Here is a 56334-nt window from a genome sequence, read left to right as displayed (position 1 = left end):
TTGTTTCGCGCATGACTGCCTTTGCCACGGCGGACGAAGAAAAACGCGCCAAGGTGGGCAGCGACGTACCCTTAGGCCGGGTTGGTCGGGACGAAGATATCGCCGGCTGCATGTTGTTCCTGTGTGGTCGCGGCGGGGCCTATGTCACCGGAGCAATCATCCCCGTGTCGGGCGGCATCAATGTGATGTCCGGCCACAACATTTTTGAAAAAGCGCTGTAAGGGGGCCGTGATGGACATTCGATTTGACGGGCGCGTCGCCATTGTCACCGGCTCGGGCATCGGTTTGGGCCGCAGCCATGCGCTTGGATTGGCTGAACGTGGCGCCAAGGTTGTCATCAACGACCTGGGCGTGTCGACGGACGGGCAGGGTGCCTCGTCCGAGGCGGCCGAGGCCGTTGTGGCCGAGATCAGGGCCATGGGTGGCGACGCGATTGCCCATGGCGCTGATGTCTCGAACGAAGAACAGGTGGCTGATATGGTCGCCAAGACGATGGAGGCCTTTGGCCGGATCGACATCGTAGTCAACAACGCAGGCATCCTGCGGGACAAGACGTTTTCCAAGATGACCATGGCCGATTTCCGCAAGGTGGTTGATGTCCATCTGATCGGCAGTGCCAATGTTACCCACGCCTGCTGGCCGATTATGCGCGAGCAGGGCTATGGCCGGGTGGTGCTGACCTCATCCGCTTCCGGTCTCTACGGCAACTTTGGCCAGTCAAATTATGGTGCGGCCAAGGCGGCGATGATGGGTATGATGAACGTGCTGCACCTTGAGGGCGCGCGCGATGACATTCGCGTCAATTGCCTGGCCCCCACGGCGGCCACCCGTATGACCGAGAGCCTGATGCCGCCTGAGGCGCTAGAGCTTTTGAGGCCTGAAACCATCACGCCGGGCCTTTTGTACCTGGTCAGCGAAGATGCCCCTTCGCGTGTGATCATGTCTGCCGGCGCAGGCTGTTTCGCGCAAACCCGCGTGTATGAGACGCCCGGCATCCTGCTTGAGGGCGCGGAGATAACACCCGAAAACGTAGCGGCGCAATTCGACCAACTCAACGATGGTGAAGGCCAAGAAGAACTGACCGACGCCTTTGCCCAAACCAAGAAATATGCCCGCAAGGCAGCCGAGGCCGCAGGTCTCACGCTCCCGTGGTAGGCTCTGGAAACGACAAGGAAACATGACGTGAAAGACACCGCGACCAAACCCGACTTGCATCCGAACCTGCAGGGGCTGCGCATCCCGCTGATCGGGTCGCCGCTTTTTATCATTTCAAACCCCGATCTGGTGATCGCACAGTGTAAGGCGGGCATCATCGGCTCGTTTCCTGCGCTGAACGCGCGCGAAGCTGATGGCGAGCCACCGCTGCTTGAGGCCTGGCTGAAACGCATCACCGAAGAGCTGGATCGCCACAACCAGGAAAACCCGGACAATCCGGCGGCCCCCTACGCGGTCAACCAGATCGTGCATCGGTCCAACGGACGGTTGGAACGGGATCTGGAGATCTGTGCGAAATGGGAAGTGCCGGTCTGGATCACGTCTCTGGGCGCACGGGTCGAGGTCAACGAGGCCGCGCATTCCTGTGGTGGTGTGGTACTGCACGACATTATCAACAACACCTTTGCCAAAAAGGCGATTGACAAGGGCGCTGATGGCCTGATCGCTGTGGCTGCGGGCGCAGGCGGTCACGCGGGACAGCAATCGCCTTTGGCTTTGATCCGCGAAATCCGATCCTGGTTTGATGGGCCTGTTGCCCTTTCTGGCGCCATCGCCTGCGGTGAAAGCCTGCTGGCCGCGCGTGCCATGGGCGCTGACTTTGGCTACATGGGCTCGCCGTTTATCGCCACGCATGAGGCCAACGCACAGGACGAATACAAGCAGATGATCGTCGACAGTAACGCCGAAGATATCGTCTATTCCTCGCTCTTTACTGGCGTTAGCGGCAACTATCTGAAGAAGTCGGTGGAACGCGCCGGGATGGACCCGGACAACCTGCCGTCGGCCGATGCATCGTCGATGAATTTCAGCTCGGGGTCGTCCAAGCCGAAAGCCTGGAAAGAGATCTGGGGGTCGGGGCAGGGCATTGGTGATGTCAAAGACATCGTTGGTGCGGGTGAGCTGGTGGACCGCGTGGCCGCCGAATACACGGCGGCAGGCAAGCGCCTGGCGGCCGAGTTTGCGGGGTAACCCATGCCTGAATTGATGGTCGTCCGCCACGCGCAAGCCTCGTTCGGGGCGGACAACTATGACCAACTCAGCGAGCTTGGGCATCGCCAGTCCGCAATGGCGGGTGAAGCTTTGCGTGAGATGGGATGGGTGCCGGACCGTTTGGTCACCGGCACCCTGACCCGGCAGAAAGAAACCCTGCATTCGATGGGGTTTTCGGATGTGCCCGAAGAGCACTCAGGTTGGAATGAATATGACTTCCACGACCTGCTGCGCGTGAAACACGGCGGTGCGATCCCGGATCTGGTTCAGCATGACCGCAAAACCCATTTTCGCACGTTGCGTGAAACTTTGCGTGAATGGCAGGACGATGGGCTCCACGGGGCGGCGGAAAGTTGGGCCGATTTCAAGGCCCGCATTCAGGCCGCGCGCCAGTTTTCGACCGAGACAGACGCGCAAAAGGTGCTGGTGATCAGTTCCGGAGGCGCCATCGGACAGTTGGTGGCCAGTGCGATGAGCGCGCCACCCGAGCAGATGATCGCGCTGAATTTGCAGGTCAAGAACACTTCGATGACGCGGTTCATCTTTTCGTCCCGCGCTTTCTTTTTGCATGAATTCAACGCGACGCCGCATTTTGCCCCACAGGCGCGCGCAGATATGCTGACCTACAGCTAAGGAGCAGATCATGACCAACACCGCTCAAACTCTCGACCTGGATGTTGTGGACGCCTATCTGCGCGAACACCTGCCCGGATATAAAGGGCCGCTGGAGGCTGACAAGTTCGAAACCGGTCAGTCGAACCCGACGTTTCTGCTGAAAACTCCGAAACAGAACTATGTCCTGCGGCGCAAACCGCCGGGGGTTCTGTTGAAGTCCGCCCATGCGGTGGATCGCGAGTTTCGGGTGCAGAGCGCGCTTGCGGATACGGATGTACCGGTCGCCAAGATGCATCTGCTGTGTGAAGATGACGATGTGATCGGCTCGGCATTTTATGTGATGGAGCATCTGAACGGGCGGAACTTTTACCAGCCCACGATGGAGGGCGAAAGCAACGAGACTCGAACCGCCGTCATTGACGAGATGAACCGGGTTCTGGCCGCGCTGCATTCAGTTGATATCGAAGCTGTTGGCCTGTCGGATTATGGCCCGCCGGGCAACTACTATGAGCGGCAGATCGGGCGTTGGACCAAGCAATACCGCGCGTCCGAGACGGACAGCATCCCGAAGATGGATGCGTTGATCGAGGCGCTGCAGGCCAGCATCCCGGCAGACGACGGCCAACGCACGCTGGTGCATGGCGACTACCGCATCGACAACATGATGTTCGAAAAGAACGGTACCCGGTGCCTGGGTGTGCTGGATTGGGAGCTTTCGACCATAGGCCACCCCTATGCCGATCTGGCGGCCGTGATCATGCAGTGGCAAATGCCTCCCGGCAAAGAGGGGCGCGGGATGGCCGGCCTGGACCGGGCATCGCTGGGGTTGCCGACGGATCAGGAGTTCATCGCCAAATACTGTGAGCGGCGCGGATTGGCGGGCATCGACAACTTTGGCTTCTACCTGTCGTTCAACTTTTTCCGTATGGCTTCGATCATCCAGGGTGTTTACAAGCGGGCGCTGGATGGCAACGCATCGAACCCGGAACGCGCAATGCGGTTGGGCGGTTTCGTCAAAGTCTTTGCAGAACATGGGCTGACCGCCCTGAAATCCTGAAGCGGGGAAGGCGATGGTGCAAACGGAGTTCGGCACGAGCCCCGACGAGGGCAAGGACAGAAATTTTGTAACCGCCTTGGCGCGGGGGCTGGATGTCTTGCGCTGTTTTCGCCCGGACGAGGTCAGCCTGAGCAATCTGGACCTGTCCGAACGCACCGGCCTGCCGAAACCCACGATCTCGCGTCTGACACATACGCTGTGTCAGTTGGGCTATCTGGTTCATGAGCCGGGCAGCGGCACCTATCGTTTGGGCGTTGGTGTCTTACAGTTGGGGTTTGGCGTTTTGGCCGGCATGGACATTTGCGACCGGGCGGCGGACGTGCTGCGGACACTTCGCAACGGGCCAAACTCTTATATCACCGCCGCTTTGGCGGAATTGCACCGGGCCGAGGTGATCTATGTCGCGGTCCACCGCTCGCGCGAAGATGTATCGCTGTCTATGCATGTGGGCGCACGTCTACCGCTCTTTCGTTCGGCCATCGGACGCGCCATTCTGGCGGGCCTGTCTGATGAGGCCCGGAAGGCGGCCGTCGACCACGGGGTGCAGGACGGAGTCGGAAGCGAGGCCGATCTGACGCAAGCCGCGCACGCGGCCTGTGACGAGTTCGAAGCCAAAGGATACTGCACCGGATATGGCGAATGGCGCGCCGATGTGAATGGCCTGGCGGTTCCGGTTTTCTCGCTGGATGGCGCCCGTGTCTTTGGCCTGAATGTTGGTGGGCCGGCCTTTCATGTCTCTCCAGACGAACTGGAACGCGACTATTCCGGGCTGCTGACCGAAGCTGCTGCTTTTCTAAGCTTCAAGCCTTGAAAAACAAATCATTTTGTTGACTTTGTGCTGTACTGTGCAACCCTGATCAGGCCCATGGAACAAGAACAGACCAGGGCTTGGATTAGGGAGGAGAAATCCAATATGCGCAACAAGAAACTGTTAGGATTGACCACTGCTTTGGCTCTGACGTTGAGCGCCGCAGCCGGTTACGCGGAAAATATCAAAATTGCTTTCATTGACCCGCTGTCGGGGCCGTTTGCGGCGACAGGTGAGGACGGGTTGCATCAATACGAATTTGCGGCAGACACGCTTGTGAACCAACAGGGCGGTGTCCTGGACGGTCAGATGTTCGAGATCGTGCCGTTTGACAACAAGATCAGCGCCAAGGAGTCCTTGATCCAGTTGCAGGTCGCAATTGACCAGGGCATCCGGTTCATTGCTCAGGGCAACTCGTCCGGCGTGGCAAACGCGCTGACGGATGCCATCAACAAGCACAACAAACGCAACCCGGACAAGCGGGTGTTGTTCCTGAACTATTCGGCTGTTGATCCGGCGCTGACCAACGACAAGTGCAACTTCTGGCACTTCCGCTTTGATGCCAACGCAGACATCAAGATGGACGCGCTGACGGATGTGATCGCGGGCAATGATGAGATCAAGAAGGTCTATATCATCGGCCAGGATTATTCGTTTGGTAAGGCCGTTGCGGCTGCGGCGGTTCGGTTCCTGGGCGAAAAACGCCCCGACATCGAGATTGTCGGCAACGAATTGCATCCCATCGGCAAGATCAAGGATTTCACCCCTTATGGCCGCAAAATCATGGCGTCCGAAGCGGATGCTGTGATCACCGGCAACTGGGGTGCGGATATGCTGGGTCTGGGTAAGTCGGTCCTGCAAAATGGCTTTGATGGTCCGATCTATACCTACTATGCCGCGTCTACCGGGATTACCGCAGCCTTTGGTGAATCCGGTGTTGGCTCGCTCAAGCTGGTTGGCGAGGGACAGCTGAACCCGCCCGTGTCTGATCGCGCAGACGCTTATGCCAAAGCGTTCAAAGAGAAGTATCCGGATGATGATCTGGGACAGCCGCGCATTGCCAACGTGGTCGAAATGCTGGCGCGTGCGATCAATGACGCAGGAACGGCCACCGATATGGTCGCCGTGGCAAATGCGCTTGAAGGGATGGAGCATGACTCGATCTGGGGGACCAAGGTTCTTATGCGGGAATCCGACCACCAGGCGATCCAGGCTGTTCACGTTCAGGCGCACGCCCCTGATGTGGCTCATGATTTCGACAACTCGGGCTTTGGTCTGCTGACCGAAAACTCGGTCGAAATGGCCTCGGCCGATGCGCCGACCACCTGCAAGATGAAGCGTCCCTGATGGGCGACAGGCCCCGCCCGACAGTCGGGCGGGGCTATTAAGTTATGCTGTCAAAGATTCTTCGATTTCGGGCAGCGTTTCTTTTCCAAAAAACATCTCATCCCCAACAAACATGGTCGGCGAACCAAAGACGCCCCGATCCACAGCCGCTGACGTGGCATCGATCAGCCCCTGTTTGATCGGTTGATCTTGCGTGGCTTCGAAGATTTTTTCGGCGGGCAGGTCGTTTTCACGAAGCACGTCGTGGATCACGGAAGGGTCGTCCATTTTTTGACCATGCACCCACATCGCATCAAAAATGGCGGATATGTATTTGTTTTCCCACTCTTTACCTTGGGCAAAAATCGCTCCACGCATCACCCCGATGGTCATCACCGGGAAATGCGGGTTCATGTGAAATGTCAAATCATGACGTTTGATGAATCGTTGGGTTTCACGGGCCTGGTATTGCAGTTTGTTGCGCACACCGCCAAAGGCCTGCATGGGACTTTGGTTGTTCGTGGCTTTGAATACGCCCCCCAGCAAGATCGGCTGATACGTTACTGTCGCGCCAAATCCTGCGGCTAGATCGGGCAACGTCTTATGCACCAGATAAGCGTTCGGAGACCCAAAATCATAAAAGAAATCTATTACTTTCGTCACCATCTTTCTCCAAATGGGCGCAGGTCCAGTTCAAAGGTCCAGGCGTCTCGGGTCTGATGTTGCAACGTCCAATAGGCTTCGGCTACGGACGCTGGGTTCATCAGAGTATCTTCGGGCAGTGTATCAGGATCGTGACCGGATTGCGCGATGCGATCCCGCACAAAGGCCGTATCAACACCGGCATCAATAACCAGATGCGCGACGTGGATGTTCTTGGGACCCAGTTCCTTGGCGAGGCTTTGCGCCAAGGCCCGCAGTCCCGACTTGCCAGCCGAGAACGCCGCATAGCCGCTATTGCCCCGCATGGAGGCAGAGGCGCCGGTGAAGAAGATGTTGCCGCGTCCGCGGGGCACCATGTACCGCGCCGCCTCGCGCCCCGATAGGAAGCCCGCAAAACAAGCCATTTCCCAGACCTTGCGAAAGACCCGTGCCGTGGTGTCCAGGATGGGGAACCGCACGTTGCCGCCAACGTTGTAGATTACGGTTTCGATCGGGCCGACCTCGTCCTCGATTTGTTTGAAGACGGTCGTGACGCTGTCTTCGTCACGCGCGTCCAGAGTGTAGCCGATTGCGGTGCCGCCATCGGCCTCAATCTCGGCCACCAACGGGGCAAGCTTGTCGCCATTGCGCCGGCCCATGCAGACGGTGAACCCGCCGCTGGCAAAGCGTTTGGCGATGGCCGCGCCGATGTAATCCCCGGCGCCGATGATCAGAACAATCGGATTACTCATAGGGACCACGCCTTTTGCAGGGCAGGCCGGGCCATCAAACGGTCCGCATAGGGTTGCAGATTGGGCTTGTCCGAGAAATCAGCCCCCAGGCGACCCGACATGATGATCGAATGTCCGGTCATGATATCAGCGGCCGTGAATTCACCGGCCAGGAAGTCTGCCCCCTCAAGGTGGTTGTTCACGGCCATCAGCATCTGGTTCAACAACTTGGTTGCACGTTTCACGTTCACCTCGGTTCGTCGTTCAGGGGGCAAAAGGATGGTTTCGACAACGATTGTGTTCATCGGAGGCATGATCATGCCTTCGCAATAATGCAGCCATTGCAAATAGTTGGCGAACTCTTGTGTGCCAATTTTGGGCTGCAGGCGCCCCTCGCCATAAAGGGCAAGTACATACTGCACGATGGCTCCTGATTCAAAGATGGTCACGCCTTTGTCTTGAAGCGCGGGCACCCGGCCCATGGGGTGCACCTTCAGGTAATCCGGCTCGCGCATAGCGCGGTCGCCGAGCGTGAACTTTTCAATTTCATAGTCCATCCCCAGCTCTTCGAGCAGCCATGCGATGCGCACGGCACGAGTGTTCTGTGCGTAATAGAGTTTCATCAAACCTCCTCAAATTGACCGGAGTTTGACAGATCGCCCGGTCTGTGGGAAAGGTGACTACAAAAAATGAAGGGTGTCAACGATGAGCCGAAGTGATCTTGCGGATACGCATTGTCCGGTGTCCCGCGCGATCGAACGGGTGGGCGATCCTTGGGTGCTGATGATCCTGCGCGAGATGTTCATGGGCCGCAGCCGGTTTGACGACATGCAGCGCTTGACCGGCGCATCGCCTCACATCCTGAGCCAACGCCTGAAGCGCATGTGCGCGGATGGGATCCTGGAAAAACGCGCCTATAGCAATCGGCCCGTGCGCTATGAATATCACCTGACCGAAAAGGGCCGTGACCTGTGGCCCGTTATCATCATGCTGAAATCCTGGAGCGACAAGTGGCTTGGAACAAAAGGCATGGTTGAATTGCGGCATAAATCCTGTGGAAACCACATAATACCCAAGGTCACTTGCCCGGATTGCGCGGAACCCCTCGACGCGCGGCAGATCTCGGTTGATATTGACCCTGCGTTACTGGCCGAAAATCGGGCACGTCGCGCGAAAGACTTGCACGGAGAGGGACATGAGCGCGACACACCATCTGAACAGAACAAATCACGACGGCGGCATCGTTGAAGTCAGCCTGAACCGTGCGCCGGTCAATGCACTCAGCCCAGAGTTTTTGTTTGACTTCAAAGATCTGATGGATGGTCTTGCAGCCGAAACAGAGGTGCGCGCCATTGTGTTGACCAGCCCGTTCAAGGTGTTTTCCGCAGGCCTTGATCTGAAAGAGGCGCAGGAATTCGACCTGGGTCAACAGAATGCCATTGTCGAAGGGTTAAACGTTGGATTCTTAAGCCTATTCGCCAATCCCAAGCCGGTGGTCTGTTCAGTCGACGGGGCCGCGATCGCGGGCGGGTTGTTCTTTGTTTTGGGCAGCGACATCCGCGTTGCAAGCCCACGCGCGAAACTGGGTCTGGCTGAGGTTCGGGTTGGTGCTGATTTCCCCGTCGGACCGCTTGAGATCGCCCGCGCCACGTTGACGCCTGATGCTTTGCGCCGCTTGATGCTGACAGGACAACCTTTGGACGCCGGTGAGGCGCACCGTTATGGCATACTTGACGCTGTGACCGAGGGCAGTTCGCGTGACCGTGCCATGATCGAAGCGCAGGCCCTGGCTCAGTTGCCTCCCAATACCTATGCCTCGATCAAGCAGCAGATCAGGTGCGGCGTCATCAGGATTATCGAACAGGCGATGCGGGACGGCGCGAACCGGTCTGAAACTGGTTGGTTCAGTGATGAGACAAAACCAGCCATGCAGCGGATGATCGGCTGACATGTCAGAGGGTTTAATCCAACTTGATCATGACGGTTCAGTCGCGATTGTCACGTTGAACCGCCCCGGTTCATTGAACGCCTTGTCCCGCGCATTGGTCGATGAATTGTCGATTACTATCAAAATGTTGTCCGAAAACCCTAAGGTTCGGGCCGTTGTGCTGACGGGCAACGGGCGCGCATTCAGTGTTGGGGTCGATCTCAAGGAGATGTCACAAGCGGACGATGCCATGAACCAGTTCGAATGGCATGGGCCCAACAGCCTGTTTGCCGTCGCTGGTGCCTGTACAAAGCCGATCATTTCCGCCGTGAATGGGTATGCTATCACCGGGGGGCTGGAATTGGCGCTGTTGGGGGATTTTCTTATTGCCGCTGACACGGCGGTTTTTGCCGATACACACGCCCGCGTTGGCATCACGCCAAGTTGGGGCATGACGCAGATCCTTCCGCGTTTGATCGGAATAAACCGGGCCAGACAGATGAGCTTGACGGGCGAATTTGTAAGCGCAGACAAGGCGTTGCAGTGGGGTCTTGTGAACGAGGTGGTCGCAGCAGACACCTTGATGGAACGCGCGTTGGAATTGGGCGAACACATTGCGTCGACCGATCCGATCACGATGGGACGCATTCGCCGTCTGATTACAGACGGGACCGGCCTGCCGCTGAGCGAGGCAATGGCGCTGGAAGCACAGGTTTTTGATATGCATATTTCTCAGGTGTCCGCCGCGGATGTTGCCGCCGGACGAGAGCGTGCAACAACACGTGGCCGTCAGATGGCAGACGGGAACGGAAAGGATTGATTTTGACGTTGCAGTTTGAATTTGACCCAACCCGATTGAACCGTATCGCGACATGGATGGATCGCTATGTAAGTGACCGGAAATACGCTGGAAGTTCCGTTTTGATCCAGCGCGGCGGAGATGACGTGTACTTTAACGCCACCGGTCTGCGGAGCCTGGAACAAGACCTCCCGTTCGAACGGGACACCGTGGCCCGCATCTATTCCATGACCAAGCCGATCACCTCGGTCGCGATCATGATGCTGGCGGAACGCGGGTTGTTCCATCTGGATGCGCCTGTGTCCAATTTCATACCTGCTTTCAATGACATGAAAGCCCTTGTTCCAGGGGCTGAGCGCATTGATCAGGTCGAGCCAAGCCAGGCCCCAACGCTGCACCAACTTTTAACCCATACCAGCGGGCTCAGTTATCCCTTCAATCCCGGCGTGCTGCCCCAGGCGATGGACGAACAGGATATTCTGTTCAAACCCAACCAGGGCGCGCTGGCGGACATGGCCGACCGGGTTGCCGATTTGCCATTGGCCTTTCAACCCGGTGCGCGGTGGGAATACTCGGTCAGCATAGACATCTTGGGCCGCGTGGTTGAGGTGGTGTCGGGCAAATCCTTGGCGGATTTCTTTGCCGAAGAGATCTTTTCGCCCATTGGCATGACCGAAACCGCGTTTTCTGTAGGACCCGAGCAAGTTGACCGGTTTGCGTCCCTTTACACGCCGCTTGCGGGGGACGCCATGGCACTGAACGAGGCGAGCACTGGCAGCGACACCCTGCGCTTGGTCGATGACCCCGGGAAATCCCCGTTTCAAAACGCCGACATGTATTCCGGTGGCGGTGGTCTGGTCGGGACCATCGACGACTATATGGCGTTCGTTGACATGCTTCGTCGTGGTGGAACGTGCGACGGTGGCCGGTTGCTCAGCCCCGAGACGCTGAAGTTCATGATGCGCAACCATCTGCCGGGCGACATCGCCTCGATGGGCCCACAAAGCTTTGCCGAGCAACCGATGGAGGGCATGGGTTTTGGTCTGGGCGGTGCGGTTGTGATGGATCCGTCACGCGCCCGTTGCCCTGGCCATGTGGGTGATTTCAGCTGGGGCGGCATGGCGTCGACGTTTTTCTGGATGGACCCGGTGGCGGATGTGTCGGTCGTCTTTTTCACACAGCTCTCGCCGTCGAGTTCGTACCCGTCACGCGCGGAATTGAAGGCACTGGTTCATGGAGCGATGATCACATGACAGAGACACGAGAGATCCTTTGGACCCCGACCAAAGAACGCTCAGAGCGGAGCCGGATGGCTGACTTCACGGCCTGGGTGGAACATCGAACAGGGCGTAAGTTCACGCAGTACAATGACTTGTGGGAGTGGAGCGTCACCGACCTTGATGCCTTTTGGTTGGCGATCTGGGACTATTTCGATATCCGCTCTGATGTGGCCCCGACAACCGTTCTGGCCGAGCGCAAAATGCCGGGGGCCGAGTGGTTTCCCGACACGCGGGTGAATTTCGCGGATCAGATGTTGCGCCATGCGGTCACAAAACCGGATGCGACAGCGTTGCTCGTGCAATCCGAAACCTTTGGTCGGAGTGAGATGACCTGGGGCCAGCTTGCGGCTCAGGTGGCCAGCGTTGCCGCCAATCTGCGCGCGCAGGGCGTGACCAAAGGCGACCGTGTGGTGGCGATCCTGCCCAACACCGAAGTGTCGATCATTGCCTGTCTGGCCACGGTCAGCATTGGCGCCATCTGGTCTTTGTGCGCGCCGGACATGGGTCATGTGGCGATTCTGGATCGGTTCAAACAGATCGAGCCCAAGGTGCTGATTGCACAGGATGGTTATGTCCACGCGGGCGTGACGCATGACAAGCGGGATATTCTGGCAGAAATCCGGCAAGGCCTACCAACTGTCGAGACCACGATCATTGTGCCGGTTGTGGGCGAGGTTGCGGGCGATGCCTTGGCGTGGGACGCACTGACGAAAACACCGGCCGAGTTGGCAATCGAAATGGTGGAATTCGATCATCCGATCTGGGTGGTCTATTCCTCAGGCACCACGGGCAACCCGAAACCCATCGTGCATGGGCATGGGGGCATCCTGCTCGAGGGGGCCAAGCAATCGCTGCATCAGGACCTCGGGCCAGATGATCGGTTTTGCTGGTTGACCAGCTCGGGCTGGGTCATGTGGAACGCGCAATTTGTGGCCTTGGGGCAGGGGGCCTGCGTGCTGGCTTATGATGGTGCGCCCAACCACCCTGACATGCTGGCAGTCTGGCGTTCGGTGGCAGAGGAGCGGATCACCTATCTGGGTGTAGGTGCGGCCTATGTCACAGTCTGTGCAAAATCGGGCATTCGACCGCGCGATGAGTTGGACTTGGGTGCGCTTGTGTCCGTGGGCACCACCGGGTCGCCACTCACGTCAGACGGCTATACCTGGATCTATGACGCGATCGGCACAGACATCTGGCTGGCGCCCATCTCGGGCGGCACCGATTTCTGCGGCGCCTTTGTTGGCGGCAATCCGATGCTGCCGGTCCGCGCCGGAGAGATGCAATGCCGCCTGCTGGGCAATGCCGTGCGCAGTTATGACCCCTTTGGCAAAGAGCTGTTTGGTGAGGTCGGCGAGTTGGTCTGCACCGAGCCGTTGCCGTCGATGCCGTTGTTCTTTTGGGGCGATGATGACGGAACGCGGCTGCATGACAGCTATTTCGACAAATACCCCGGGATCTGGCGGCACGGCGACTGGATCGAGATCACACCTGAAGGTGGGTCTGTGATCTACGGCCGCTCTGACGCCACCATAAACCGCAAGGGTCTGCGCATGGGCTCGTCCGAGATCTATCAGGCGGTCGAGGGGCTGGACGAGGTCATGGACAGCCTGGTTGTTGATCTGGAGTTTCTGGGCCGCGACAGCTTTATGCCGTTGTTTGTGGTTGTGACCGAGGGTGTCGAATTGACCGATGCGGTGAAAGACAAGATCAATGGGTCCATCCGCGCCTCGGTCTCGGCGCGGTTTGTTCCCAACGAGATCATTCAAATTGCCGAAGTGCCGCGCACATTGTCGGGCAAGAAGCTGGAAGTTCCGGTGAAAAAGCTGCTACTCGGCGGTGATCCGGCCAAGGTGGTCAATCGGGATTCGATGGTGAACCCTGACAGTTTCGATGTCTTCATCGACTATGCCGCATCCCGGAACCTGAGTTGAGACGAGGCCCCCAATGACCGATGCTGAAACCAAACTGTTGGACCTGCTGAACATCGAGCGCCTTGAGGTCGACATGTTTCGCGGTGTCGGTTCCGGGGGTGAGACGCCGACGCGGATCTATGGCGGGCAAGTGATTGCACAAGCCCTGGCCGCAGCTTATCGCACCGTGCCTGATCGTCTTTGTCATTCGCTTCATGCCTATTTCATCCGTCCAGGCGATCCGTCCATTCCGGTGATCTATTCCGTGGATCGAGCGCGCGACGGCGGGAGCTTTACCACACGACGGGTGGTCGCCATCCAACACGGAAAGCAAATACTCAACCTGTCGGCGTCGTTTCATGTCGAAGACGAAGGGTGGGAATATCAGCATCCAATGCCGCAGGTTGACGGACCCGATGATCTGGAGACGCGTGAGGCCTATCGAGATCGCTATATCGACCGTATCCCGGAACAGCATCGGGCTGAGTTCCTGCGCCCGCGTCCCATCGAAATACGCGAAGTAGCCCCGCGTGACATGTTTGATCCCGAACCTGCAGACGATGTTCACCACCTGTGGTTTCGGATGGCGGCCGCCGCCGGAGCCGACCCGCAAATGCAGCACATTCTGCTGGCCTATGCCTCGGACATGGGGCTGCTCGGATCTGCGCTGCGTCCGCATGGGCTGAGTTGGCTAAAGGGGGAAGTGAACGGTGCAAGTCTGGACCACGCCATGTGGTTCCACGCGCCAATCCGGTTTCAGGACTGGCACCTTTATTCGATGGACGCGCCGTTTTCCGGACGCGGTCGGAGCTTCAATCGGGGATCCATTTTCAACAAGGATGGCACGTTGGTCGCAAGCGTCGCGCAAGAGGGCCTGATGCGCCCCAATCGCAAGTCTAAGTCTTGAGCGGCAGGGGCGCTCCCGCACCCGAGCGATCCTGGCTGCGCCAGCCCCGCTAACGGCCTTGGGCCGGGCGCCGCACGTCGCGCGGCGCGGTCCCGCTTGGGGCTTCTGGTTCGCCGCAGGCGCCAACCACCGAGCGAAGCGAGGCGCACGACTCCTTTCTGCCCAACGAGAGGAGGTGTCCCGCATGGGACACCGACAACGGGCGGGAGCGCTTTGCCTTTCAGTCCAACTTGCCGCCGAACTGACGATTCAGTTTGCGCATGCCACCCAACCAACGGTCGTAGTCCGCTGTTTTCATACGGATATAGTCCAGAACCTGAGGATGCGGCAGCACCAGGAAGGTTCCCTTGCGGATCGCATCGATACAGGCATCAGCCACGTCTTCGGGCTCTAGCATCCCATCCAAGGCAGCCACAGATTCCTCATGCCCGCGGGTCATTTCCGAGCGCACGGCCTGAGGGCACAGGACGGAAACACCGATGCCGTCGTCAGCGTGGCTCATTGCCAGCCATTCAGACAACCCGACCGAGGCGTGTTTGGTAACCCCATAGGGCGCGGCGCCCACCTGATTGAGAAGGCCAGCTGCTGACGCGGTGTTCAAAAGGTACCCGCCGCCACGTTCGATCATGCGCGGGATGACGTGCCGCGCGGCCCAAACCTGTGACATCACATTGATATCCCATATCTTTTGCCATTCGTCGTTGCTGGCATCCATACCGCCTAAGGTGAGGATGCCGGCGTTCGAGCAAAAGATGTCGATGGGACCGATCTCAGCCTCGACCTGCTCGACCAGAGCCTTGATGTCCTCTTCGACGCCAACATTGGTTGCGATTGCTACACCGCCGATCTCGGAGGCTACCTCTTGCGCGCCCGCAAGGTTCAGGTCCGAACATATGACTTTCCTGGCTTCGTTGGCGGCAAACCGCTGCGCCAGGGCGCGACCGATACCACTGGCTGCGCCTGTCACAACGACGATCTTATTTTCTACATCCATTTCAATATCTTCTCATGAGGTTTTCAGGTATTCAGGCCGAGCTCTGCAATGCACTGAGAGCGCAACGCGCGGCGATCGATCTTGTCGGTGGCGCCACGGGGCAGGGGTGTTGTTTGAATCCAAAGGTGTTCAGGTGTCTTGAACCGGGCAATGCGAGTTGAGAGGAACTCTGACAGGTCTTCAAGTGTGATCGTCATCCCGGATCGGGTTTGCACGGCAGCGCCCACGACCTCACCCAAACGCTCATGCGGCACGGGAAACGCACAAGATTCCAGAATGGCAGGATGTTGGTGCAATGCGCCTTCGACATCCAGACAGGCAATGTTTTCGCCACCCCGGATGATAATGTTCTTTTTCCGGTCAACGATGGTGATGATGCCGTCGGAATCTATGTACCCAAGATCGCCGGTCTTGAACCAACCGTCCTGCATAGCTTGGGAAGTTTCATCGAGTTTATTGATATAACACCGCATGTTACAGGGGCTTTTTACAGTCATTTCGCCGACTTCGCCTTGCGCAACGGGCTGTCCGTCATCATCAAGGAAAAGCATTTCTTGCAAAGGTGGGAACAGACGTCCGGCGGCGCCCGGTTGTGCAACATAATCTGCGCCTGACAGTCCGATTCCAATCGCGTTGGTCTCGGTCATGCCCCAGCCGGTCGCTATCTCAGCCAGTGGAAAAGCCTGCGCCAGGTCGCCAACCTGCGCCGCCGGGCGTTTTGCTCCACCGGCGACAACTTGTGCAAGGGTTTCAAGGCGTTTCCCGTTCTTCTGCGCAGCAAGCTGAATGTCGGCAGACTGGGTGGGAACGCCAACAAATCGGGTCACGCCTTCGGATTCGATCAGATTGACGGCTGTGTCAGCGTCCCATTTGTCCATCAACACAACCTTTGCCCCAGCCGGGAGGCTTAGGAGGAACCCGGGATGCGTGGCAGTGACATGAAACAATGGCGTCGTGATCATGGTCACGGGACGTGGTTTTTCCGCATTGGGGTCGTCGGGCGGGTTGATCAAAGGTGCGATTGCGGCTTGGACGAGCCAAGTGAATACGGCGTTCACGGCGCCGCGGTGCGTCAACGCCACACCTTTGGGATCACTGGTTGTGCCCGAGGAATACATGATCGCAAAATCGCTGTCGGGATCTATGTCGACAGTTGGCCATTCCGTGCGGGTCTCTACCTGCATCAGATCGTCAAAACTCGGGTGCGGTTGCGCATGTCCAGTGCCGATCAGCGTCAGCTCAAGCTCATCTTGCAAAGGCTGCAGTCGCTTGCTCCGTGTGTCATCAGCGAAAACAACTTTTGCATCAGTATCTTGCAGCGCATAGCGCAACTCTTCAGTTGTCCACCAGGCGTTGAGAAATACACAGGTTGCCCCGATCGAGCTGATGGCCATCATCAAGATCAGCAACTCAGGGCAATTGCTCATGGCTACCGCAACTCTGTCGCGGGGTTTGATGCCGAACCGATCCTGCAAAACATGCGTCATCTTGTTGATGTCGTTGCAAAATGCATCATAAGAATACCGTTGGTTTTGAAATACGAGGTATTCTGCCTTGCCGTCGTCCTGAGGTTCGCGGCTAGCTTGAAGCAGAGCGCGCAGATCAGTGGGGATGTTCTTGAATACCCGAAAGTTTACTCCGGCGACTTGTGCGGTTGTCGTTTCAAAAATCGCTTCTGTATTCAGGATGTGTTTGACAGCTTCCTCATAGGTCAGTCCTGTCATGTCCCGCTCACCGACACGTAAGTCATTTGACATTCCTCCCCAGAAGCCATGCAAGAGTTGTTGGGTAAATGAGTATTCGGTGAAAAGCGTAGTCGGGAAATCCAAATGTGCCAATATCTCGTGACGGAACGTTGCAGCTTGGTATCTTGTGCGAACAATCAATCTCTAAATGTAACATAATTCAGGTTATGAGATTAATGCTTGCTCAGCGGTGCGCGCTACCCCACAACTGCGACTCCTCTTACAAACCAGCAAATTATCTGAAGAACGGCCTACAGTGTTGGCGAAGATGAACTGCAGCGTTTCTACCGGAACATATTTTACTGGCGGTGCTTGAGCCAACGCCCCCGGTACCAGTTCGCAACGTCATGATCTTTCGATAGGTCAAGCGCAGCATCTGGAGTGTGATCGTGTTGCATGGGAAACATGCTGGTTCGTTTGGAAACGTTACGCGGCACAGAAAGTTAGCGCCGAGGGATCAGGAAACCGATGCGTCACCTTGATCTTTGTCCGAGAGATGCTTTTGCGAAGTATGGCAGGGCTTGGCCAACTACCCTACCCTAAACGATCAAAGAGAGACGCGGTGTATGTCACCAGATGTACACCTCCATCTCATCAGCTGAGATCGAATAACCTGTTTGGCCGAGATCGGTGGACGTCAGCTGCGTCCGCAACGTTCCGGTCACCCAAACCGGTTCCCATAGTCGATCCAATGGCCAGGGTTTCTCAGAGTTCACAACAACAAGTTGGTTGGCTGGAGGTGGCGGTGTGTGAATACATGCGCCAACATAGGGCACCAGCAAAAAATTAGTCACGCCATCGGCGCCGATGTCAAATGGAAGGATATAACCAGGCATCTTAATGTAGACACCGTTGAGAGCTTCGTTCAGCTTTGTGCTGTTGGCGTCGTAGATCGGGGCCCAAGTATCGTTGATTTCATCCAGCTCGCCCTCGCCGATGATTTCAGAATAGGGAATCCCTGGAGGAATGAGATCGTCCCACATGATTTCCCGAGGCGGCTCGGCCAAGACCGTGCGGGGTAATGCAGTGGCCGCAGCCAGTATCGATACAAAAGACCTTCGATTCAGCATTGTGCATCTCATTTTCAAGACTACGTTTTTACCATCATACCATCTGCTACAGACAGTCTGTAAGCCCGTATGGCAGGAACCAGGCTGACAATAACGCCAGCCCCTACAACAGCTAGTATGACACTTGCTTCGCGCAAGGTCGGCGCGTCAATGCTCAGCCAAATTCCAAAGGCCCCGTCGAAAATTGGTTGCGCGACCACAAGCCCGACATACAGCAAAGCCAGGCCGAATATTGCACCGGCGGTCGCGATCATCGCCGCTTCGATCACCAAAAGGCTGAGGATTGTCAGCGGCCGCGCGCCCATGGCTCTAAAGATCGCCATTTCCCGGCGGCGTTCATTTAGGCTGGAAAAGATGGTTGCCATCATGCCGATCAACGCGGTTACGACAACCATGGCAGACACTGCCAACAGCGCCGTTTCCGCGATGCCGACAATTCCCCAAAGCTCTTGTAGGGCAACACCAGGCAAGATCGCGAGCAAGGGCTCCTTGGGGTATTCGTTGACATAGCGTTGCAGGGCAAACGTCCGCAGCGGGCTTTCCACACCGACGAGCGCTGCTGTCACGGCCGTGGGTGTCAGATCCATTTTGCGGATCACGTCGGCAGGTGTTGATTGCCCAGACGTGTACGCACCGCTCTTCCAATCAACATGGATCGCCTCCATCGCTTCCAAGCTGACGATGACCGTTCGGTCCACCGGAGTTCCCGTTTTGGCCAAGATGCCCGACACGCGAAATGGTTGGTCTTTGTGTTCCACAAAGGATGCCAAGCCATGAGCCACTACAATGGGGCTATCCGCAGTGTAACCCAGAGAATTGGCCACATCTGCCCCAATGACCGCATCAAAGAGATCATCCATAATGACGCCATCGGCCATCTCAAGGGATCGGCCTTGTCGGTATTTGTAGTGTTGAAAGAAATCTTTGGTCGTTCCCATGACACGGAATTGCCTGTGGCTGTCGCCCAGGGAAATCGGCACGATCCATTCAACACCTGGGTGCCCTGCTATGTCCTGATAACTTTCCCAAGTGACATTGTTTGTGGCGTTGCCAATACGGAACACCGAATACAGCAAAAGCTGCACCGAGCCAGACCTCGCTCCGACGATCAGGTCCGTTCCCGAGATCGTATCGGCAAAGCTCACTTTCGCCCCGGTGCGAACCTTTTCAACCCCAAGATACAGCGCCACCGACAGGGCGATAGCAAGGACGGTCATCCCAACCGTCAGCGCACGGGCAACAAGAGAGGCGACAGCGAGGCGAAGGATCATGCGACGGCCCGCTCTATCTGCGCGATCTCTTCCATGCGCACGACGCGATCGAAACGCTCTGCCAACCTCGGGTCGTGGCTTACCATCAAAAGCGTGGTTTCATGCGCTGAGGTTTGTTGGAAAAGAAGATCGAGAAAGGCAGCCTGGCTGTTTGCATCAAGGGCTGATGTTGGTTCATCTGCAATGATCAAGTGTGGGTGACCGATCAAGGCGCGCGCCACAGCGACCCGCTGTTGCTGGCCAACGCTGAGCGTGTGCGCCTTTGCGGTGAACACGTCCTTTGGCAGTCCAAGTTCCGAACACAACGCCGCCGCTGCGGCTTTGGCATTGCCTGCCCGTTTGCGACGCCCTGGCGCGAACTGCAGAGGCAGCAGAATATTGTCTGCAACAGTTCCAAAAGGCAGAAGATTGAACTGCTGAAAGATCACACCTATGTTTTCGGCACGGAACCTGTCACGGGCGCCGCCTGACAGCCTGGTGACATCTGTACCCGAGATCCGGATTTTACCCATGTTTGGCAGAATGGTGCCGCAGATCAGCGACAAGAGCGTGGATTTTCCAGAACCGCTTTCACCAAGGAGCAACACCGTTTCACCCCGCTTGAGAGCAAACTCCCGCAGCGACAGAGTAAACCTTGCCCGTCCGGGCCAATGAAAGCTGACTTCCGAGAGTTCTAGGACTGTAGCTTCCACTTCAGAACAGGTTCCGCAATTCGAGCGTTGGTGCAACGCGTTCAACGTCATAGGTTTGGGCGCTATTGTCGGTGATGACTTGAACCTCCATACCGCGCGCGCCTGTGTAGACAGCCATTGATTAACCGTAGTTCTTCATCGAACCTAAGGCGTCATCTTGTTGCACAGCCGCCCGAGTTTTTATGACAGAGTCCTCGGTGATTGTCAGTTGGCAATTTTAGCAGTTTCCAAAAGCTTGCAACGACAAAGCCCGGGATCGCTCCCGGGCTTGTGGTTGACAGATATCAGTAGAACGCTTGCAGTCCGGTCTGGGCACGACCAAGGATCAGCGCGTGCACGTCGTGGGTTCCCTCGTAGGTGTTGACCGTTTCCAGGTTCACCATGTGACGGATGACCTGGAATTCCAGGCTGATACCGTTGCCGCCGTGCATGTCGCGGCTTTGGCGTGCGATTTCCAATGCCTTGCCGCAGTTGTTGCGTTTGACGATCGAGATCATTTCTGGCGCTGCGTTGGCTTCGTCCATCAGGCGTCCCACCCGCAGGCTTGCTTGCAAGCCCAGAGAGATTTCGGTCTGCATGTCGGCCAGCTTGCGCTGAAACAGCTGCGTTTGCGCCAGCGGACGGTTGAATTGATGCCGGTCGAGCCCGTATTGACGTGCGCCGTGCCAGCAGGCCTCGGCCGCGCCCATCACACCCCAGCTGATGCCATAACGCGCTCGGTTCAGACAGCCGAACGGGCCTTTCAGGCCTTGCACGTGCGGCAACAGTGCATCTTCGCCCACTTCGACGCCGTCCATCACGATTTCACCGGTGATCGACGCGCGCAGGCTCATCTTGTTTTCAATCTTGGGGGCGCTCAGACCCTTGGTGCCCTTTTCCAGGACAAAGCCGCGGATCTTGCCGTCATGTGCGTCGGATTTGGCCCAGACCACAAAGACGTCGGCAATCGGTGCGTTCGAGATCCACATCTTGGTGCCGGTCAGACGATAGCCGCCGTCGATCTTCTCGGCGCGGGTTTTCATGCCCGCCGGGTCAGAGCCTGCATCCGGTTCGGTCAGGCCAAAGCAGCCGATGAACTCGCCGCTGGAGAGTTTCGGCAGGTATTTGTTGCGCTGCTCTTCGCTGCCATAGGCATAGATCGGGTACATCACCAGCGAGCTTTGCACCGACATCATCGAACGATAGCCGCTGTCGACGCGCTCGACCTCGCGCGCAACCAGACCATAGCTGACATATCCCGAGCCGAGGCCACCGTATTGCTCGGGGACGGTCACGCCCAACAGGCCCATTTCGCCCATTTCGCGGAAGATCTCGGGATCTGTTTGCTCGGTCTGGAACGCCTCGGTGACGCGCGGCTGTAGTTTTTCCTGCGCATAGGCACGGGCACTGGCGGCGATCATGCGTTCGTCTTCGTTCAGCTGATCGTTCAGGCGGAATGGGTCTTCCCAATCGAATTTGCCCAGATCAGGTGCATCTTTGGCGCGAAGGGTCGGTTTGGTCAGTGGGGCGTTCATGGCACATCTCCAGTTTGGAATTGCGCACACCCTACCCTGAGAAAAGCTCAAAAAACAGCGAGACTTTCGCATTTTTTCATGACAAAAACGCATACATGAGCATGTCGCATCGGTTTCTCCCCTCTATTTCCTCGCTGCGCGCACTGGAAGCGCTTGACCGTTTGGGGTCCGCATCCGCCGTCGCGGATGAGATGTCGTTGACCCAAGGTGCCGTCAGTCGTCAGCTGCAGGGGTTGGAGCAGCACCTGGGAGTCGAGTTGATCCAGCGGGATCGCAAGCGTTTGTCGATCGCGCCCACTGCACAGGATTATGTGACCGAGGTCAGGCAGGCGTTGAACCAGATCGCCCAAGCCTCGCTGCGGTTGCAAGTGGCACCAGTTGGGGGAACACTGAACCTGGCGATCCTGCCGACATTTGGAATGCGGTGGCTAATGCCGCGTCTGCCCGAATTTGCACGGCTCTACCCTGAAATCACGATCAACATGGCCACCCGCCTAGAAGCGTTCAACTTTGCGCAAGAACCCTTTGATGCAGCAATACATTTTGGTGTTGGGGATTGGCCGGATACGGACAACTTGTTGCTGCGCACCGAACGCGTATTGCCTGTTTGCGCCCCCTCTTTGATCCAAGCAAAGACCCCACAATCGCCCAAAGATCTGCTGCGTCTGCCGTTGCTGCACATCCAGACCCGACCAAACGCCTGGCAGGATTGGCTGGAACAAAACGGCGTATCGCTCAGCGCACCCTTGCCCGGCACCATGTATGATCAGTTTTCAACGATCACGCAGGCAGCCTTGCATGGGCTTGGGGTCGCCTTGATCCCGGATTACCTCGCCGAACAAGACTTGGCGACAGGGCGCCTGGTGGCTTTGCACCCTCAGGCGATTGAAACCAAGGGCGCTTATTACCTGGTCTGGCCGCGCACAAAATCACGCGACCAGTCCTTGATGGAGTTTCGGCATTGGCTGGCCTCCAAGGCACAGCCCGAAGACGACCTGCCCCGTTAACCCAAAGCGTAGCCTGCACCACGAACGGTCCGCACTGGATCAGATCCGCCATGCTGGGTCAGAGCCTTGCGCAGACGACCGATGTGAACGTCCACTGTGCGGGTGTCGACATAGATGTCCCGCCCCCAGACACGATCCAGAAGCTGCTCGCGGCTCCAGACACGGCCGGGCTTTTCCATGAAGGTGGACAGCAGGCGGAACTCGGTCGGGCCCAGTTTCAACGGCTTTTCATCGCGACTGACCTTGTGGGTCTCGGCGTCCAGGATGATGTCGTCGAACTCCAGCCGGATACCAACGGTGGCCGGACGTACACGACGCAATTGCGTGCGTACGCGGGCCATCAGTTCCACCACGGAATAGGGTTTGACCACATAGTCATCCGCACCCGTTTCCAAGCCGCGCACCTTGTCGACCTCCTCGGATCGGGCGGACAGCATGATGATCGGGATCGAGCGTGTTTCGGGCCGGGTTTTCAGCCGCCGACAGACCTCGATGCCGCTCAGGTTTGGCATCATCCAGTCCAGAACAATGATGTCCGGGCTGTCTTCGTCTACCAACAGCAGCGCCTCGTCGCCATTTTCGGCCTTGGAGACGCGAAACCCTTCGGCTTCGAGGTTGTAGGCCAGCACTTCGCGCTGCGCCAACTCGTCTTCGACAACCAAAACAGTGGGTTGATCGGCAGACATGCTCCCTACCCCTCTGTCACGACAGATGTGGTATCCGCTTTCGGGCGCGCCTCTTCGGGTCGAGCGCCGGTCACCAGATAAACCACCTGTTCGGCGATCGAGGTAACATGGTCGCCCATCCGCTCGATATTTTTGGCGATGAAATGCAGATGCATGCACGAGGTGATGTTGCGCGGATCTTCCGCCATGAAGGTCAGGAATTCGCGGAACAGCGCATTGTACATCTGGTCAACCTCGTGGTCGCGATTGATCACGTCCTGGGCCAGTTCGGCGTCGCGCTGGATATAGGCATCCAGTGCGTCCTTGAGCATCAGCTCGACCTCGCGCGCCATGCGGCGCAGGGCAGCGGCGCTGTCGTTGACGGGTGGGGATTGCACCAGCACACCGGTGCGCTTGGCGATGTTCTTGGAATAATCACCGATGCGTTCCAGGTTGCCGGACACCTTGAGCACGGACAGAACCAGTCTCAAGTCGCCCGCAGTTGGGGCTCGCAAGGCGATCAGGCGCGCAGTTTCCTCGTTGATCAGATCCTCGAGCGCGTCGATGGCCTTGTCACCAGCGCGAACCTCTTGGGCCAGCTCCTCGTCGCGGGTTTCCAGCGAACGGGCCGAGCTCATGATGGCGGCTTCGACCAGCCCACCCATCTTCATGATATTGGCCTGGATGGCCTCCAGGTCGCGGTCGAACGCGGAAGCGATATGTTGTTCGGTCGTGTTCATGAAGGTGTCCTCAGCCGATCCGTCCGGTGATGTAGCTTTCAGTGCGCGGGTCTTCCGGGTTGGTAAAGATCTGCCCGGTCTCGCCGAACTCCACCAGGTTGCCCAGGTGGAAAAAGGCTGTCTTTTGGCTGACGCGCGCGGCCTGTTGCATCGAGTGGGTCACGATGACCACCGAATAGCGCTGGCGCAGCTCGTCGATCAGCTCTTCGACCTGTGCGGTTGCGATCGGGTCCAAGGCCGAGCATGGCTCGTCCATCAGCAAAACCTCAGGCTCGGTCGCAACGGCGCGAGCAATGCACAGGCGCTGCTGCTGGCCACCCGACAGGCCGGTGCCGGGCGCGTCGAGGCGATCCTTGACCTCATCCCAGATTGCACCGCGGCGCAGGGATTTCTCGACGATCTCGTCCAGATCAGCCTTGTTCCTGGCCAAACCGTGAATTCGTGGGCCATAGGCCACGTTGTCATAGATAGACTTGGGGAACGGGTTCGGTTTCTGAAACACCATTCCCACTTTGGCACGGAGCTGCACCGGGTCGACCCGCTTGTCATAGATCTCTTCACCGTCCAGCTTGAACGACCCCATGACACGAGCGATGTCGATGGTGTCATTCATGCGGTTCAGGCAACGCAGGAAGGTGGACTTGCCGCAGCCGGACGGGCCAATGAATGCGGTGACGGTCTTGTCTTCGATGTCGACATTCACATCTTTGATGGCATGCGTGTCGCCATAGTAGACTTGGCAATCGCGACATTCGATCTTGGTGGCTTTGCTTTCCACGGCATTGTCCTTGTGTGTCTGCGTATCAAACATGGGTTCGATCCTAACTTTTTACCAGCGGCGCTCAAAGCGGCGACGCAGAATGATGGCGACGGCGTTCATGATCAGCAGGAACACCAGCAGAACGATGATCGCACCGGATGCGCGCTCAACAAACGCAGGGTCCGCGCGTTGGGTCCAGTTGTAGACCTGAACCGGCAACGCAGCAGCAGGTTCAAAGAACCCCTCGGGCGGGGCACTGGGGTATTCGCGCACAAAGGCGACCATACCGATCAGCATCAGCGGAGCTGTCTCGCCAAGCGCCTGCGCCAGACCGATGATGGTCCCGGTCAGAATGCCCGGCATGGCCAGCGGCAGAACGTGGTGGAAAACGGCCTGCATTCGGGAGGCGCCCACACCCAACGCGGCATCGCGGATCGACGGCGGAACCGCCTTGAGCGAGGCGCGCGTGGCGATAATGATCGTCGGCAAGGTCATCAGCGTCAGCACCAGACCGCCCACAATCGGGGCCGACTGAGGCAGGCCAGCGAAGTTGATGAAAATCGATAGGCCCAGGATACCGAACACGATGGATGGAACCGCAGCGAGATTGGAAATGTTCACCTCGACCAGATCCGTGAACCGGTTCTTTGGCGCAAATTCCTCAAGATAGATCGAGGCTGCAACACCAATGGGGAGTGTCAGGCACAGCACGATGATCATCATGTAGAACGATCCCAGGATCGCCACGCCCAGACCAGCCGCCTCGGGGCGGTTCTCGGACGCGTCCGCCATGGTCAGGAAACCCCAGTTCCACGAGGTTTTCAGCAGGCCTGCCTCTTTCAGTTGATCCGCCAGTTGCAGCTGCTCGGGCGAGATGTTGTTGTCGATTTCGGCGGATTCCATCGTCACCCGGCCCTTGTAGTAGCCATCGATACGGCCCGAGGCGAGGAACTTGAACTCCACCGTTTGACCCACGCGGTTCACATCGGCGCGGACATAGCGGCGCAGATCAGCGGCCCCCTCTTTCGAGATCAGCGCAGCCGCCTTTTTGGCGGTCAGGCCATCAACCGCAATCCCGTCTTCTTCGGCCAATTTCTCGAACGAGGCGACAATCAGGGGCGCGTAGCCAAACGTTGTGACCTTGCGGATTTCTTCAGGATCTCCTGTGCCCTTTTTGTCCAGCTTGGCGGGGTCCAGATAGACCTCAAGCGTGATGAACGTCTGAAAGAAGGCCGAAGAGCCGTTGTAGAGGATCGAGCTGACCAGCCCCACCAGCGCCATTATGGCGACAACGATGGCAGCGACGCCATAGCCCCGGAAGCGGGCCTCGGCCGCGTTGCGGCGGCGGGTTCTGTCATCAGCGGCCAGAAGCGAGGTGGCGTGCTTGGTCGTGGGCGATGCGCCGGACGAGGTTGCGTCGGTCATTCGTACTGCTCCCGGTACTTACGGACGATGTAAAGCGCCAGGACGTTCAGCCCCAACGTGATGACAAAAAGGGACAGGCCAAGGGCAAAGGCCACCAGAGTTTCGGGGCTTTCGAACTCAGTGTCCCCGGTCAGCTGGCTGACGATCTTGACGGTGATGGTTGTCATGGCTTCGAACGGGTTGAGTGACAGCTTAGCCGCGGCCCCTGCCCCCATGACCACGATCATCGTCTCGCCAATGGCGCGCGAAGCCGCCAGCAGGATTGCGCCAACAACACCCGGCAAAGCCGCAGGCAAGATCACTTGCTTGACGGTCTCGGACTGGGTTGCGCCCAGGCCGTAAGACCCGTCGCGCATGGATTGCGGCACAGCGTTGATCACGTCATCGGACAGCGACGACACAAACGGGATCAGCATGATGCCCATGACAAGGCCAGCAGTCAGGACCGAAGACGACGATGTCCCAAGACCCAAAGGCTGAGCGAAGTAGTCACGCAACAAGGGACCAACTGTGATCAGCGCAAAGAGACCGTAAACAATTGTGGGAATGCCGGCCAGAACCTCGACCATCGGTTTGACGATGGATCGCACCCGGTTGCTGGCATATTCGGACAGGTAAATCGCAACCATCAAGCCGATGGGCACGGCAAAGAGAAGCGCCACAAATGACACGTAAAGCGTACCCCACAGCAACGGGAAGATGCCCAAGTCCGAACCGCCACTGAACTGCGGGTTCCAGGTCAGGCTGAAAAAGAAGTCCTTGGCTGGGTACAGGCCAAAGAACCGCACGGTTTCGAACACCAGCGAAAAAATGATGCCAACGGTGGTCAGGATGGCCACCAGGCTTGCCACGATCAACAGCGCCTTGATCGCACGCTCGGAAACGTTACGGGCGCGATAATCTGGGTGGATGCGCTTGACGGAAACGAGGAAACCAGCAGCCGCAATCAAGATAACAACACCGGCCATCAACAGGCCAAGCGTCCCTTTGATCTGACGGTATTCCTTGGCCACGGTCAGGATGTTCTGCTCGACGGCCGAGGCCAGCGCGATACCGGCGCTGCCAAGCATGGCGCGCACGTCGGTGTTGTCGGTCGTCATCGAGGCGATCTGCGTCTCGGACACGATGCCCTTTTCCAAGGCCGTGTTCAGACCAGAGGCGACGCGGCGAACATCGGACATGACCAAGCTGCGCGAGCTGCCTTCGGCGATGTCGGTGTCGCTGATCATGTCAGAGATCTGGCCGTCGATGTAAAGCGGCTGAAACAGCAACCAGCCAATCATCACCAAAAGCGCAGGCACGGCCGTAAACAGAAACACTGTCTGACCATAGTAACCTGGAAGCGAATGAAGCCCGCGGGCGTCTCCGCCTGCGGTGCTGATCGCGCGAGAGCGACCAATGACAAAGCCAATCGCGGCTAGGGCCACAACGACAAGAAGGACAAGACCTGCGTTCATGGGAGCTCCAACGCGGAAGTCAAAGGGAAGAAAGTGAAAAAAGGTGGCGCCGTGAATACGGCACCACCCTGTCAGTCAAGTGCCGATCAGTTCGACAGAGGGGCCATCGGGGTGCCGTTGGCAACCATTTCCTGAGTCTTGGCCAGCTCGGGGTCCGAAACCAGACCATAGTCAGCCAGCGGGCCATCGGGGCCTGCCATGTCGTCGCTCACGAAGAAGTCGACATATTCCTGCAGGCCAGGGGTCACACCCAGGTGCGCTTTCTTGATGTAGAAGTACAGCGGGCGCGAAACCGGATACTCACCCGAGGCAACGGTCTCGGTCGAGGGGGTGACGTTGTCCATGGTGGCAACAACCAACTTGTCGGTGTTGTTCTGGTAGAACGACAGACCAAAGACGCCGATGGCTTCGGGGTTGGCCGCCAGACGCGACAGGGTCTCGGTATAGTCGCCGTCGATGTCGACCGAAACGCCGTCGGTGCGCAGAGAGTGACAGGCTTTCTTGGCTGCTTTCTTGTCGCCGCCGTTGGCTTCTTTGAAGATGTCCATGGCGCCGGTTGCTTTACAGCCTGCTTCCAGAACTTTCTTGTCGAACACTTCGCGGGTGCCGTGCTTGGTGCCCGGGATGAACGCCAGGATGTTCTGTGCGGGCAGGTCGCCGTTCACGTCCGACCACTGGGCGTTCGGGTTGTCGACCAGCTTGCCGTCAACCACAACCTGCTTGGCAATGGCGTTGAACCAGTCAGCGGGCGAAAAGGCAAACGAGGGGCCGTTGATGTCCGATGCGAAGACGATGCCGTCGTAGCCAAAGCGCACTTCGATGATCTCGGTCACGCCATTGGATGCACACAGGTCAATGTCCGACTGCTTGATGCGCGAGGACGAGTTGGCGATGTCGATGGTGTTGGGGCCAACGCCTTCACACATTTTCTTGCGGCCTGCACCCGAACCGCCACCTTCGACAACCGGTGTCGGGAAGTCAAAGTTTTCGCCGAAAGCTTCGGCCACGATCGACGCGTAAGGCAGAACGGTGGACGAGCCTGCAACCTGAACGTTGTCACGTGCGTATGCGGTGGTGGCAGAAACGGCAGCAATGGCGATGGCCGATGCAGAGAGTTTCACGAAGGACATTCTATGTCTCCTGATGAACAAAACTTGGGTCGATCACCCCCATGATGATCTTGCCGCGACTCGTAAGCGGCTTTGGTGAGGCTTTTGTGACAGGTATGTAACAGCTGTATGACAATGGCAGTTTTGTGACGGATTTTTTCTGCGGTGCAGAATGGCGTCAACTGCGGTCGTTTTTCTGATCCGAGGCCATCACCGCAGCAATTTCTGCGCCAGGCATTGCCTGAGCGGTGTAAGAAAACGTACCCGTTTCAAGGACTTCCTTGCCTGCGCTCTGGATTGCACCCAAGGCCGCCCGGGCAAATGATCCACCTACACTGACCCGGCGAACCCCGGCATCTGCCAGTTCTTGCACCGAAAAAAACGGGGGCCTCAGCCCCATGACAACGTTAACAGGCTTGTTCACTTCGTTACAAACGGTGCGGATTGCATCCAGGTCCGGCAGACCCGGGGCGTAAAGAACATCGGCCCCGGCTTCGGCAAAGGCCTGCAACCGTCTGATGGTTTCGCCCATGTCGGGACGATCCCACAAATGCCCCTCAGCCCGCGCGGTCAGCAAAAATGGTAGATCCCGAGACGTCTCGGCCGCCGCGCGTACGCGATCAACGGCGTGTTCAAACTCAAAGATCGGATCGTCGGGATTGCCGGTGGCATCTTCGATGGAACCACCCACCAAGCCGATAGCGGCGGCTTGTCGAATGGTCTCGGCACAGTTTGCCGGATCATGGCCAAACCCATCCTCAAGGTCTGCCGTGACGGGCAGATCGCTGGCCGCCACGATTTCGCGGGCGTTGTCCAGGATCTCGGCGCGGCTCAATCCGCAGATGCCATCGACCTGACCCCGCGAAAAGGCAAATCCCGCACTGGTGGTCGCAAGCGCCGGAAACCCGATGGCGGTCAATAGCCGGGCCGTACCCCCATCACAGGCATTTGCGACCACAAAGGCGCCCGGCGCCTCATGGAGTTTTTGAAACGTCTGAAACTTGTGTTGTGTGTCCATGTTTTTGCCCTCACTCAAAACCCGATGACATGAGTTTGCTGACGCAAGAACAAAATGGCAACACACTTAACGCGGCAGAATGACGGTAAAGGTGGTCCCCTGCCCCAGTTCGCTTTCTACGCGCAGCCGCCCGCGGTGGCGGTTGACGATGTGTTTGACGATGGCCAGGCCCAGGCCGGTGCCACCCAACTCGCGCGAGCGATGGCTGTCGGCGCGGTAGAACCGTTCGGTCAGGCGTGGCAGGTGCACGGGATCGATCCCCGGACCATGGTCAATCACCTGCACCCGAGCAGACGGGCCGCGGACTGCCACGTCGCGCTCCATCTCGATCAGTTTGATGTCGACACGCCTGCCGCTGCCTCCGTATTTGATCGCATTCTCGATCAGGTTGGTGAACACTTGGCGCAGCTGATCGGCATCCCCCATAACCAAGACCGGCGCGTCGGGCGCTTCGAGGTTCAGCCTCACACCTGCGTCCTGCGCCAAGGGGCGGATTGAATGAATGGTCGAGGTGATCTGCGCCGTCAGGTCCAGCTCTTCTTTGGGCCGCACTCGCTCTTCGCTTTCGACCCGGTTCAGGGACAGCAGATCGCCCACCAACCGGTTCATCCGGCTGGCTTCGCCGTCCATGATTTCCAAGAACCGTTCGCGGGCACCTGCGTCGTCCTTGGCCGGGCCGCGCAAGGTTTCGATGAACCCCATCAGTGCGGTCAGCGGCGTGCGCAGCTCGTGGCTGACATTCGCGACGAAATCACGACGCATCTGATTGGCTTGCTCTAAGTGGGTCACATCCGTGAAACTGACCACCACTGCTCCGCCTTGCACGGCACCCACACCGCGGACATAGCGGCAATTCACAATGAATGTCGTGTCTTGCGCACCGTCGTTGGACAGATACCGGGTCTCGGTCGGATCTTTGGAAACCAGGCTCTTCTCGATGGCCTCGATGATCTGCGGTTGGCGCAGCAGCGTGGCAAAGTGGCGGCCGACGATGTTTTGGCCGAACATCGCACGCGCCACGCCGTTGGCGCCAATCAGACGCTCGGATTGATCGACCAACACGGCCGGCAACGGGATCGCTTCGACAAAGTCAGGGATAAATTCGTCTGACATGAAATTACTCATAACATCTATTGGGCCTTTGCCTGTCCCTACATCTCAACTGTAACACCTATGCGGCATTTTCCCTGCTTTGCCTTCAACCCGCGGGCGTCATGGTGTCGCGAAACCGGCGCATGTTCTCTTGGTAGTGCTGCGCACTCATGGTGATGCGTTGCGCGTTGGCCTCATCAATCTCGCGCACGACCTTACCTGGCGCGCCCATGACCAGAGAGTTGTCGGGAATTTCCTTGTTCTCGGTGATGAGCGCCCCGGCCCCGATCAGGCAGTTCTTACCGATTTTGGCCCCGTTCAGGATGGTCGCGCCCATGCCGATCAGGGTGTTGTCGCCAATGGTGCAGCCGTGCAGCATGACCTTGTGCCCGATGGTGCAGTTTTTGCCGATGGTCAGGGGAAACCCAGCGTCGATGTGCATGACGCAGTTCTCCTGCACGTTGCTGCCCTCGCCCACACGGATCTCTTCATGATCGGCGCGGATTGTGCAGCCGAACCAGACGCTCGATCCGGCCTCGAGCACGACTTTGCCGATCAGGTTGGCGTCCGGGGCGACCCAGGTGTCTTCGTGGATGTCCGGCGTGTGATCGCCCAGGGCATAGATGGTCATGACAGCTCCTCGAACTCGGTTTGCAGAGTACGCACATGGCGTTGCAGCGCGGGCTGCTGGATGCGGCGCATGCGCTCTGCCTCGATAATGGTTTTCAGCTTGGCTTCGGTGTCGTCCAGATCATCGTTGATCAGGACATAATCGTAATAGCCCCAGTGGCTGATCTCGTCCCAGCTTTTGAGCATCCGCTTGCTGATCACGTCGTCACTGTCCTGCGCCCGCGTTTCCAGGCGCCGACGCAACTCACGGATTGACGGCGGCAGGATGAAAATAGACAGTGCGTGCTTGCCCAGATCCGAATTTCGGATCTGGATCTCGCCTTGCCAATCGACGTCAAAGAGCACGTCCTGCCCCGACACGATGGTGTCGCGCACCGGACCCGCGGGCGATCCATAGAAATTGCCGAACACGTGGGCATGTTCCAGCATCTCGCCATCCATAACCTGCTGTTTGAATTCATCCTCGGTCTGAAAGAAGTATTCGCGCCCATGTTCCTCGCCCGGACGCGGTGCCCGGGTTGTGGCTGAGATCGAGAATTTCAGGCTTTCGTCCCAGGCCATGAGACGGCGGGCGAGCGTGGATTTACCGGCCCCCGAAGGGGACGACAGAATGATCAAGAGGCCCCGGCGATCTTGCATGGTGTTCTCTTTCGTTTCGTTATTCGACATTTTGAACCTGCTCGCGCATCTGGTCGATCACGGCTTTCAGCTCCAGTCCCACGGCGGTCAGCTCGGTGTTCTGCGCCTTTGAGCAGAGCGTGTTGGCTTCGCGGTTGAATTCCTGCATCAGGAAATCCAGCTTGCGGCCCACGGCCCCGTTCTGTGCCAGCAGATCCCGCGCGGCAGCGACGTGGGCTTTCAGGCGGTCGATCTCTTCTGTGACGTCCGATTTGACGGCGATAAGGGCCAACTCTTGTGCCACGCGGTCGGCATCGGCCCCGTCGGTGTTGTCCAACACGCGCGCCAAATTGGTCTTGAGTGTCTCGGCCACTTGCGCGGTGCGCGCCTCGGCCAAGCCAGCTGCTTGAGCCGTCAAGGTTTCGACGGTGTCCAGCTGACCGTTCAGGATGCTGTGCAGCGCCTGCCCTTCGGTGCCGCGCATTTGCAGAAATGCTGCAACCAGGTCAGAAAACTCGGATTTCATTTGCGCAACAAGCGGTGCGGGATCGTCGTCGCCCGTGCTGACCTCGAGCATGCCGCGCAAGGCCAACAGGTCGGACGCCTTGGACGGGGCCAAAGTGACACCACGCTGCATCGCGCGGTCTTCGATCTCGGACAGGGCCGCCAATGCGGTGTCCAACGCGGCAGAGTTCAGCTGCAACCCGCCGGTTTCCTCGGCACGGCTGACACGCAGTGACACCGTCACGCTTCCACGCGCGACCGATTTTGGCAGATCGGCACGCAGCGCAGCCTCAAGCCCTTCGAGCCAGTCCGGAACCCGGATACGCAGATCCAACCCCTTGGAGTTCACGCTGCGCAATTCCCAGGCCCAACTGTGGGGCCCACGTTCTCCGCGTGCGGATGCAAAGCCTGTCATCGATCTGATCATACGTGTTCTACCTCGCAGCGATCCCTATACGTGGTCGCACCTAATGCCATAGGGGGTGTCAGGGCAAGACCTGGCGGCGCGCGCGGGGGCGCCAAGACCGCAAAACAAGGGCGATCTCCCGCTTGTTAAGAACAACTTCGGGGATGTTAACCATTCGTTAAAGATTTGCTCCAAAATTGACTCAACCCATGCCAGATTAACTTTTGGGTAACCTGTTGTGCTGCTGTGCGAAGTCCAAATCGCCCCAGCCGACACGAAAAGGAACAATGGCATGCGGCGCTTTTTGGGTGATACGTTGAGTGACAAATTGGAGAAGGTGGTTTCGATGGACCGGTTTCGCAGTGGACGCAGCCTGTCTCCCCTCCGTCAAGCCGAGGCCTATTGGTCTGCGCTGCGCACCGATGATGATGTGCCGCTGCGCTCTGCCATTGATCCGCGTGGATTGGAAAACATCCTGCCTTACGCCTTCATTCTGGAACGCATCGCGCCGGGCGTGGCCCGGTTTCGGCTGGCCGGTCAGCATCTGACCGAACTGACCGGGATGGAAGTGCGCGGCATGCCCTTGACCGCCCTGTTCACCAGTGCGGCGCGTGCCGAAGTAGGTGCCGTTCTAGAGCATATGTTCGACACCCCCGCCGTCGCCGAACTGGATCTGATTGCTGAACGCCGCTTTGCACTTAGCCCGCTAGAGGCGCGGATGGTCCTGCTGCCGCTCAAGAGCGATTTTGGCGACACCAGCCGTGCGTTGGGTGTCCTCGTCGCCGAAGGGGAATTGGGAAAACGGACCTCGCACAGCTTTGACGTGACCCGGTCCCAGCTGCGCGACCTGAACGGCGAACACACGGTGCCACCTGCAGTGGTCGAAGAAGTTCCCGGGCTTGCAGAAGAGCCAGCCAGCTTTGACGGTGCACCGCATCTACGCCTGGTGGCCTCACGCGACGAGGTGTGAGCTGTCTGAGGCGCAGTTGTCTCAAAAGAAGCGGTAAAGGAACTCGCTGGAATTTGGGAAAGCGCCCTGCAAACCCTTTATTGGGCGCGGATCAGTGTTTCCTCTCCATCCCAGGCGTACGACACCGTGCACTATGCCAACTCGATGTGAATTTTGAGAAAGAATGACAACAATTAGAAATTGATCATATTTCATTTTTGATAAACTTAGGGGAGATTACTTATGCGCGATGCGATTCAAACCGGGGGGATGATCGCATTCGCAAAAGCTACTTTTGACGGAGATCCCATTGGAATTACTGTTATTGTTATCTGTGTTGGGTTTGGGCGCAGCGACTACGGCCATGCTCGACGAAGATGATCCGCTGCGCGCGGAACCTGACGCGCCAGAAGACCCTACAGATTCCTTGCCCAAGGACGACCCGCTCACCCTTATCGGAACCCAAGGCCAGAGTGACACGCTGACCGGCGGGAGTGGCGATGATACGCTAAGCGGCAATCCTGAAGAAACTGACATCCTGATTGGGGGTTCGGGCGACGATCATTTCGATGTTTCGCATGGCAACACCGCAACTGGCGGCGAAGGGGCAGATCGGTTTGCCCTGGATGTCTCGCACCGCTTCAACGATGAAACCCCGACCAGCCGGATTACCGATTTTGATCCCACACGGGATCAACTGGTTTTGGAAGACTTCGACACTGAAATTCACGTGGTTCCGCTGACGGATGAAGACGGGTTGGGACTTGTTTCGCGGAATGGTGAATTGTTGCTCACCCTTCCTGGCGTGACCGAGTTGCCAGGGGGTTCGGTGGTCTTCGAAGCCGAGATCCGCGATGATGATGACTCCTTTAGGGGGCCGCTGCACGATTTTGAACTTCGAATGGCGGACGACAGCGAAATTGAGATAACAGAGCCGGAACAAGGAGATCCCTATCAATTCCTGCTGGCCGGAGAAGGTGACAACAGAATTGAGGTGTTGTCAGACGCCTCTATCGTGAATGGCGGTGCGGGGAACGATGTAATCATTGTCACGGGCGATGGCGAAACCGCCCTGCCCGACAGCATCGTGCAGGACCGCGGGGATGACGACCCGCGTTATTGGAGCCTGCCGCACGACAATGAGGTCATCCAGCACAATCTTTATGGTGGCGAGGGCAACGATACGATCATCTTCTCGGCCGCTGAAAGCCATGGCTATATCGACACCTTTGGTGACGCGTCAGCAGACCTGGTTCGGATCGATGCTGCCAGGGATGTGGTGGTTCACGCCGGTGAAAACGACACCGTGATGGGGACTGATGGAGCCGAACATATGCACGTCGCGGTCGATGGCGCCGGTGTGGTCGAGGGTAGTGCAAGCAGTATGACCGTCTGGGCCACAGGTGAGAGCACGGTGAACGGCGGGTCCGGCAACGAGGCGCTGCTCGGCCGGGATGGGGCGCAAACGCTTTCTGGCGGCGCAGGCAACGATATCATCCATGGTAGCCAGGCGTATGGTTTCCACGGAAATCACAGTGACGATGCGAGAAAATTCCAGGATGACGCAGCCGACACGCTGGATGGGGGTACCGGCGATGATCACATGTACCTGGCTAACGGTGATCTGGTGAGTGGCGGCACGGGCACAGACGCCTTCAGGGCGGTTCTGCATCCTGACGATGATCTGGGTGCGGCGGTGATCACCGACTTCGAGCCAGAGAGCGAAGTCGTCAATGTCTGGTTTGCCAACGGGGCGTACACCCACGAAGGGGATTTACCCCATGGTCCCAGCTATGACTTGCGCGGTCGCGTTTCGATTGTACAAACCGAAGACGGCTCCAGCGCAATTCACCTGGACGGTATTGAAGCCTTGAGACTCGAAGAGACTGACGCGGCGGATGTCTCGGCCGGGTTCCTGTACGTTGACGAAGTTGGAGACGAGACCTGGTTGGATCTGGAGGGAAATGTTGTGGCCCGCGACAGCCTCAACGTTCAGATGATCGTCTATCACAACTATGATGAGTACAGTTAAAACAAGAAAGGGCGGAGCAACAGCTCCGCCCTTTGTCTTTTGGACTATCTCTCAGCTTCAGCCCGCGGCGCGCGCGCCACGATCCGAACGCAGCTTGGTCAGCTCTTCGGCCACCAGGAAGGCAAGCTCCAGCGACTGGCTGGCATTCAGGCGCGGATCACAGGCGGTGTGATAGCGATCGCTCAAGTCCTCGTCGGTCACAGCACGGATGCCGCCGGTGCATTCGGTGACGTCCTGGCCGGTCATCTCGAAATGTACGCCACCGGGAATGGTGCTTTCAGCGGCGTGAACGCCAAAGAAGTCGCGCACTTCGCGCAGAACGGAATCAAACGGCCGTGTCTTGTAGCCGGTCGAGGATTTGATGGTGTTGCCGTGCATCGGGTCACAGACCCAAGTGACATTGGCACCTTCTTCCTTCACCGCCTTGATCAGGCGCGGCAGATGCTCGCCCACGTTGCCTGCTCCAAAACGGGCGATCAGGGTCAGGCGACCCTCTTCGTTTTCGGGGTTCAGCTTGGCCATCAGCACCTTGAGGTCTTCGGCGGTCGTTGACGGCCCGGTCTTGAGCCCGATCGGGTTCAACACGCCCCGGCAGAATTCCACATGCGCGCCGTCAGGCTGACGAGTGCGGTCGCCGATCCAGATCATGTGACCGGACCCAGCCAGCCAGTTGCCAGAGGTCGAATCAAGACGGGTCAGCGCCTCTTCATACTCGAGCAGCAGGCTTTCGTGGCTGGTGTAGAACTCCACTGTCGAGAACTCGTGCATGGTGTCCGAGTTGATGCCGGCGGCTGCCATGAAGTCGATGCTGTCCTGGATTCGGCTGGCGATCTCGGAATACTTCTGCACTTCCTGATCATCGGTAAAGCCCAACGTCCACGAGTGCACACGCTTCATGTCGGCGAAACCACCGGTCGAAAAAGCCCTGAGCAGGTTCAGCGTCGCGGCAGCCTGGGTGTAGGCTTGCAGCATCTTCTTGGGATCGGGAATGCGCGCCTCGGGCGTGAAGGCCAGTTCGTTGATGATGTCGCCGCGGTAGCTGGGCAGCTCCACGCCATCCACAACTTCAGTCGGAGCCGAACGCGGCTTTGCGAATTGGCCTGCCATGCGGCCCACTTTGACCACCGGAACCTTGGCGCCATAGGTCAGAACCATCGCCATCTGCAGCATGACCTTGAACGTGTCGCGGATCGCATCCGCGCTGAATTGTTCAAAGCTTTCGGCGCAATCGCCACCCTGCAGCAGAAAGGCCTCGCCGCGCGCAGCAGCACCCAGTTGTTGCTTAAGGGTCCGGGCCTCTCCTGCAAACACTAGCGGCGGATAGTTCGAAAGCTGTGACTCGACTGCGGCCAGGGCCGCGGCATCGGTATAGTCGGGCATCTGAACCCGCGGTTTGGTGCGCCAGTTCTGTTTTTGCCACTCACTCATAGCTCTAATCTCCGCTAAGGTATTCTCAGGGGGCCTCTATACAAAATGCGGGCATGAGAGGCCATATGCGATTTGCGGCTCTTGACGTCGTAATTAAGCTCTGAGCATGGTGCCTAAAGCGTCGCCAAACTCTCCAACCCACCGACGCCCGCGAATAAGGAATGCTGAGCCATGCAAGAGCAACGCCAAGTTGTCGAAGTGGACACCGATCAGACCAAACCAAAACGGTTCGTCTTTGTCCTTTTGGACAAGTTTTCGATGCTGTCCTTCGCTTCGGCGCTCGACAGTCTTCGGATCGCAAACCGAATGTCGAACCGCGAGCTTTACAGCTGGATCTTGTTGGGTGAAGGCGGTGATGCCGTCAGTTGTTCTGCGGGAACCACCTTCAAGCTGGACGACGACCTGATCGAATTGGCCCGCGATGACGTTATTCTGCTGTGCGGCGGCGTCGATGTGCAGGTTTCCACGACCAAGAAGGTGCTGAATTGGCTGCGTCGCGAGGCCCGAAAGGGGCTCAAGATCGCGGGGCTGTGCACCGGGGCTTATACGATGGCGAAGGCCGGTCTGCTAGATGGCAAGAAAGCGACGATCCATTGGGAAAACGCCGACAGCTTTGCCGAAGAGTTCGACGAGGTCGAATTGACGAAATCTGTCTTCCTGCACGAGGGCAACCGGATGACCACCGCAGGTGGCACTTCCTCCATCGACCTGATGCTCAAGGTGATTGCCGAAGATCACGGCGAAGAGCTGGCAAATGCCGTGGCGGATCAGATGATCTATTCTTCGATCCGGACCGACCAGGACACGCAACGCCTGTCGACGCCGACGCGAATCGGTGTGCGTCACCCAAAGCTGAGCCAGGTCATCCAGATGATGGAAAAGAACATCGAGGAACCCATCAGCCCCTCGATCCTGGCCAAGGATGTGGGTATGTCGACCCGGCAGCTGGAGCGCCTGTTCCGGCGCTACCTTAACAGATCGCCGAAACGCTATTACATGGAACTGCGCCTGCAAAAGGCACGCAACCTGCTGATGCAGACGGACATGAGCGTGATCAATGTGGCGTTGGCCTGTGGTTTCGCGTCGCCCAGCCATTTTTCCAAATGCTACCGGGCGCATTACAACACCACGCCTTATCGAGAGCGCGGAGCGCAGGCTTCGCGTTTGTCTGTTTGATCCGACGACTACTGCTGACCGCCTTGCTCGCCGTGCCGTCAGGGTGCGGCGTTGCAGTCTATACGCCGATTGTTGGGGCGGCGTTGCTAGGTCAAGACAGCGTCGATGTCGAAAGCCAGACGACAGAGGGCCGATTGGTTGGGCAAACCCTGAGCGTACCCGCAAATAGCCGATATGCTCTGAGACAGTTCAGCAGCGGCACAGTGTTTCTGGCATTTGATCTGAGCGTCAATGGAACCCGATTGCTGTGCCCGATGGCGGGACAAAAGCTTGTGGTAACGCGTGTCTATGACGACAAGGTCAATGGCGGGCGGTTCTACGACGCAGAAGTCGACTGCACCGGAACCTCGCAGACTGTGCGGCGCAACCACTGGTCTCCCGATCTGCTGGAGTGGTCCCACAGCAGCTGACACCCATCGACAACCGCTCGGAAGCGGCTCAAAACTTGCCAAAGATCTTTTCCGAGTTTGTGTTCAGATTGAACTTGAGCACGATCAGATCGTCTTCGGTCTGATGCAGAAACGCGTAGAAATAGACATAGCTGGTGCGTTTGTTCCAATAGGCTCGCATTTCCTGGCTGAACCCGTTGCCCAGATCGACCCGTTTGATCAGCGCGGTGTCCGTGAAATCAAAAGGCATGGCATTCAGAAGTTGGGCGTTGACCCCCCGCATCTGTTCGGGTGTGTATTCATCCTTGCCCCCCATGTTGTTGATCAGCGGGATGAAATCGCGGCTCATGATCTTGTCGTCAATAAAGCGCTCATAGGCGTCATAGTTGTCGAAACGGCTGTCTTCGGCCAAAGCGACAAACGGCACAAAGATAAATGTAAGAACAAAAGAAATGAGTTTCATGGAAATACCTCCCCAAGGGTATTCTACCCCGCAGGTGTCATTCGGTAAACGGCCCCTTGCCCAACCGAGATGAACCAGATCGACCCGTCCGGTGCTTCGACGATGTCGCGGACCCGCTCGGTCTGCGGGCCCTTGATCTGTTCGACTTCGCGCACATTGCCGCCATCAAGCCGCGAGATGTAGTCGAACTTGAGCGAACCCACGAACAAGTCGCCGCGCCACTGCGGCCACAGCTTGCCGGAATAGACCATCAGGCCCGATGGCGCGATGGACGGGTCCCAATAGTGTTCGGGCTGCTCCATGCCGGGTTTCGACGTCCCCTCGCCGATCTTGCCGCCAGAATAATGAACGCCATAGGAAATGACCGGCCATCCATAGTTTGCGCCCTTGCGGATCGCGTTCACCTCGTCTCCGCCCTTTGCCCCATGTTCAGACGTCCAGAGCCGCCCGCGCCCGTCCAGGCCTGCGCCTTGCGGGTTGCGGTGGCCATAGGACCAGATCTCAGGCCGGATGCCTGCGTCCCCGACAAAGGGGTTGTCACCGGGCACGGTGCCATTGCGGTTGATGCGCACGATGGTGCCATTGTGGTTCGATCTGTCCTGTGCCGATGGCCGATCACCCCGATCCCCGATGGTGACAAAAAGCGTGCCGTCGCGCCCCTCGACCACGCGGCTGCCAAAATGCCGCCCGCCAGAGCCGCCCGTTGCCGCCTCAAAGATCGTGCGCACATTGGTCAACCTGCGTCCGTTGTTGTCCAGCTTGGCCACCGCCAATGCGGTGCCAGCACCACCCCGCTGCCGTTTGGAATAGGTCAGGAATATCTCGCGCGAGCGGGCAAAATCGCGCGCGACTGTGACGTCCAGCAAGCCACCTTGTCCACGGGCTTGGACCTTGGGCACGCCCGAAACTTTGGTGGATTGCCCGTCTTGGACAAAAAGCAGATCGCCATCACGTTCGGTGATCAGAAAGCCGCCCGTTGGCAGCACCCCGATGGCCCAGGGTGTGTCCAGCCCACCAATCATCTGGGTCAGCTGAACAGCGCCCGCCCGCGTATTCAACGTCTGAGCGACCGAGGGCTGCGCCAAACCCATGATCAGCAGAATCGCGACCCTTACCCACATGCCCGGCACCTCCGTTTTGGCGAACTCACCTCTCAATTTGGTGCAAAAAATACTGAAACCAAACAGGATCGCCACGCAAAAACACGTTATCGTTAGGACTTTTCTTTTTTGCAGAGCTTGCCTAGGGTCGATCACAGAACGATCACGTTCCAACTAGGGAGTTAACCATATGAAAAAGCTGCTCACCGCAACTGCGGCAACGGCGCTGATGGCAACCACTGCAATGGCAGGCGGTCACGCCAAAGAAGTCAAACTGGGTATCATCTTCGGCTTTACCGGCCCGATTGAATCGCTGACCCCGCCGATGGCGGCTGCCGCCGAACTGGCGATGAAAGAAGCCACCGACAGCGGCCTGCTGCTGGACGCGGCCAAAGTCACGCCGATCCGCGCAGACTCGACCTGCATCGACTCGGGCGCAGCCACCGCGGCAGCCGAGCGTCTGATCACATCCGATGGCGTGAACGGCATCGTGGGCGGTGACTGCTCCGGCGTGACCGGTGCGATCCTGTCGAACGTTGCCCTGCCCAACGGCATGGTCATGATCTCGCCATCGGCGACCTCGCCTGCTCTGTCGACCGCCGAAGACAACGGCCTATTCTTCCGCACCGCACCGTCGGATGCCCGTCAGGGTGTCGTGATGACCGAAGTTCTGATGGAACAGGGCATCAAGGAAGTCGCGCTGACCTACACCAACAACGACTACGGCAAGGGCCTGGCGGACAGCTTCCAAGGCGCGTTTGAAGCCGCAGGCGGCACCGTGACCATTTCCGCCGCACACGAAGACGGCAAAGCCGACTACTCGGCCGAAGTTGGCGCATTGGCTGCTGCGGGTGGCGAAAAGCTGGTGATCGCCGGTTACGTCGACCAGGGTGGCTCGGGCGTGATGCGTGCGGCGCTGGATTCGGGCGCGTTTGACAGCTTCCACTTCCCCGATGGCATGTACGGAGCCAAGCTGGAAGAGAACTTTGGTTCGGAAATCGACGGTTCAACCGGTCAGCTACCGGGCACTGACAGCGCCGGCGCGGGCACCATGATCGAAATGGGCGAAGCAGCCGGTTTTGACGGCACCTCGTCGTTTGTGGGTGAATCCTACGACGCCGCGGCCCTGATCATGCTGGCCATGCAAGCTGCAAACTCCAGCGCACCTGGCGACTATGCCGGCAAGGTGATGGATGTGGCCAACGCACCGGGCGAAAAGATCTATCCGGGTGAACTGGCCAAGGCGCTGCAGATCCTGAAAGACGGCGGCGAAGTCGACTATGTTGGCGCAACTGCGGTCGAACTGATCGGTGGCGGCGAGTCGGCTGGTAACTATCGCCAGTACGAAATCAAGGACGGCAAAATCACCACTGTCAAATTCCGCTGATGCGGCAATGACTTGATAAAATTGACCAGCCCGGACCTTGTGTCCGGGCTGTTTCAATGACAGAAGGCCGCACCTCAAAATCGGATGAGGCCAACAAAAAAGGGGTCCGCGCCAAAAAACAGCGGACGGGGGAAAACATGATCGTCGTCGAAGACGTGCATAAGCACTTTGGCGGATTCCGGGCGGTGGATGGTGCATCGCTTGAAATCGCCGAGGGCTCCATCACTGGGCTGATCGGCCCGAACGGGGCCGGAAAGACCACACTGTTCAATGTCATCGCAGGTGTCCTGCCGCCCACAAGCGGCAAGGTAACCATGGCGGGTGAAGACATCACCGGCCTGCCGCCGCATGAGCTGTTTCACAAGGGGTTGCTGCGGACGTTTCAGATCGCGCATGAGTTCAGCTCGATGTCGTGCCGTGAGAACCTGATGATGGTTCCGGGCGCGCAATCGGGCGAGCAGCTGTGGAACACCTGGTTCGGTCGCAAACGCATCGCGGATGAAGAGCGCGCCTTGCGGGCCAAGGCCGATCAGGTGCTGGAGTTCCTGACCATCGAGCATCTCGCCGACCACAAGGCGGGTCAGGTCTCGGGCGGCCAAAAGAAACTTCTGGAACTAGGCCGAACCATGATGGTCGATGCCAAGATCGTTTTTTTGGACGAGGTTGGCGCCGGCGTGAACCGCACCCTGCTGATGACCATCGGCGACACCATCCTGCGCCTGAACAAGGAACGCGGATACACCTTCGTCGTCATCGAGCACGACATGGATTTCATCGGCAAGATCTGCGGCCCCGTCATCTGTATGGCCGAGGGCAAGGTTCTGGCCGAAGGTTCGCTGGACGAAATCAAGGCCAACGAGCAGGTGATCGAGGCCTATCTGGGCACCGGTCTGAAGAACAAGGATCAGTTGGAGAACGCAGATGGCTGAACCCTTTCTGATCGGTGACACGATGACCGGCGGCTACGGCAAGGGGCCGGACATCCTGCACGAGTGCACCATCGCGGTGAACCCCGGCGAGATTGCCGTCATCGTCGGCCCCAATGGCGCGGGCAAATCAACAGCAATGAAAGCCGTGTTTGGCATGCTCGACGTCCGTCAGGGCGCGGTGCGTCTGGACGGCGAGGACATCACCAAGCTCAGCCCGCAGGACCGCGTGGTCAAGGGCATGGGCTTTGTGCCGCAGACCTCGAACATCTTCACCTCGATGACGGTCGAAGAGAACCTTGAGATGGGTGCGTTCATTCGCACCGACGACATCTCGGACACGATGGAGCAGGTCTATACCCTCTTCCCGATCCTGCGCGACAAGCGCCATCAGGCGGCCGGAGAGCTCTCGGGCGGTCAGCGTCAGCAGGTGGCCGTGGGGCGCGCGCTGATGACCCAACCCAAAGTTCTGATGCTGGACGAACCCACCGCGGGCGTCTCGCCCATCGTCATGGACGAATTGTTCGACCGCATCATCGAGGTCAGCCGCACCGGCATTCCGATCCTGATGGTCGAACAGAACGCCCGCCAGGCGCTGGAAATCGCTGACAAGGGATACGTCCTGGTCCAGGGCCGCAACGCCTATACCGGTACAGGGAAAGAGCTGCTGGCTGATCCCGAAGTCCGCAAATCGTTTTTGGGGGGGTGACATGAAATCTCTGTTTCTTAGCCCACTAATTGCGTCATTGCTTGCTTGTCCTACACTGGTGACAGCCGGCATCGAAGTGGCCAAATGCGAATTGAAAGAATCTGCTTCGGTCGTGAATAACGATGTTGATGTTGGCTCTTCTTTTGAAGTCATGGTTATCGATGGAACAAGAGTTTTTGTTTCATCGCAGGATGGTTTTATTGAAGCCCAAATGGCCTCAAAGAACCTCTTTGTGTGGTCAGATGCCGGAACCCAAAGTGTTCTCACTGTCTTAGACGATGGGCAGTACATCCGAACTGATCACGCCACAGTCGCTAGTCTCGAGTACGCCAAAGCCTCTGCCGAACAGAGAGACGAGCTTGACTGGAAAAAACTCACCTCGGGAGATCAAGAAGAGATCATTCTCGCCAGGATTTCACATGGGGGCTGCAACTAATGGATTTCCTCAACGCCCTCGTGGCGCTTTCCAACTTTGTGCTGGTCCCTGCGATCGCCTATGGCAGCCAATTGGCCCTGGGTGCGCTTGGGGTCACGCTGATCTATGGCATCTTGCGGTTCTCGAACTTTGCCCATGGGGACACCATGGCGTTTGGCGCGATGGTTACCGTTCTGGTGACCTGGTGGATGCAGAGCATCGGGATCAGCTTTGGTCCGTTACCGACCGCCCTGCTTGCCCTGCCCTTTGGCATTCTGGGAACAATGCTGCTGGTGTTGTTCACCGACCGCGTGGTGTACAAGTTCTATCGTGAGCAAAAGGCCAAACCGGTGATCCTGGTGATCGTCTCGATGGGCGTCATGTTTATCATGAACGGTCTGGTGCGCTTCGTCATCGGCCCCGGTGATCAACGCTTTGCTGATGGCGAACGCTTCATCATCTCGGCACGCGACTTCAAGACCATGACCGGCCTGAAGGAAGGTCTGGCGATCAAGACCACCCAAGGGATCACGGTTGTGGTCGCGGTGATCTGTGTGATCGCTCTGTTCTGGTTTCTCAACCGCACCCGCACGGGTAAATCGATGCGGGCCTACTCGGACAATGAGGATCTGGCGCTTTTGTCGGGCATCAACCCCGAGCGTGTGGTCATGTACACGTGGCTGATTGTGGCCGCACTGGCGGCAACGGCGGGTGTGCTCTATGGACTCGACAAATCGTTCAAGCCGTTTGTCTACTTCCAGCTTCTGCTGCCCATCTTTGCCTCGGCCATCGTGGGTGGTTTGGGCAACCCGCTGGGGGCGATTGCGGGTGGCTTTGTCATCGCGTTTTCCGAGGTGACGATCACATATGCCTGGAAGAAGGTGGCGAAATACATGCTGCCTGAAAGTCTGGAACCCTCGGGCCTCGCCCAACTGCTCAGCACAGATTACAAGTTCGCGGTCAGTTTCGTGATCCTGCTTATTGTGCTGCTGTTCAAGCCAACCGGTCTGTTCAAGGGGAAAGCGGTATGAACGAGACGCTTAAAAATACCGGCCTCTTTGCCATTGTCGGCGGGCTGATTATCGCGACAGGTTTCATGCAAAGCTGGAACTCGGCCATCCTGATCATCAACATGGGGCTGATCTCGGCCATAATGGCCATTGGTGTGAACCTGCAATGGGGCTTTGCCGGTCTCTTTAACGTGGGCGTCATGGGCTTTGTGGCCCTTGGCGGTCTGGCCGTGGTTTTGGTCGCCGGGGACTTCACCCCTGAGACTTGGAGCGCCGGTGGGTTTGGTATCATCCTGGCGCTTCTGCTAGGCGCGGCCACGGTGACGGCTGCGGTCATGATTTCGAAAAAGATGGCCAAGGGACGTGCCCGGACGATTGCCATGCTGGCGGTTCTGGTGGTGGGTTTTGTCGTCTATCGTGCCGTCTTTGACCCCAACGTTGCGGCGGTCGAAGCGATCAACCCGGCGGCGGCTGGCAACATTGGTGGCCTTGGTCTGCCGGTGCTGTTGGCCTGGCCCGCAGGTGGTCTTCTGGCCGCAGGTGCGGCCTGGTTGATTGGCAAGACGGCTTTGGGTTTGCGCTCGGACTATCTGGCGATTGCGACGCTGGGGATCGCCGAGATCATCATCGCCGTGCTCAAGAACGAGGACTGGCTGGCGCGTGGCGTGAAAAACGTCATCGGCCTGCCCCGTCCGGTTCCCTATGAGATCGACCTGCAAAACGATCCGGCCTTTGTGGAACGGGCTGCAGGAATGGGGCTGGACCCGGTGATGGCGTCGACGCTTTACGTCAAGCTGGGCTATTCGGTGTTGTTCATGGTGGTCCTGCTGGTCCTGCTCTGGATGGCACAGATGGCTCTGAAAAGCCCCTGGGGTCGGATGATGCGCGCCATTCGCGACAACGAGGTCGCGGCCGAGGCCATGGGTAAGGACGTCACACGTCGTCACCTGCAGATCTTTGTTCTGGGGTCCGCCGTCTGCGGCATCGCAGGTGCGATGATGACCACGCTGGACGGTCAGCTGACACCTGGCACGTATAACCCGTTGCGGTTCACGTTTCTTGTCTGGGTCATGGTGATCGTTGGCGGATCCGGCAACAACTTTGGTGCCGTGTTGGGGGCGATGCTGATCTGGTTCCTCTGGGTGCAGGTCGAGCCGCTTGGCATTTGGGTGATGGAGTTGGTTACATCGGGCATGGCCGAAGACAGTGCCTTGCGCGACCATCTATTGGACAGTGCGGCGCACATGCGATTGCTGACCATGGGTGTGATCCTGCTTCTTGTCCTCAGGTTCAGTCCACGCGGATTGATCCCTGAAAAGTAATCGAAATGAAGCAATCGAAAAACGCCGCCTGTTAAGGCGGCGTTTTTCAGTTTGGATTTGCTGAAATGCTCTTGCAGCCCCAGAAGCACTCCCGCCCCCGGACAGACCTGACTGCGTCAGCTCCGCCAACGGCCTTGGGCCGGGCGCCTCGCCTGCGGCTCGGCGCGGTCCCGATTGGGGAATCTGTTTCGCCACAATCGCAAACTGCCGAGCGAAGCGAGGCTTGGCCCAACGGGAGGCGGGCATCTTTGATGCACAGCCGACGGGCGGGAGCGCTCCCTTTCCTCCAGCTCCCGACAGTTCGAACTCACGCTTTATCGTCCTTTGAAGAAACTTCCCAAGATACCCCGCACAATGCGGCGACCGGTGGTGCCCTTGAGTTCTTTGATCACTGCTTCTCCCATGGCGCTTGCGAAGGTGTCTTTTTTGCGGGTGTAGCGTGAAGACGACCGGCTCACACGTGCCCCTGAATAGCGGCGGGCGGCGGAGTATTCGCGTTGCATCATCGGTTGTTCTTCTTCCTCGGCCTCGGCAGCCTCGGCTTCTTTTGCCGCCTGCTCCGCGCGTTTGGACAGGATTTCAAAAGCCGAGTTTCGATCCAGAAGCGCGTCGTACTTGCCCCCCAGATCCGAGGCGGAGAGATGCGCCCTTCGCTCTGCCTTGGTGATCGGGCCGAGTTGTGAGGATGGTGGCCGGATCAGGGTGCGTTCAACGATCCCCGGCACGCCCTTCTTTTGCAGCATCGACGTAACGGCCTCGCCCACGCCAACCTCACGAATGGCTTCTTCGGTGTCGAACGCAGGGTTTTCGCGATAGGTTTCTGCCGCCAGTCGCAGGTTCTTGCGATCCTTGGCGGTGAACGCGCGCAAGGCGTGTTGGACACGGTTGCCAAGCTGGCCCAGGATATCTTCGGGCACATCGGCCGGGTTCTGCGTGATGAAATAGACGCCAACACCCTTGGACCGGATCAGGCGCGCGACCTGTTCGACCTTGTCGACCAGCACCTTGGGCGCATCATCGAACAGCAGATGCGCCTCGTCAAAAAAGAACACCAGCTTGGGTTTGTCCGGATCACCCACCTCCGGCAGCTCTTCGAACAGCTCGCTGAGCAGCCAGAGCAGGAACGTCGCATAGAGACCCGGCGCCGCCATCAGTTTGTCCGAGGCCAGAATATTCACCATGCCGCGACCCTGATCGTCTGTGCGCATCAGATCTTTAAGCTCCAGCGCCGGTTCACCAAACAGCTTGGACGCACCCTGGTTCTCGATCACCAGAAGACGGCGCTGGATCGCCCCGATCGAGGCGGTCGAGACGTTGCCATAACGCAGCGACAGCCGCGCGCGGTTCTCGCCAATCCAGACCAGCAGCGCCTGCAGGTCCTTGAGATCCAGCAGCGGCAAGCCTTCTTCATCGGCCAGCCGGAAAGCAATGTTCAAGATACCTTCTTGTGCCTCGCTCAATTCAAGCAAACGTGACAGCAGCAACGGCCCCATTTCGGTCACTGTGGTGCGCACCGGATGGCCCTGTTCCCCAAACAGATCCCAAAACGTCACTGGGCTGGCGCGATAGGCAAAATCGGTGAAGCCGATGGTCGTTGCGCGCTCGGTAAACGGATTGTGAAGCTTGTGCTCGGGCGTACCGGACTTGGCCAACCCCGAAAGATCGCCTTTGACGTCGGCCAGAAACACCGGCACACCGGCCTCCGAGAAGCCCTCGGCAAGGATCTGCAAGGTCACGGTTTTCCCGGTACCCGTGGCCCCGGCAATCAACCCGTGCCGATTGGCATATTTCAACGACAGCCCCTGCGGTTCACTATGATTGTCGCCACCGCCGCCCAAAAAAACCTTGCCGTCCATAAAGTTATGCCTCGTATTGCATCGTTTCGCTGCAAGCATACAAAGTTAACCTTTCGCTGCCATAGTTCTTTCTTGTCCGGACCCTGGAACTTTCTCTGGGGGTCGGACACCTTCCTCCCTGTTAGACTGGCCGTGCCTTCGGGCACGGCATTTTTCATTGAATGGAAGTTATTCTGCATATGGCGCGGATATGGCGCAAAAAATCTGGTCTTAGCTGTTGACCGATGCGGTCCCAATTCGTAACGTCTGCCTCATAACTAAGTCGGCCAGTCCGACGGGGAGCAAAATATGAAAAGGAGACCCTTTCTGTGGTCTCCTTTTCTTATGCTCGGTGCAGCCAAGGACGGCGCTGTCCATCAATCCATTGAAACTGTGCGATTGGCACTGACAGCCGGGTCTGGGCATGCTAGAGCGTGGCGAAAGCAGTACCGAATGTATGAGGCGACCATGTTCAAATCCATTATCGGCCTGAGCACAGCGACCGCGCTGTTGATTGCAAGTGCCGCGACCGCTCAGGAAACCACCACCGAAGACGCAACACCTGAAACCGAACAGACCGAGGCCATCGAAGGCTCTGAGGCGCTGGACCTGGGTGAACCCGTGGCCGCAGGGCCACAACTGGGCGAGCGCTACTCCAAGGACAAGTTCGGCGATTGGGACCTGGCGTGCATCAAGACCGAAGAAGAGCAGGATCCCTGCTCGCTGTTGCAGGTGATGACCGACCCGCAGAACAACCCGATGGCCGAAATCTCATTGTTCCGGTTGGCGGGTAACCAGGCCGCCGTGGCCGGTGCAACCATTGTTGTGCCGCTGGAAACACTGCTGCCGGCTCAGCTGACCATCTCGGTGGATGGCGCTCCCGGCAAGCGTTACAATTATTCCTTCTGCAACCCGATCGGCTGCGTCGCCCAGATTGGCCTGACGCAGACAGACATCGATGCCATGAAAAAGGGCGCCAAGGCGACCGTTTCGCTGGTGCCTGCTCCGGCGCCGGATCAGACCATCAGCCTGGACCTTTCGCTAAGCGGATTTACCGCTGGCTTTGAAGTTGTCGACGTTGTCACGAACTGATCAACCGACAGTTTGAACAAAAAAACGCCGCCCTCTGAGGGCGGCGATTTTCGTTAGACCTTGCGCAAGGCCAAAACCGCGTTGAGACCACCAAAGGCAAAGGCGTTGGACAGGGCCACATTCACCTTGGCCTCGCGCGCCTCGTTCGGGACCACGTCCAATGCGCATTCAGGGTCAGGTTCTTCGTACCCGATGGTCGGTGCGATAACCCCGTCACGCAGGGCCATGATGCAGGCCAAAAGCTCGACCGCGCCTGTGCCACCGATCAGGTGGCCGTGCATGGATTTGGTTGAGCTGATCATCAGATTGTCGGCGTGTTTTCCGAATATATCCGCCACGGCGGCACATTCCGTCTTGTCGTTGGCGGCCGTGCCGGTGCCATGCGCGTTGATATAGGCCACATCCTCGGGGTTCAGTCGCGCATCAGCCAATGCGCCGGAAATGGCTCGCGCCGCCCCTTGTTTTGATGGCATGACGATGTCGGCGGCATCAGACGACATAGCCGAGCCAATGACTTCGCACAGGATGTCGGCGCCGCGCGCCTTGGCGTGCTCGAATTCCTCGAACACGAAAATACCAGCACCTTCGCCCTGAACCATACCGTTGCGGTTTGCACTGAACGGGCGGCAGGCGTCCTTGGACATGACCCGCAGCCCTTCCCAGGCTTTGACCCCACCAAAACACAGCATTGATTCCGAACCACCGGTGACCATGACCGGCGCCATGCCACTGCGGACCATGGCCAGAGCTTGTGCCATGGCGTGATTGGACGAGGCGCAGGCGGTCGAGACGGTGAACGACGGACCTTTGAGGTTGTATTCCATCGACAGATGACTGGCGGCGGCATTGTTCATGAGCTTGGGCACAACAAAGGGGTGCACCCGGTTCTTACCGTCCTCGTAGACCGAACGATAATTGTCGTCCCACGTGCTGACCCCGCCCCCGGCGGTGCCCAGAACAACGCCGGACCGGGCAGACAGATCCCCGTTGAAAGTCAGGCCGGATTGGGTGATCGCCTCTTTTGCGGCGGCCAGTGTGAACTGTGTAAACCGGTCATACAGCGACATTTGTTGCCGGTTGAATCGGCCCTCGGCTTCGAACCCGCGAACCTGACCGCCGATCTTGATGGCAAGGCGCTCGACGTCGCGAAACTCCAACTCGCCAATGCCACAGCGCCCTTCGCGCATGGCCTCGAGCGTCTCAGGCACCGAATGGCCCAGAGAGTTGATGGTTCCGGCCCCGGTGATGACAACGCGTTTCATCCTGTTTTTCCCGCTTGCCCGCTATGCCCTCTCGGACATGAGCTTTTCGATGCCGGCGACGATGGCCGCCACGTTCGAAATGTCAAAATCGCTTTGGGATGGTTCATTGGCATTGAAGGGGATCGAGATGTCGAATTCCTCTTCGATGGCAAAGATGCTTTCGACCAGGCCAAGGCTGTCGATGCCCAGATCTTCCAGAGTGCTTTCGGGGGTTACATCGGACGGGTCCAGAACGGCCTGTTCTGCGATGATCGCGATAACACGGTCGTTGATGCTCATAATCAGTCCTCTGACTAGAATGTCTGAGGCCGATTTAATCACTCGAGGTGAGTTTGGAAACAGCCTTTTTCAGCGCATCGACGTCACGTAGGATGCGCGGAAGTCGGCGCTGTGCTTTGTAAATCTCTGTGTGTGTTTCCATTTTTACCGCTGGATAGCCCATCATCACGCGACCGTCTGGCACATTTGACAGGATTTTTGTTGCCCCTGCGGCAATAACACCCGCACCAAGGAACAGGTTGTCTGCGACGCCGACCTGGCCACCCAAAACCGTGTTGTTGCCAATCTCGACCGAGCCGGAGAGCCCGACCTGCCCACAGAGCAGGCAGTCTTGTCCGACTCGGGAGTTGTGACCCACATGAACTAAGTTGTCGAGCTTGGTGCCAGAGCCGATCACAGTGTTTCGGATTGTGCCGTTGTCGATGGTTGAGTTTGCGCCGATTTCCACGTCATCGCCAATCTCGACAGCTCCGATGGAGTGGATGCGCATCCAGCTTTGCGCTTTGGCATCGCCTGAATCGCCCATCGACTTGCGCGCGTTTTCGACGCCGGACACTTCGGGGGTGACAAAACTGAAACCGTCCGAGCCGATGCGCACGCCGGGTTGTGCCCGGAATCTGTCTCCAATGGTGGCGCGCGCGCCGATGCTGACCATCTCGCGCAGGTGCGCGTTTTCACCCAATTTTACGTCGATACCGACGACACAGTGAGGCCCGATGACAGAGCCGTTGCCAATGACGGCATTGGCGCCAATCACGCACAGTGGCCCGATCGAGACGTTTTCACCAATCCTGGCCGTGGGGTCTACAACGGCCGAGGGGTGTATCCCCTGCCCTTCGCCTTGGCCCGCGTCCATCATGACGGTGACGCCCGCCATGGCCATTCGTGGACGCGGCGCAAAGATGGCCGCCTTCAGCCCCATCGCCCGCCAATCCGCATCCGGCCAGACGACTGCGGCCTCGGCGTTCCCTGCGCTCAGTTCTTCGGCGTATTTCGGTGACATCGCAAGTGCCAATGCATCCGCAGTGGCATCTGCAGGCTCCGAGGCCCGCGTGACCGTCAGCTCAAGATCCCCGGCCGCCTCGGCGCCAAGGGATTGGGCAATCTGCTGGATGGTAAAGCGCATGGTGGGACCCCGTCTAATTCGCTTTGGTCCCCGTTGCTTACCCCCGAACGGCGGACAGGGCTACCCCTGCGTTGCTAAGCGCGCTCCAGATCTTGGCGTCCCGGCCATAGATGTCGCGACGGTATTCCGCCTGTCCCTTGGGTGAAATCACGGCGGTGCGGTAGATGATGTGCACCGGCACATGCTCTTCCAGCTCGACCTTGGTTTCCCTGCCGGAATCGAGAACCCGGTGAAAGAAATCCTTTGGTGTTTCGCTTTGCTTGGCCAGCAGCGCATAGGCAAACTCGAATGGTTGCGCCAGACGCACGCAGCCGTGCGAGTATGCACGAACTTCGCGGGCGAAAAGATGCTTCTGCGGCGTGTCATGCAAGTAGATGTTGTACTTGTTGGGGAACATGAACTTGACCAAGCCCAATGCATTTTTCTTGCCCGGAGGCTGGCGCATGGCAAAGGGAAAGCTGCGGGCAGAGTATTGCGCAAAGTTGTGGTTGCGGCTGACACGGCGTCCACGGCTATCGGTGATTTCCAGATGACCGACAGCGCCCGGATTGGCGCGCAGCTTTGGCAGGTACTCCTTGGTGATGATCGAACGTGGTACATACCAGCTAGGATTGATGACCATATGCTCCATCACATCGGAAAACTCGGGCGTGCGACGGTCGCTGGTGTTCTTGCCAATGACCGAACGTGTTTGAAACGTCACATGACCATCATCGATGATTTTGGCCGAAAAGTCCGTCTGATTGACCAGAATGTGTCGCCCACTTCGGTCGCGGGTCAACCAACGCTCGCGTTCCAGCGCCACGATGACGGACTTGAGCCGATCACCAACGCTCTTGTTGATTTCGGTAATGGTGCCCTTACCGGCAACGCCATCCGCCTCAAGCCCATGTGACGATTGAAACGCCTGAACCGCGTTTTGAAGGGATTTGTCGTAAGACTTGCTGGCACTGCGGGTCATATACCCCATGTCGATCAGACGATTGCGCAGGCTGACGACCGCGTTGCCACTGTCGCCTGGCTCCAACTTGCGAACCGGGACCGTGGGCCCCCATCCGCCTTCGGCCAGCAGATGTTCCAGTCGCAGCTTTTCTTTGAGCAGCGCCCGATATTGCGGAGAGGTCGGTGCCAAGGTTCTCATGTACGCGCCGGGGACACTGGTTTCGAGCTCACGCAGATAGGCGTCGCCATCCCGGCGTTCGACCTTGCGCACCATACCGTCATCAATGGTCGACGGACGCAGGACGCCGGTTTGAATGTCGCGCGCATAGGTCACAAAAGCCCGGCTGAGCGCCACTTCGACCATACCCAGATCACGGGTGGTTTCCGCGTTGCGCATGGTGTCCATCAAACGGTCCAGGCGGTAACGGTCCACCGGCAAACCGTGAACATCTGCAGTGGACAGCGCTTGCACCAAAGCGGCACGGCGCGCGCGGTGTTCTTCACCCTCTCCAGTCCAGATCGGTTGATAATTGTTCTCACGGTAGAACTTTGCCACCGCATCGCTCTTGGATGCGGCCTCGGCAATGGCCTGTTTGAAAGCTGTTACCTGGGCCGACACGGGCGCGCTGAGCAATGCGAGCAATCCGGCGGTGCCCAGCAGGCGAAACACGGTTCTGGCAGACGAACGTCGGTTCAAACGCAGCATGGGATGGTCCTTGGGGTCTTGGAAATGGTCAAATCAACGGGTGTTCATCGAGTTTCAAAAGTTACATTACAGAAGTCCATTCACATTTCGTTCACAGGACAAATTGCGAACAGACCTGATGCATGCGTGCATCGCCTCAGGTTTTTTGGGTTTGGCCGCTCGCAAATGCGGCAAAGATAGGGCATTTGCACTAGTTTGCGCAAAAACTCGCCGAAAATTCCCCGTAAGTAAAACTTGCGGCATTCATTTCTTGGCTCGCGAATCTGTCTGTGCCATACAGTTGCCATCTGGGGATGGATATTAACACAGTGCACGTAACATCGTGCGCAGGCAGGATACGTACGGGACGACACAGGAAATGGCAGATTCCAGCTCTTCGGGCTTGACCCGGCGCGCCCTACTGGGTGCGTTCGCAGCAACAACTCTCACCGCGGCACCGACCTTCTCCAAGGCAGCAGGGTTCCTTCGTGGCGGCGGCGACATTCGCCGTATTCGAATGTACTCAGGGCGCACCGGTGAGCGCATCGACATGATCTACTGGATTGATGGCGACTACATCAAGGATGCCGTCAAGGAAGTGAATCACTTCATGCGGGATTGGCGAACCGATCAGGTCAAAACCATGGACCTGCGGACAATCGACATCATGGCAGCCGCGCACAATCTGATGGATATCAACGAACCCTACATGCTGTTGTCGGGCTATCGCAGCCCACAGACAAACGCCATGCTACGTCGTCGGTCGCGCGGTGTTGCCAAGAATTCCCTTCACATGAAAGGCCAGGCCGCAGACCTTCGCCTGTCGTCGCGCTCGGTTGGTCAGATGGCGCGGGCCGCCGCCTCGTGTCGGGCGGGTGGTGTAGGCCGCTACTCGCGTTCGAACTTCGTGCATATGGATTGCGGCGTCGTTCGCACTTGGGGTGGCTGACCCCCACCTGATCAGTCATGGTCCCGTTGCAAACCCCCGAGCATTCGCTGCGGGGGTTTTCTTTTGCTCTATTCATCTCAGATCCAAAGTTTCCAAGATTTACAACAAGGTGGGCGGTCATTCCCCCACGTCACTACGCGCCCTCGATTGACTACATACCAAGTAGTATGTTTCCTTTTGCCAAATTCGGGAGGGAACGCACAGATGTCACAGTCCACCGCCGAAGCGCGATCCGAACGCTACGAAGAGCTGCTGCGCGCGGCGGCCGAGTGTTTTCAAAGCCGCGGGTTTGCTGCCACGTCGATCGACACTGTCGCGCGGCATCTGGGGGCCACCAAGGGGCGCGTCTATCACTACTTCCCCTCCAAGATGGATCTGTTCAACGCCGTCCGAGACCGCGCTATGGATCTGGTCTTTGCGGCGTCTGATGACGGCTATCAAATGCAGGGCACTCCGGCGGCGCGGCTCAATGTCATGTCAGCGGGACATGCGCGTTCGATGATCGACGATCTGCCTTACATGCACGTCCTGATAGATGGGCTTCAGATGCTTCGGTATTCCACCACCACCCAGTTTCAGCGTGAAGCGATGGAGGCGCATCTGACGCGTCGTGACCTGTATGAGCAGCGCTTTCGCGAGGTTGTCCTGCAAGGCGTGGCCGACGGGCAGTTTCATATCGGCCCGCAACTGTCGATCACGATCCAGAGCTTCATGAGCACATTGAACGGCCCGGTGTTCTGGTATCGGCCACGTGGCGAGGACACGCCAGAGAGCCGTCAGGCCATCGTCGATGATGTGGTGCGCTTTGCGATGTCAGGCCTTGGGCTGAGCGCAGACAGCTTCACGCAGCATTCAAACCAATCACAAAAGGTTTTCGCATGACACAGATTCCCGAAACCATGTTCGCTGTCTTGCAGACCGGCGATGGCTACTCCGGCCAGGCGACCGGCCCGGCCATCTCCGATGCGTCCGACTATTTGGAAAACGGTGAAATCGCCGTCCCGACACCTGGCCCCGGGCAAGTTCTGATCAAGTTGCGGGTGGCCTCGGTCAACCCATCGGACATGCATTTCATCAAAGGGGAATACGGTCAGCCGCGTGTCAAAGGACACCCGGCAGGGTTCGAGGGATGCGGCGATGTCGTGGCCACCGGCAAAGGCGCCGAGGGCCTGGCAGGTCAGCGTGTGGCTTTTGTTGCCGCGGGTTCGGGGGCCTGGGCGGATTATGTCGTGACACAGGCACAGATGTGTATCCCACTGCGTCCGGATATCTCGGACGAGGACGGCGCGGCGCAGATCGTCAACCCGTTGACTGCCATGGCAATGGTGGACATTGCAAAGTCCGAAGGCGACGCCTTTGTGATTTCTGCCGCCACCAGCCAGTTGGGCAAACTGATGTGTATGCTGGGGCGGGATCTGGGGCTGAAACCCATCGCACTTGTGCGCCGGGCTGAAGCCATTGAGCCACTCAAGGAGTTGGGAGCTGCCGAAGTTCTTGTGACCAGCGACCCGGACATGCTTAAGAAATTCGCCAAAATCAGTGCCGAGTTGAAACCGCGCGTGTTCCTGGATGCGGTGAGCAACCAGCAATCCGAGCAGATCTTTGCGGCCATGCCGAACCGTGCCCGCTGGGTCAGCTACGGCAAATTGGACGCTGAACTGCCCAGCCTGTCCCGCATGGGGCAGCTTGTTTTCATGGGCAAGAAGATCGAGGGATTCTGGCTTACCAATTGGATGATGACCACACCACCCGCTGATCAGGGCCGCGTGGTGGCCGAAGTTCAGGCACGATTTGCAGATGGTCGCTGGAAAACCGACGTCTCAGCCCACCTACCCCTTCGTGACGTTGTGTCAGGTTTGGCGGATGCGCTCAAAAAGACTGACGGAAAGGTCATGATCACTCCATAGTACGAGTAACCGCCCCCCGATGATGAG

At 58.2% G+C, this 56334-nt stretch carries 56 protein-coding genes (1 of these 56 cut by a window edge); 28 read left to right on the top strand and 28 right to left on the bottom strand.

The features are described 5' to 3' along the window. The 7 genes from TRM7615_RS11520 to TRM7615_RS11490 all read left to right on the top strand — a co-directional run. A protein-coding gene (locus TRM7615_RS11520) for an SDR family NAD(P)-dependent oxidoreductase (RefSeq protein ID WP_108787599.1) crosses the window boundary here: on the top strand, positions 1 to 221 show its 3' portion. The gene continues 598 nt to the left of window position 1, outside the view; 221 of the gene's 819 nt are visible here — the last part of the coding sequence; the start codon falls outside the window, past its left edge; it ends in the stop codon at positions 219 to 221. A gap of 10 nt (positions 222 to 231) precedes the next feature. Next, positions 232 to 1155 carry an SDR family NAD(P)-dependent oxidoreductase gene (locus TRM7615_RS11515; protein ID WP_108787597.1) on the top strand — a complete coding sequence of 308 codons (924 nt, stop codon included), beginning with the start codon at positions 232 to 234 and terminating at the stop codon, positions 1153 to 1155. A gap of 27 nt (positions 1156 to 1182) precedes the next feature. Further along, the gene (locus TRM7615_RS11510) at positions 1183 to 2184 is read left to right on the top strand and encodes an NAD(P)H-dependent flavin oxidoreductase (protein ID WP_235824073.1); all 1002 of its coding nucleotides are present in this window, start codon (positions 1183 to 1185) and stop codon (positions 2182 to 2184) included. Positions 2185 to 2187: 3 nt separating this feature from the next. Further along, positions 2188 to 2838 carry a histidine phosphatase family protein gene (locus TRM7615_RS11505; RefSeq protein WP_108787595.1) on the top strand — a complete coding sequence of 217 codons (651 nt, stop codon included), beginning with the start codon at positions 2188 to 2190 and terminating at the stop codon, positions 2836 to 2838. Positions 2839 to 2848: 10 nt separating this feature from the next. Further along, on the top strand, positions 2849 to 3877 hold the full coding sequence (locus TRM7615_RS11500) for a phosphotransferase family protein (RefSeq protein WP_108787593.1): 1029 nt from the start codon (positions 2849 to 2851) through the stop codon (positions 3875 to 3877). Between the two features lie 13 nt (positions 3878 to 3890). Next, positions 3891 to 4688 carry an IclR family transcriptional regulator gene (locus TRM7615_RS11495; protein ID WP_108787591.1) on the top strand — a complete coding sequence of 266 codons (798 nt, stop codon included), beginning with the start codon at positions 3891 to 3893 and terminating at the stop codon, positions 4686 to 4688. Positions 4689 to 4790: 102 nt separating this feature from the next. Beyond that, positions 4791 to 6032: a branched-chain amino acid ABC transporter substrate-binding protein gene (locus TRM7615_RS11490; RefSeq protein ID WP_108787589.1), complete on the top strand. Its 1242-nt coding sequence runs from the start codon at positions 4791 to 4793 to the stop codon at positions 6030 to 6032. 42 nt (positions 6033 to 6074) lie between these two features. Here the strand turns inward: TRM7615_RS11490 and TRM7615_RS11485 are convergent, their stop codons facing one another. The 3 genes from TRM7615_RS11485 to TRM7615_RS11475 are packed head-to-tail and all read right to left on the bottom strand — an operon-like array spanning position 6075 to position 8007. After that, complete coding sequence (locus TRM7615_RS11485; protein ID WP_108787587.1) at positions 6075 to 6677, bottom strand: 2-hydroxychromene-2-carboxylate isomerase; 603 nt, start codon at positions 6675 to 6677, stop codon at positions 6075 to 6077. Further along, positions 6671 to 7405: an SDR family oxidoreductase gene (locus tag TRM7615_RS11480; protein WP_108787585.1), complete on the bottom strand. Its 735-nt coding sequence runs from the start codon at positions 7403 to 7405 to the stop codon at positions 6671 to 6673. Before TRM7615_RS11480 ends, TRM7615_RS11485 begins: the two co-directional genes overlap by 7 nt. Continuing rightward, complete coding sequence (locus TRM7615_RS11475) at positions 7402 to 8007, bottom strand: glutathione S-transferase family protein (protein WP_108787583.1); 606 nt, start codon at positions 8005 to 8007, stop codon at positions 7402 to 7404. Before TRM7615_RS11475 ends, TRM7615_RS11480 begins: the two co-directional genes overlap by 4 nt. Before the next feature lie 82 nt (positions 8008 to 8089). Here TRM7615_RS11475 and TRM7615_RS11470 point away from each other — a divergent pair, with 82 nt between their 5' ends. From TRM7615_RS11470 to TRM7615_RS11445, 6 genes are read left to right on the top strand one after another with little or no spacing between them, the layout of a single operon-like run. Continuing rightward, the gene (locus TRM7615_RS11470; RefSeq protein WP_108787581.1) at positions 8090 to 8632 is read left to right on the top strand and encodes a winged helix-turn-helix transcriptional regulator; all 543 of its coding nucleotides are present in this window, start codon (positions 8090 to 8092) and stop codon (positions 8630 to 8632) included. Next, a complete protein-coding gene (locus TRM7615_RS11465) occupies positions 8580 to 9332 on the top strand; it encodes an enoyl-CoA hydratase/isomerase family protein (RefSeq protein WP_108787579.1) in 753 nt (250 codons plus the stop codon). The genes TRM7615_RS11470 and TRM7615_RS11465 overlap by 53 nt, the downstream gene beginning before the upstream one ends. Before the next feature lies 1 nt (position 9333). Beyond that, a complete protein-coding gene (locus TRM7615_RS11460) occupies positions 9334 to 10131 on the top strand; it encodes an enoyl-CoA hydratase (protein WP_108787577.1) in 798 nt (265 codons plus the stop codon). Positions 10132 to 10187: 56 nt separating this feature from the next. After that, positions 10188 to 11363, top strand: a complete 1176-nt coding sequence (locus TRM7615_RS11455) for a serine hydrolase domain-containing protein (RefSeq protein WP_108787983.1) — start codon at positions 10188 to 10190, stop codon at positions 11361 to 11363. Then, positions 11360 to 13321, top strand: a complete 1962-nt coding sequence (locus tag TRM7615_RS11450; protein ID WP_108787575.1) for an acetoacetate--CoA ligase — start codon at positions 11360 to 11362, stop codon at positions 13319 to 13321. Before TRM7615_RS11455 ends, TRM7615_RS11450 begins: the two co-directional genes overlap by 4 nt. A gap of 13 nt (positions 13322 to 13334) precedes the next feature. Continuing rightward, the gene (locus TRM7615_RS11445; RefSeq protein WP_108787573.1) at positions 13335 to 14207 is read left to right on the top strand and encodes an acyl-CoA thioesterase; all 873 of its coding nucleotides are present in this window, start codon (positions 13335 to 13337) and stop codon (positions 14205 to 14207) included. Positions 14208 to 14427: 220 nt separating this feature from the next. On the opposite strand, the gene TRM7615_RS11440 is transcribed toward TRM7615_RS11445, so the two are convergent. The 6 genes from TRM7615_RS11440 to TRM7615_RS11415 form a co-directional block, all read right to left on the bottom strand. Continuing rightward, positions 14428 to 15201: an SDR family oxidoreductase gene (locus tag TRM7615_RS11440; protein WP_108787571.1), complete on the bottom strand. Its 774-nt coding sequence runs from the start codon at positions 15199 to 15201 to the stop codon at positions 14428 to 14430. A gap of 23 nt (positions 15202 to 15224) precedes the next feature. Then, the gene (locus TRM7615_RS11435) at positions 15225 to 16925 is read right to left on the bottom strand and encodes a class I adenylate-forming enzyme family protein (protein WP_108787569.1); all 1701 of its coding nucleotides are present in this window, start codon (positions 16923 to 16925) and stop codon (positions 15225 to 15227) included. Positions 16926 to 17515: 590 nt separating this feature from the next. After that, entirely contained in the window at positions 17516 to 18016 is a 501-nt protein-coding gene (locus tag TRM7615_RS11430; protein WP_108787566.1) for a DUF3299 domain-containing protein, read from the bottom strand. A gap of 20 nt (positions 18017 to 18036) precedes the next feature. Further along, on the bottom strand, positions 18037 to 19287 hold the full coding sequence (locus tag TRM7615_RS11425) for an ABC transporter permease (protein WP_108787564.1): 1251 nt from the start codon (positions 19285 to 19287) through the stop codon (positions 18037 to 18039). After that, positions 19284 to 19979 (bottom strand): ABC transporter ATP-binding protein, encoded by a 696-nt coding sequence (locus TRM7615_RS11420; protein WP_235824072.1) that lies wholly within the window; start codon positions 19977 to 19979, stop codon positions 19284 to 19286. Before TRM7615_RS11420 ends, TRM7615_RS11425 begins: the two co-directional genes overlap by 4 nt. A gap of 284 nt (positions 19980 to 20263) precedes the next feature. Further along, a complete protein-coding gene (locus TRM7615_RS11415; RefSeq protein WP_108787560.1) occupies positions 20264 to 21493 on the bottom strand; it encodes an acyl-CoA dehydrogenase in 1230 nt (409 codons plus the stop codon). 95 nt (positions 21494 to 21588) lie between these two features. Between TRM7615_RS11415 and TRM7615_RS11410 the strand changes: the two genes are divergently transcribed. Beyond that, positions 21589 to 22500, top strand: coding sequence for a LysR substrate-binding domain-containing protein (locus TRM7615_RS11410; protein WP_108787981.1), 912 nt, complete (start codon positions 21589 to 21591; stop codon positions 22498 to 22500). Here the strand turns inward: TRM7615_RS11410 and phoB are convergent. From phoB to TRM7615_RS11355, 11 genes are all read right to left on the bottom strand, one after another. After that, complete coding sequence (phoB, locus tag TRM7615_RS11405; protein WP_108787558.1) at positions 22497 to 23186, bottom strand: phosphate regulon transcriptional regulator PhoB; 690 nt, start codon at positions 23184 to 23186, stop codon at positions 22497 to 22499. The two genes, TRM7615_RS11410 and phoB, sit on opposite strands and share 4 nt — an antisense overlap. A 5-nt stretch (positions 23187 to 23191) precedes the next feature. Further along, positions 23192 to 23905, bottom strand: a complete 714-nt coding sequence (phoU, locus tag TRM7615_RS11400; protein WP_108787556.1) for a phosphate signaling complex protein PhoU — start codon at positions 23903 to 23905, stop codon at positions 23192 to 23194. Between the two features lie 10 nt (positions 23906 to 23915). Next, on the bottom strand, positions 23916 to 24716 hold the full coding sequence (pstB, locus tag TRM7615_RS11395; protein WP_108787554.1) for a phosphate ABC transporter ATP-binding protein PstB: 801 nt from the start codon (positions 24714 to 24716) through the stop codon (positions 23916 to 23918). Positions 24717 to 24734: 18 nt separating this feature from the next. Beyond that, on the bottom strand, positions 24735 to 26090 hold the full coding sequence (gene pstA, locus TRM7615_RS11390; RefSeq protein WP_108787552.1) for a phosphate ABC transporter permease PstA: 1356 nt from the start codon (positions 26088 to 26090) through the stop codon (positions 24735 to 24737). Further along, entirely contained in the window at positions 26087 to 27547 is a 1461-nt protein-coding gene (gene pstC, locus TRM7615_RS11385; RefSeq protein WP_108787550.1) for a phosphate ABC transporter permease subunit PstC, read from the bottom strand. Before pstC ends, pstA begins: the two co-directional genes overlap by 4 nt. 86 nt (positions 27548 to 27633) lie before the next feature. Further along, the gene (locus TRM7615_RS11380; protein ID WP_108787548.1) at positions 27634 to 28677 is read right to left on the bottom strand and encodes a substrate-binding domain-containing protein; all 1044 of its coding nucleotides are present in this window, start codon (positions 28675 to 28677) and stop codon (positions 27634 to 27636) included. A gap of 157 nt (positions 28678 to 28834) precedes the next feature. After that, positions 28835 to 29674, bottom strand: coding sequence for an isocitrate lyase/PEP mutase family protein (locus tag TRM7615_RS11375; RefSeq protein ID WP_108787546.1), 840 nt, complete (start codon positions 29672 to 29674; stop codon positions 28835 to 28837). A 66-nt stretch (positions 29675 to 29740) separates the two neighbouring features. Continuing rightward, entirely contained in the window at positions 29741 to 30787 is a 1047-nt protein-coding gene (locus tag TRM7615_RS11370; RefSeq protein WP_108787544.1) for a sensor histidine kinase, read from the bottom strand. A gap of 85 nt (positions 30788 to 30872) precedes the next feature. Next, on the bottom strand, positions 30873 to 31397 hold the full coding sequence (locus TRM7615_RS11365) for a gamma carbonic anhydrase family protein (protein WP_108787542.1): 525 nt from the start codon (positions 31395 to 31397) through the stop codon (positions 30873 to 30875). Continuing rightward, complete coding sequence (gene gmk / locus TRM7615_RS11360; protein WP_108787979.1) at positions 31394 to 32035, bottom strand: guanylate kinase; 642 nt, start codon at positions 32033 to 32035, stop codon at positions 31394 to 31396. The genes TRM7615_RS11365 and gmk overlap by 4 nt, the downstream gene beginning before the upstream one ends. Before the next feature lie 19 nt (positions 32036 to 32054). Beyond that, positions 32055 to 32933 carry a YicC/YloC family endoribonuclease gene (locus tag TRM7615_RS11355; protein ID WP_235824071.1) on the bottom strand — a complete coding sequence of 293 codons (879 nt, stop codon included), beginning with the start codon at positions 32931 to 32933 and terminating at the stop codon, positions 32055 to 32057. A gap of 283 nt (positions 32934 to 33216) precedes the next feature. On the opposite strand from TRM7615_RS11355, the gene TRM7615_RS11350 reads away from it, so the two are divergent. Both TRM7615_RS11350 and TRM7615_RS11345 read left to right on the top strand, forming a co-directional pair. Next, positions 33217 to 33894, top strand: a complete 678-nt coding sequence (locus tag TRM7615_RS11350) for a PAS domain-containing protein (RefSeq protein WP_235824070.1) — start codon at positions 33217 to 33219, stop codon at positions 33892 to 33894. A gap of 289 nt (positions 33895 to 34183) precedes the next feature. Then, the gene (locus TRM7615_RS11345) at positions 34184 to 35905 is read left to right on the top strand and encodes a calcium-binding protein (RefSeq protein ID WP_125133671.1); all 1722 of its coding nucleotides are present in this window, start codon (positions 34184 to 34186) and stop codon (positions 35903 to 35905) included. Between the two features lie 57 nt (positions 35906 to 35962). On the opposite strand, the gene TRM7615_RS11340 is transcribed toward TRM7615_RS11345, so the two are convergent. After that, a complete protein-coding gene (locus tag TRM7615_RS11340) occupies positions 35963 to 37333 on the bottom strand; it encodes a class II 3-deoxy-7-phosphoheptulonate synthase (RefSeq protein ID WP_108787536.1) in 1371 nt (456 codons plus the stop codon). A 171-nt stretch (positions 37334 to 37504) separates the two neighbouring features. Here TRM7615_RS11340 and TRM7615_RS11335 point away from each other — a divergent pair, with 171 nt between their 5' ends. Both TRM7615_RS11335 and TRM7615_RS11330 read left to right on the top strand, forming a co-directional pair. Then, entirely contained in the window at positions 37505 to 38509 is a 1005-nt protein-coding gene (locus tag TRM7615_RS11335) for a GlxA family transcriptional regulator (protein ID WP_108787534.1), read from the top strand. Further along, on the top strand, positions 38506 to 38919 hold the full coding sequence (locus TRM7615_RS11330; protein ID WP_108787532.1) for a hypothetical protein: 414 nt from the start codon (positions 38506 to 38508) through the stop codon (positions 38917 to 38919). The genes TRM7615_RS11335 and TRM7615_RS11330 overlap by 4 nt, the downstream gene beginning before the upstream one ends. Positions 38920 to 38947: 28 nt before the next feature. Here the strand turns inward: TRM7615_RS11330 and TRM7615_RS11325 are convergent, their stop codons facing one another. Both TRM7615_RS11325 and TRM7615_RS11320 read right to left on the bottom strand, forming a co-directional pair. Beyond that, positions 38948 to 39361, bottom strand: coding sequence for a hypothetical protein (locus TRM7615_RS11325; RefSeq protein WP_108787530.1), 414 nt, complete (start codon positions 39359 to 39361; stop codon positions 38948 to 38950). Between the two features lie 23 nt (positions 39362 to 39384). Then, positions 39385 to 40482, bottom strand: a complete 1098-nt coding sequence (locus TRM7615_RS11320; protein WP_108787975.1) for a PQQ-dependent sugar dehydrogenase — start codon at positions 40480 to 40482, stop codon at positions 39385 to 39387. 169 nt (positions 40483 to 40651) lie between these two features. On the opposite strand from TRM7615_RS11320, the gene TRM7615_RS11315 reads away from it, so the two are divergent. The 6 genes from TRM7615_RS11315 (at position 40652) to TRM7615_RS11290 (ending at position 46230) form a co-directional block, all read left to right on the top strand. Further along, a complete protein-coding gene (locus TRM7615_RS11315; RefSeq protein ID WP_108787528.1) occupies positions 40652 to 41848 on the top strand; it encodes an ABC transporter substrate-binding protein in 1197 nt (398 codons plus the stop codon). 137 nt (positions 41849 to 41985) lie between these two features. Next, on the top strand, positions 41986 to 42777 hold the full coding sequence (locus TRM7615_RS11310; protein WP_108787973.1) for an ABC transporter ATP-binding protein: 792 nt from the start codon (positions 41986 to 41988) through the stop codon (positions 42775 to 42777). Beyond that, positions 42770 to 43483, top strand: coding sequence for an ABC transporter ATP-binding protein (locus tag TRM7615_RS11305; RefSeq protein WP_108787526.1), 714 nt, complete (start codon positions 42770 to 42772; stop codon positions 43481 to 43483). Before TRM7615_RS11310 ends, TRM7615_RS11305 begins: the two co-directional genes overlap by 8 nt. Position 43484: 1 nt before the next feature. Then, positions 43485 to 43919: a hypothetical protein gene (locus TRM7615_RS11300; RefSeq protein WP_108787524.1), complete on the top strand. Its 435-nt coding sequence runs from the start codon at positions 43485 to 43487 to the stop codon at positions 43917 to 43919. Then, positions 43919 to 44929: a branched-chain amino acid ABC transporter permease gene (locus TRM7615_RS11295; protein WP_108787522.1), complete on the top strand. Its 1011-nt coding sequence runs from the start codon at positions 43919 to 43921 to the stop codon at positions 44927 to 44929. The genes TRM7615_RS11300 and TRM7615_RS11295 overlap by 1 nt, the downstream gene beginning before the upstream one ends. Then, the gene (locus tag TRM7615_RS11290; protein ID WP_108787520.1) at positions 44926 to 46230 is read left to right on the top strand and encodes a branched-chain amino acid ABC transporter permease; all 1305 of its coding nucleotides are present in this window, start codon (positions 44926 to 44928) and stop codon (positions 46228 to 46230) included. The genes TRM7615_RS11295 and TRM7615_RS11290 overlap by 4 nt, the downstream gene beginning before the upstream one ends. Before the next feature lie 314 nt (positions 46231 to 46544). Here TRM7615_RS11290 and TRM7615_RS11285 read toward each other — a convergent pair whose 3' ends face one another. Beyond that, positions 46545 to 48086 (bottom strand): helicase HerA-like domain-containing protein, encoded by a 1542-nt coding sequence (locus tag TRM7615_RS11285; protein ID WP_108787518.1) that lies wholly within the window; start codon positions 48084 to 48086, stop codon positions 46545 to 46547. Positions 48087 to 48533: 447 nt separating this feature from the next. On the opposite strand from TRM7615_RS11285, the gene TRM7615_RS11280 reads away from it, so the two are divergent. Then, positions 48534 to 49157: an invasion associated locus B family protein gene (locus TRM7615_RS11280; RefSeq protein WP_108787971.1), complete on the top strand. Its 624-nt coding sequence runs from the start codon at positions 48534 to 48536 to the stop codon at positions 49155 to 49157. A gap of 53 nt (positions 49158 to 49210) precedes the next feature. Here TRM7615_RS11280 and TRM7615_RS11275 read toward each other — a convergent pair whose 3' ends face one another. The 4 genes from TRM7615_RS11275 to TRM7615_RS11260 are packed head-to-tail and all read right to left on the bottom strand — an operon-like array spanning position 49211 to position 53472. Next, a complete protein-coding gene (locus tag TRM7615_RS11275) occupies positions 49211 to 50419 on the bottom strand; it encodes a beta-ketoacyl-[acyl-carrier-protein] synthase family protein (protein WP_108787516.1) in 1209 nt (402 codons plus the stop codon). Between the two features lie 21 nt (positions 50420 to 50440). After that, complete coding sequence (locus TRM7615_RS11270; protein WP_108787514.1) at positions 50441 to 50698, bottom strand: acyl carrier protein; 258 nt, start codon at positions 50696 to 50698, stop codon at positions 50441 to 50443. 34 nt (positions 50699 to 50732) lie between these two features. Continuing rightward, a complete protein-coding gene (gene lpxD / locus TRM7615_RS11265) occupies positions 50733 to 51824 on the bottom strand; it encodes a UDP-3-O-(3-hydroxymyristoyl)glucosamine N-acyltransferase (protein WP_108787512.1) in 1092 nt (363 codons plus the stop codon). A gap of 37 nt (positions 51825 to 51861) precedes the next feature. Then, a complete protein-coding gene (locus TRM7615_RS11260; protein ID WP_108787510.1) occupies positions 51862 to 53472 on the bottom strand; it encodes a L,D-transpeptidase family protein in 1611 nt (536 codons plus the stop codon). 358 nt (positions 53473 to 53830) lie between these two features. Here TRM7615_RS11260 and mepK point away from each other — a divergent pair, with 358 nt between their 5' ends. The 3 genes from mepK to TRM7615_RS11245 all read left to right on the top strand — a co-directional run bounded on the left by mepK (position 53831) and on the right by TRM7615_RS11245 (position 56307). Next, complete coding sequence (mepK, locus tag TRM7615_RS11255; RefSeq protein ID WP_108787508.1) at positions 53831 to 54400, top strand: peptidoglycan L,D-endopeptidase MepK; 570 nt, start codon at positions 53831 to 53833, stop codon at positions 54398 to 54400. A gap of 204 nt (positions 54401 to 54604) precedes the next feature. Next, positions 54605 to 55282, top strand: coding sequence for a TetR/AcrR family transcriptional regulator (locus TRM7615_RS11250; protein ID WP_108787506.1), 678 nt, complete (start codon positions 54605 to 54607; stop codon positions 55280 to 55282). Further along, complete coding sequence (locus TRM7615_RS11245; RefSeq protein WP_108787504.1) at positions 55279 to 56307, top strand: zinc-binding dehydrogenase; 1029 nt, start codon at positions 55279 to 55281, stop codon at positions 56305 to 56307. The genes TRM7615_RS11250 and TRM7615_RS11245 overlap by 4 nt, the downstream gene beginning before the upstream one ends. The last annotated feature ends 27 nt before the right edge of the window (positions 56308 to 56334 follow it).

It is taken from the genome of Falsiruegeria mediterranea M17 (assembly GCF_900302455.1).
GTDB classification, from domain to species: domain Bacteria; phylum Pseudomonadota; class Alphaproteobacteria; order Rhodobacterales; family Rhodobacteraceae; genus Falsiruegeria; species Falsiruegeria mediterranea.
The sequence above is the reverse complement of the archived record's forward strand: the minus strand, read 5'-3'. Positions and strand labels throughout refer to the sequence as shown.

Coding starts and splice junctions, on each gene's coding strand:
- TRM7615_RS11515 (WP_108787597.1), top strand. CDS start 232: ATGGACATTCGATTTGACGGGCGCGTCGCCATTGTCACCGGCTCGGGC.
- TRM7615_RS11505 (WP_108787595.1), top strand. CDS start 2,188: ATGCCTGAATTGATGGTCGTCCGCCACGCGCAAGCCTCGTTCGGGGCG.
- TRM7615_RS11500 (WP_108787593.1), top strand. CDS start 2,849: ATGACCAACACCGCTCAAACTCTCGACCTGGATGTTGTGGACGCCTAT.
- TRM7615_RS11495 (WP_108787591.1), top strand. CDS start 3,891: ATGGTGCAAACGGAGTTCGGCACGAGCCCCGACGAGGGCAAGGACAGA.
- TRM7615_RS11490 (WP_108787589.1), top strand. CDS start 4,791: ATGCGCAACAAGAAACTGTTAGGATTGACCACTGCTTTGGCTCTGACG.
- TRM7615_RS11485 (WP_108787587.1), bottom strand. CDS start 6,677: ATGGTGACGAAAGTAATAGATTTCTTTTATGATTTTGGGTCTCCGAAC.
- TRM7615_RS11480 (WP_108787585.1), bottom strand. CDS start 7,405: ATGAGTAATCCGATTGTTCTGATCATCGGCGCCGGGGATTACATCGGC.
- TRM7615_RS11475 (WP_108787583.1), bottom strand. CDS start 8,007: ATGAAACTCTATTACGCACAGAACACTCGTGCCGTGCGCATCGCATGG.
- TRM7615_RS11470 (WP_108787581.1), top strand. CDS start 8,090: ATGAGCCGAAGTGATCTTGCGGATACGCATTGTCCGGTGTCCCGCGCG.
- TRM7615_RS11465 (WP_108787579.1), top strand. CDS start 8,580: ATGAGCGCGACACACCATCTGAACAGAACAAATCACGACGGCGGCATC.
- TRM7615_RS11460 (WP_108787577.1), top strand. CDS start 9,334: ATGTCAGAGGGTTTAATCCAACTTGATCATGACGGTTCAGTCGCGATT.
- TRM7615_RS11455 (WP_108787983.1), top strand. CDS start 10,188: ATGGATCGCTATGTAAGTGACCGGAAATACGCTGGAAGTTCCGTTTTG.
- TRM7615_RS11450 (WP_108787575.1), top strand. CDS start 11,360: ATGACAGAGACACGAGAGATCCTTTGGACCCCGACCAAAGAACGCTCA.
- TRM7615_RS11445 (WP_108787573.1), top strand. CDS start 13,335: ATGACCGATGCTGAAACCAAACTGTTGGACCTGCTGAACATCGAGCGC.
- TRM7615_RS11440 (WP_108787571.1), bottom strand. CDS start 15,201: ATGGATGTAGAAAATAAGATCGTCGTTGTGACAGGCGCAGCCAGTGGT.
- TRM7615_RS11435 (WP_108787569.1), bottom strand. CDS start 16,925: ATGACAGGACTGACCTATGAGGAAGCTGTCAAACACATCCTGAATACA.
- TRM7615_RS11430 (WP_108787566.1), bottom strand. CDS start 18,016: ATGCTGAATCGAAGGTCTTTTGTATCGATACTGGCTGCGGCCACTGCA.
- TRM7615_RS11425 (WP_108787564.1), bottom strand. CDS start 19,287: ATGATCCTTCGCCTCGCTGTCGCCTCTCTTGTTGCCCGTGCGCTGACG.
- TRM7615_RS11415 (WP_108787560.1), bottom strand. CDS start 21,493: ATGAACGCCCCACTGACCAAACCGACCCTTCGCGCCAAAGATGCACCT.
- TRM7615_RS11410 (WP_108787981.1), top strand. CDS start 21,589: ATGAGCATGTCGCATCGGTTTCTCCCCTCTATTTCCTCGCTGCGCGCA.
- phoB (WP_108787558.1), bottom strand. CDS start 23,186: ATGTCTGCCGATCAACCCACTGTTTTGGTTGTCGAAGACGAGTTGGCG.
- phoU (WP_108787556.1), bottom strand. CDS start 23,905: ATGAACACGACCGAACAACATATCGCTTCCGCGTTCGACCGCGACCTG.
- pstB (WP_108787554.1), bottom strand. CDS start 24,716: ATGTTTGATACGCAGACACACAAGGACAATGCCGTGGAAAGCAAAGCC.
- pstA (WP_108787552.1), bottom strand. CDS start 26,090: ATGACCGACGCAACCTCGTCCGGCGCATCGCCCACGACCAAGCACGCC.
- pstC (WP_108787550.1), bottom strand. CDS start 27,547: ATGAACGCAGGTCTTGTCCTTCTTGTCGTTGTGGCCCTAGCCGCGATT.
- TRM7615_RS11380 (WP_108787548.1), bottom strand. CDS start 28,677: ATGTCCTTCGTGAAACTCTCTGCATCGGCCATCGCCATTGCTGCCGTT.
- TRM7615_RS11375 (WP_108787546.1), bottom strand. CDS start 29,674: ATGGACACACAACACAAGTTTCAGACGTTTCAAAAACTCCATGAGGCG.
- TRM7615_RS11370 (WP_108787544.1), bottom strand. CDS start 30,787: ATGTCAGACGAATTTATCCCTGACTTTGTCGAAGCGATCCCGTTGCCG.
- TRM7615_RS11365 (WP_108787542.1), bottom strand. CDS start 31,397: ATGACCATCTATGCCCTGGGCGATCACACGCCGGACATCCACGAAGAC.
- gmk (WP_108787979.1), bottom strand. CDS start 32,035: ATGCAAGATCGCCGGGGCCTCTTGATCATTCTGTCGTCCCCTTCGGGG.
- TRM7615_RS11355 (WP_235824071.1), bottom strand. CDS start 32,933: ATGACAGGCTTTGCATCCGCACGCGGAGAACGTGGGCCCCACAGTTGG.
- TRM7615_RS11350 (WP_235824070.1), top strand. CDS start 33,217: ATGCGGCGCTTTTTGGGTGATACGTTGAGTGACAAATTGGAGAAGGTG.
- TRM7615_RS11340 (WP_108787536.1), bottom strand. CDS start 37,333: ATGAGTGAGTGGCAAAAACAGAACTGGCGCACCAAACCGCGGGTTCAG.
- TRM7615_RS11335 (WP_108787534.1), top strand. CDS start 37,505: ATGCAAGAGCAACGCCAAGTTGTCGAAGTGGACACCGATCAGACCAAA.
- TRM7615_RS11325 (WP_108787530.1), bottom strand. CDS start 39,361: ATGAAACTCATTTCTTTTGTTCTTACATTTATCTTTGTGCCGTTTGTC.
- TRM7615_RS11320 (WP_108787975.1), bottom strand. CDS start 40,482: ATGTGGGTAAGGGTCGCGATTCTGCTGATCATGGGTTTGGCGCAGCCC.
- TRM7615_RS11315 (WP_108787528.1), top strand. CDS start 40,652: ATGAAAAAGCTGCTCACCGCAACTGCGGCAACGGCGCTGATGGCAACC.
- TRM7615_RS11310 (WP_108787973.1), top strand. CDS start 41,986: ATGATCGTCGTCGAAGACGTGCATAAGCACTTTGGCGGATTCCGGGCG.
- TRM7615_RS11305 (WP_108787526.1), top strand. CDS start 42,770: ATGGCTGAACCCTTTCTGATCGGTGACACGATGACCGGCGGCTACGGC.
- TRM7615_RS11300 (WP_108787524.1), top strand. CDS start 43,485: ATGAAATCTCTGTTTCTTAGCCCACTAATTGCGTCATTGCTTGCTTGT.
- TRM7615_RS11295 (WP_108787522.1), top strand. CDS start 43,919: ATGGATTTCCTCAACGCCCTCGTGGCGCTTTCCAACTTTGTGCTGGTC.
- TRM7615_RS11290 (WP_108787520.1), top strand. CDS start 44,926: ATGAACGAGACGCTTAAAAATACCGGCCTCTTTGCCATTGTCGGCGGG.
- TRM7615_RS11285 (WP_108787518.1), bottom strand. CDS start 48,086: ATGGACGGCAAGGTTTTTTTGGGCGGCGGTGGCGACAATCATAGTGAA.
- TRM7615_RS11280 (WP_108787971.1), top strand. CDS start 48,534: ATGTTCAAATCCATTATCGGCCTGAGCACAGCGACCGCGCTGTTGATT.
- TRM7615_RS11275 (WP_108787516.1), bottom strand. CDS start 50,419: ATGAAACGCGTTGTCATCACCGGGGCCGGAACCATCAACTCTCTGGGC.
- TRM7615_RS11270 (WP_108787514.1), bottom strand. CDS start 50,698: ATGAGCATCAACGACCGTGTTATCGCGATCATCGCAGAACAGGCCGTT.
- lpxD (WP_108787512.1), bottom strand. CDS start 51,824: ATGCGCTTTACCATCCAGCAGATTGCCCAATCCCTTGGCGCCGAGGCG.
- TRM7615_RS11260 (WP_108787510.1), bottom strand. CDS start 53,472: ATGCTGCGTTTGAACCGACGTTCGTCTGCCAGAACCGTGTTTCGCCTG.
- mepK (WP_108787508.1), top strand. CDS start 53,831: ATGGCAGATTCCAGCTCTTCGGGCTTGACCCGGCGCGCCCTACTGGGT.
- TRM7615_RS11250 (WP_108787506.1), top strand. CDS start 54,605: ATGTCACAGTCCACCGCCGAAGCGCGATCCGAACGCTACGAAGAGCTG.
- TRM7615_RS11245 (WP_108787504.1), top strand. CDS start 55,279: ATGACACAGATTCCCGAAACCATGTTCGCTGTCTTGCAGACCGGCGAT.